The organism is Leptospira fluminis (assembly GCF_004771275.1).
Lineage (GTDB): Bacteria > Spirochaetota > Leptospiria > Leptospirales > Leptospiraceae > Leptospira_B > Leptospira_B fluminis.
The window spans coordinates 113842-160439 of record NZ_RQEV01000018.1; the positions used below are offsets into that span (position 1 = coordinate 113842).

General features: G+C 48.3%; 36 protein-coding genes (1 of these 36 running past the window's edge). 18 read left to right on the top strand and 18 right to left on the bottom strand.

Features of this window, described 5'->3' with window-relative positions:
• Positions 1 to 1136, top strand: the 3' portion of a protein-coding gene (locus tag EHO61_RS16955; RefSeq protein ID WP_135814744.1) for a patatin-like phospholipase family protein. Its footprint begins 634 nt before the window's first position; 1136 of the gene's 1770 nt are visible here — the last part of the coding sequence; its start codon lies beyond the left edge, outside the window; the stop codon is at positions 1134 to 1136.
• Here the strand turns inward: EHO61_RS16955 and EHO61_RS16960 are convergent.
• The 5 genes from EHO61_RS16960 to EHO61_RS16980 all read right to left on the bottom strand — a co-directional run bounded on the left by EHO61_RS16960 (position 1130) and on the right by EHO61_RS16980 (position 7059).
• Positions 1130 to 1768 carry a nucleoside phosphorylase-I family protein gene (locus EHO61_RS16960; RefSeq protein WP_135814745.1) on the bottom strand — a complete coding sequence of 213 codons (639 nt, stop codon included), beginning with the start codon at positions 1766 to 1768 and terminating at the stop codon, positions 1130 to 1132. The genes EHO61_RS16955 and EHO61_RS16960 overlap by 7 nt on opposite strands.
• Before the next feature lie 9 nt (positions 1769 to 1777).
• A complete protein-coding gene (locus EHO61_RS16965; protein WP_135814746.1) occupies positions 1778 to 3706 on the bottom strand; it encodes an AMP-dependent synthetase/ligase in 1929 nt (642 codons plus the stop codon).
• A 5-nt stretch (positions 3707 to 3711) separates the two neighbouring features.
• Positions 3712 to 4731: an N-acetyl-gamma-glutamyl-phosphate reductase gene (gene argC / locus EHO61_RS16970; protein WP_135814747.1), complete on the bottom strand. Its 1020-nt coding sequence runs from the start codon at positions 4729 to 4731 to the stop codon at positions 3712 to 3714.
• Positions 4732 to 4855: 124 nt separating this feature from the next.
• Complete coding sequence (recA, locus tag EHO61_RS16975) at positions 4856 to 5947, bottom strand: recombinase RecA (RefSeq protein WP_135814748.1); 1092 nt, start codon at positions 5945 to 5947, stop codon at positions 4856 to 4858.
• A 260-nt stretch (positions 5948 to 6207) separates the two neighbouring features.
• Positions 6208 to 7059, bottom strand: a complete 852-nt coding sequence (locus EHO61_RS16980; RefSeq protein WP_246032198.1) for a hypothetical protein — start codon at positions 7057 to 7059, stop codon at positions 6208 to 6210.
• Between the two features lie 67 nt (positions 7060 to 7126).
• Between EHO61_RS16980 and EHO61_RS16985 the strand changes: the two genes are divergently transcribed.
• The 8 genes from EHO61_RS16985 (at position 7127) to EHO61_RS17020 (ending at position 20818) form a co-directional block, all read left to right on the top strand.
• A complete protein-coding gene (locus EHO61_RS16985) occupies positions 7127 to 7597 on the top strand; it encodes a hypothetical protein (protein WP_135814749.1) in 471 nt (156 codons plus the stop codon).
• A gap of 8 nt (positions 7598 to 7605) precedes the next feature.
• On the top strand, positions 7606 to 8019 hold the full coding sequence (locus EHO61_RS16990) for an HIT family protein (RefSeq protein WP_425460363.1): 414 nt from the start codon (positions 7606 to 7608) through the stop codon (positions 8017 to 8019).
• Positions 8020 to 8074: 55 nt separating this feature from the next.
• Positions 8075 to 9457, top strand: coding sequence for a TldD/PmbA family protein (locus EHO61_RS16995; RefSeq protein WP_135814751.1), 1383 nt, complete (start codon positions 8075 to 8077; stop codon positions 9455 to 9457).
• Positions 9457 to 10791, top strand: a complete 1335-nt coding sequence (locus EHO61_RS17000) for a TldD/PmbA family protein (protein WP_135814752.1) — start codon at positions 9457 to 9459, stop codon at positions 10789 to 10791. Before EHO61_RS16995 ends, EHO61_RS17000 begins: the two co-directional genes overlap by 1 nt.
• A 96-nt stretch (positions 10792 to 10887) precedes the next feature.
• A complete protein-coding gene (locus EHO61_RS17005; RefSeq protein ID WP_135814753.1) occupies positions 10888 to 16614 on the top strand; it encodes an alpha-2-macroglobulin family protein in 5727 nt (1908 codons plus the stop codon).
• A 16-nt stretch (positions 16615 to 16630) separates the two neighbouring features.
• A complete protein-coding gene (pbpC, locus tag EHO61_RS17010) occupies positions 16631 to 18748 on the top strand; it encodes a penicillin-binding protein 1C (RefSeq protein ID WP_135814754.1) in 2118 nt (705 codons plus the stop codon).
• 64 nt (positions 18749 to 18812) lie between these two features.
• Positions 18813 to 19616 (top strand): AAA family ATPase, encoded by an 804-nt coding sequence (locus tag EHO61_RS17015; protein WP_135814755.1) that lies wholly within the window; start codon positions 18813 to 18815, stop codon positions 19614 to 19616.
• An 11-nt stretch (positions 19617 to 19627) separates the two neighbouring features.
• Positions 19628 to 20818 carry a VWA containing CoxE family protein gene (locus EHO61_RS17020; protein WP_135814756.1) on the top strand — a complete coding sequence of 397 codons (1191 nt, stop codon included), beginning with the start codon at positions 19628 to 19630 and terminating at the stop codon, positions 20816 to 20818.
• Between the two features lie 2 nt (positions 20819 to 20820).
• Here the strand turns inward: EHO61_RS17020 and EHO61_RS17025 are convergent, their stop codons facing one another.
• The 8 genes from EHO61_RS17025 to EHO61_RS17060 form a co-directional block, all read right to left on the bottom strand.
• Positions 20821 to 21381: a YceI family protein gene (locus EHO61_RS17025; RefSeq protein ID WP_135814757.1), complete on the bottom strand. Its 561-nt coding sequence runs from the start codon at positions 21379 to 21381 to the stop codon at positions 20821 to 20823.
• Between the two features lie 9 nt (positions 21382 to 21390).
• Positions 21391 to 22119, bottom strand: a complete 729-nt coding sequence (locus EHO61_RS17030; protein ID WP_246032199.1) for a hypothetical protein — start codon at positions 22117 to 22119, stop codon at positions 21391 to 21393.
• Between the two features lie 168 nt (positions 22120 to 22287).
• Positions 22288 to 23010: a SprT-like domain-containing protein gene (locus EHO61_RS17035; protein ID WP_135814758.1), complete on the bottom strand. Its 723-nt coding sequence runs from the start codon at positions 23008 to 23010 to the stop codon at positions 22288 to 22290.
• A 2-nt stretch (positions 23011 to 23012) separates the two neighbouring features.
• Positions 23013 to 25004, bottom strand: coding sequence for an ATP-dependent helicase (locus tag EHO61_RS17040; protein ID WP_135814759.1), 1992 nt, complete (start codon positions 25002 to 25004; stop codon positions 23013 to 23015).
• A 7-nt stretch (positions 25005 to 25011) separates the two neighbouring features.
• On the bottom strand, positions 25012 to 25485 hold the full coding sequence (locus EHO61_RS17045) for an FKBP-type peptidyl-prolyl cis-trans isomerase (RefSeq protein WP_135814760.1): 474 nt from the start codon (positions 25483 to 25485) through the stop codon (positions 25012 to 25014).
• Between the two features lie 124 nt (positions 25486 to 25609).
• Positions 25610 to 25945 (bottom strand): LIC14007 family protein, encoded by a 336-nt coding sequence (locus EHO61_RS17050; RefSeq protein WP_135814761.1) that lies wholly within the window; start codon positions 25943 to 25945, stop codon positions 25610 to 25612.
• 260 nt (positions 25946 to 26205) lie between these two features.
• Positions 26206 to 28230 (bottom strand): oxidoreductase, encoded by a 2025-nt coding sequence (locus tag EHO61_RS17055; RefSeq protein ID WP_135814762.1) that lies wholly within the window; start codon positions 28228 to 28230, stop codon positions 26206 to 26208.
• Positions 28231 to 28384: 154 nt separating this feature from the next.
• On the bottom strand, positions 28385 to 29905 hold the full coding sequence (locus EHO61_RS17060) for a 2-isopropylmalate synthase (RefSeq protein WP_135814763.1): 1521 nt from the start codon (positions 29903 to 29905) through the stop codon (positions 28385 to 28387).
• A 107-nt stretch (positions 29906 to 30012) separates the two neighbouring features.
• Here EHO61_RS17060 and EHO61_RS17065 point away from each other — a divergent pair, with 107 nt between their 5' ends.
• Complete coding sequence (locus EHO61_RS17065) at positions 30013 to 30369, top strand: hypothetical protein (RefSeq protein ID WP_135814764.1); 357 nt, start codon at positions 30013 to 30015, stop codon at positions 30367 to 30369.
• Here the strand turns inward: EHO61_RS17065 and EHO61_RS17070 are convergent.
• On the bottom strand, positions 30366 to 31067 hold the full coding sequence (locus tag EHO61_RS17070) for a queuosine precursor transporter (protein WP_135814765.1): 702 nt from the start codon (positions 31065 to 31067) through the stop codon (positions 30366 to 30368). The two genes, EHO61_RS17065 and EHO61_RS17070, sit on opposite strands and share 4 nt — an antisense overlap.
• Before the next feature lie 152 nt (positions 31068 to 31219).
• Here EHO61_RS17070 and EHO61_RS17075 point away from each other — a divergent pair, with 152 nt between their 5' ends.
• Both EHO61_RS17075 and EHO61_RS17080 read left to right on the top strand, forming a co-directional pair.
• On the top strand, positions 31220 to 32836 hold the full coding sequence (locus tag EHO61_RS17075; protein ID WP_135814766.1) for a glycosyl hydrolase family 18 protein: 1617 nt from the start codon (positions 31220 to 31222) through the stop codon (positions 32834 to 32836).
• The gene (locus EHO61_RS17080) at positions 32823 to 33767 is read left to right on the top strand and encodes an L-threonylcarbamoyladenylate synthase (RefSeq protein WP_135766130.1); all 945 of its coding nucleotides are present in this window, start codon (positions 32823 to 32825) and stop codon (positions 33765 to 33767) included. Before EHO61_RS17075 ends, EHO61_RS17080 begins: the two co-directional genes overlap by 14 nt.
• On the opposite strand, the gene EHO61_RS17085 is transcribed toward EHO61_RS17080, so the two are convergent.
• Entirely contained in the window at positions 33768 to 35483 is a 1716-nt protein-coding gene (locus EHO61_RS17085; protein WP_135814767.1) for a S49 family peptidase, read from the bottom strand.
• Positions 35484 to 35607: 124 nt separating this feature from the next.
• Between EHO61_RS17085 and uvrA the strand changes: the two genes are divergently transcribed.
• Both uvrA and EHO61_RS17095 read left to right on the top strand, forming a co-directional pair.
• Positions 35608 to 38442 (top strand): excinuclease ABC subunit UvrA, encoded by a 2835-nt coding sequence (gene uvrA, locus EHO61_RS17090; protein WP_135814768.1) that lies wholly within the window; start codon positions 35608 to 35610, stop codon positions 38440 to 38442.
• Between the two features lie 49 nt (positions 38443 to 38491).
• A complete protein-coding gene (locus EHO61_RS17095; protein WP_135814769.1) occupies positions 38492 to 39553 on the top strand; it encodes an acyl-CoA dehydrogenase middle domain-containing protein in 1062 nt (353 codons plus the stop codon).
• Here the strand turns inward: EHO61_RS17095 and EHO61_RS17100 are convergent.
• Both EHO61_RS17100 and EHO61_RS17105 read right to left on the bottom strand, forming a co-directional pair.
• Positions 39547 to 40581, bottom strand: a complete 1035-nt coding sequence (locus EHO61_RS17100; protein WP_135814770.1) for a cation diffusion facilitator family transporter — start codon at positions 40579 to 40581, stop codon at positions 39547 to 39549. The genes EHO61_RS17095 and EHO61_RS17100 overlap by 7 nt on opposite strands.
• A gap of 13 nt (positions 40582 to 40594) precedes the next feature.
• Positions 40595 to 41620 (bottom strand): OmpA family protein, encoded by a 1026-nt coding sequence (locus tag EHO61_RS17105; RefSeq protein WP_135814771.1) that lies wholly within the window; start codon positions 41618 to 41620, stop codon positions 40595 to 40597.
• Between the two features lie 139 nt (positions 41621 to 41759).
• Here EHO61_RS17105 and mgtE point away from each other — a divergent pair, with 139 nt between their 5' ends.
• A complete protein-coding gene (mgtE, locus tag EHO61_RS17110) occupies positions 41760 to 43151 on the top strand; it encodes a magnesium transporter (protein ID WP_135814783.1) in 1392 nt (463 codons plus the stop codon).
• Between the two features lie 49 nt (positions 43152 to 43200).
• The gene (locus tag EHO61_RS17115) at positions 43201 to 43842 is read left to right on the top strand and encodes an LA_2219 family laminin/E-cadherin/plasminogen-binding protein (RefSeq protein ID WP_135814772.1); all 642 of its coding nucleotides are present in this window, start codon (positions 43201 to 43203) and stop codon (positions 43840 to 43842) included.
• A 595-nt stretch (positions 43843 to 44437) separates the two neighbouring features.
• Here the strand turns inward: EHO61_RS17115 and EHO61_RS17125 are convergent.
• Entirely contained in the window at positions 44438 to 44668 is a 231-nt protein-coding gene (locus EHO61_RS17125; RefSeq protein WP_135814773.1) for a helix-turn-helix domain-containing protein, read from the bottom strand.
• A 154-nt stretch (positions 44669 to 44822) separates the two neighbouring features.
• Here EHO61_RS17125 and EHO61_RS17130 point away from each other — a divergent pair, with 154 nt between their 5' ends.
• Both EHO61_RS17130 and EHO61_RS17135 read left to right on the top strand, forming a co-directional pair.
• Positions 44823 to 45554: a hypothetical protein gene (locus tag EHO61_RS17130; protein ID WP_167884899.1), complete on the top strand. Its 732-nt coding sequence runs from the start codon at positions 44823 to 44825 to the stop codon at positions 45552 to 45554.
• 181 nt (positions 45555 to 45735) lie between these two features.
• A complete protein-coding gene (locus EHO61_RS17135) occupies positions 45736 to 46401 on the top strand; it encodes a DNA/RNA non-specific endonuclease (protein ID WP_135814775.1) in 666 nt (221 codons plus the stop codon).
• Positions 46402 to 46598: the final 197 nt, after the last annotated feature.

Genomic DNA, 46598 nt, shown 5'->3' on the forward strand with positions numbered 1-46598 from the left:
CGGTGCTTCATATCTATTTTAGAAATTACGGACTGGTTCCGGACTTGGACAAAGTCGTCCAGCAATGCGATCAGATCGTTTTTTGGGAGGACAACCCCGAGCGGAACGTAAAGAGTAAAAACGAAATCCTGGATTATTGGCGTCCGAGGATCCGAAACTACGAGGGTAGGACTTCGAAGCTGGTGGTCTCGGAAAAGATTTCTCATACTGAGGGCAAGGATCTCAATCAAAGAATCTTCCATAGAGGGGAAACGTTCGCCAGATATCTCGTCTCTAAAACCAGGGGATTGGCTTTGGGAGGGGGAGGAGCGCGAGCTCTCGCACACGTGGGCCTTCTTAAAGTATTGGAGAGGGAGAGGATCCAATTCGATTACGTTTCCGGCTCTTCCTTCGGCGCGGTGATCGGTGCGTTGTACGCCAGAGGAGAAAGCGCCGATTCGATATACAAGATGATCGGAAAATTCTTCGGAGGAATCGATAAGCCTTTCGATCCGACGATTCCCCTCATATCTTTCTTTAAGGGAAAGAAAATGGTGAGAATGCTGAAGGATGCGTTCGGTTCCCAGTTGATCGAGGATCTAAAGATTCCATTCGCTACCTCCGCAGTGGATTTGCATAGCGGGCAGGAATACGTTATGGACCAAGGACCCATCTGGGAAGCGTTAGCCTCCGCAATGAGTCTGCCCGGAATGTTTCCTCCAGTGTTTAAGGGGGATCATTTGTTGATAGACGGAGGAGTAATCAACAACGTGCCGGAGAATCTGATACGTAAAAAGGGTGCAGACGTCATTTTGTCCGCCAACGTTTCTCCGCTCCGAGACGATGCGATCGTGAGATTACTGGAAGACAGAAAGGTGACGGGAAAATCCTTCTTCAAGAATCTTTGGGAGGACGTATCTTATCCTCCTATTCTTAAAATCATGGCCCGAGCCATCACATTGGAAGGCCGGGAGATCACGAAACTCAGAAAGGAAAAGATGGATCTTTTCGTAAATATGCACCTGGAAGAGTTCGCTTTTACCGATTTCGGTCGCTATAAGGAGATCATCAAAAAAGGGGAGTTGGAGGCCGAAGCGGCGACCAAAGAGATTCGCTCGTTATTTTTTCCTTCGGAGCGTAAAAAGGAAAATCACTGAGGAAGAGAGGAAAGTAGACTTTCCTGCAAACGTTCGGAAAGTTTTCTCCAGGAATTCTTCCATTCTTCGCTTCCTTTCGGACCGACACGATTCGTTAAAGAGAATAGGGTCGCGAAAGGGATTTGGAAATCCTGTGCGACCTTTGCTAGTCCGAAAGCCTCCATATTTTCCAATCCGATCGATTCCGACTTCAGACGTTCCAGGACACGAGGACTCGGATCCTCGATCGTGACCGAACCGGTTCCGTTGGTTCCGGATTCGAAAAGTTCCAGATTCGGAAGAGGAAATGGAAACGGAATACATTCTAGTCTTAAAGAGAGAAATTCGGGGATACGGATTTTTTTGTCCAAGTAAGCGATTTCATAATTCGTAAACGTTCTGGAAAAGCCTATTTTTCCTTCCCATTCCTTCCTAGAAATCCAAGGATAGACTCCGGCAGACCCGATAAAAAGAATGGCCTTAGGAACCGATTCCGTATTTTGCAATAAATAGGACTGGAGTCGAAGAGCTGCGTTCAAATTTCCCACGCCTACTTCCAGGGTTTTCAGACCGGCGTGGACGGAGATCCTGTCTATTTCTCCCGAAAAAGCCCCGCAAAAAAGAATGTCTTTCAGATTCCATTCGGGATTCATAAAGTACAACTATTCATATAGACGGCGGATTAGATCGGAATACTTCTCCAGAACGACTTTTCGTTTGACCTTCATAGTCTCCGTGAGTTCCTCTCCTTTCGTAAACGGCTTGTCCAATACTGCCAAATTCGAAATCCGCTCGAAATTTTTAAAACCGTTCTTTTCCGAAATGGTTCTTTTGATTAGATCTTTGTAAAACTGAAGCACTTGCGGATCGGCTGCCAGTTCGGAGTCCGAGGAAGGCAATTTCTTTCCTTCCAGTAAAAATCTCTCCCGTAATTTTTCAAAATCCGGAACGATGAGTAGAGTAAGGAATTTTCTATCCTGGCCTGCCACCACTGCGAACTGGGAAAATCCGGTCTCTCCGATTTTCGATTCTATCGGTTCGGGTTCCACGTTTTCGCCCGAGGAGAGCACGATGGTATCCTTGGCTCTTCCTGCAAATCTCAGTTCCCCGGTTTTGGTCCAAACGAATAGATCTCCGGAATCGAACCATCCGTCCACGAGAGAGGCTCGATTTTTTTCTTCGTCCTTAAAATATCCGGGAGTGACATGAGGTCCCTTATGCCACACGATCCCCCTTGCCCCGGGTTCGGTTACGATTTTTCCCTGTTCGTCCACCAATTTGATATGGGCTCCGGGAAATACGGGACCGATGGCTCCCGTTTTGGGAATCGGAAACCGTCCCATAGCTCCCATTCCGGTGGTCTCGGTCATCCCGTAGGTCTCTATAATGGGAATTCCGATGGAGCGAAAAAAGAATTGGATCTTGGGCGGCATGGCACCCGCGCCGCAAAAAGCAAAACGCAATTTCCCGCCTAAAGAATTCCGGACCGGTTCTAGAATTTTCTGAGCGAGCAGATTGGCAAGATAGCTCGGTCCGAAAAATAGAAGGGAAACGAATTTGTCCTTCGCTTTTTCGTCGGAGGGTTCGTCTTCGCTGGCACAATAATTTCCTGTGAGAGTATCGTAGACGGAATTGTAAAATTCCGCGATACGAACCGCTAGACGGAAAACGGTGAATTTCCAAGCCGGGCCCTTTTTCGCAGTGTCCCAGATTCTCCTGTGTAGGGCTTCCCAAACTCTGGGAACGGAGACAAGCACGGTCGGACGCACGATCCCGAAATCCCGTTGTAAGGTGGAGACGGAGGAGCAAGCCATAGAGGCCCCCCAAGAAACGAGGGCGGTCTCTAAGATCCGTTCCGCGATATGCCATGGGGGTAAAAAAACCACCGTGCGATCCTGGTAAGTGACCGGAACGAATTGGTGGAGTTGGTGCACGCTCCAAGTAAAGGATCTATGCCTTAAAACAACCCCTTTCGGAACGCCCGTCGTTCCCGAGGTATAAATGATGGTCGCACTATCCTTATGAGTCAGGGCTTCTCCCGCTTGGCGTAGGATCTCGTCTCCTTTCTTGGTCAAAAATGCTTCGCCCAAGGAAAGCGCCTTGTCTAGCGTAAGAATCTCCAATTTCGGAAACTTCCCCCTGATTTCCGCTAAGCCGTCAAAGGTGGATTCCTCTTCGATAAGAACCAATACTTCCAGAGCGGAAAAAGATTCCGGTTTAGAGCGCAGTTTTTGTAGGACCGAATTCTTTTCCAAAAAGGCGATTTTGGCCTCGGTATGGCCAAGGATATAAGTAATGTCTTCCGGGCTGGCATCGGTTCCTCGCGGAACATCCACCCCGCCTGCACAAACGATCCCGAAGGAGCAGAGAGACCATTCCGTTCTATTATCGCAGACGAGTCCTACCTTATCTCCTCTTTTCAATCCTTTGGAGAAAAGGTAAGCGGAGAGTTTTCCCATACTCAAGAACCAGTCTCCGTATGTGATTCCTACGAAGGTACGCTGCTTTTCGTCCCAAATCCAATGGAAAGGACGATCTTGGTATTGGTGGCAAGAGTCCCTTACCAGATGATAAACGCTGAGTTTTTCCATTTACGTTACGGAAGCAGGCCTAGAGTTTCCTTTTCTCCCAGCATCAGATTGATATTCTGTAGGGCTTGCCCGGCGGCTCCCTTTACCAGGTTATCCAATGCCGATACAATGGTGATATTGGTTCCTCTTTTTCGTAAAGAAACATCCAGAAAATTCGTGTGTGCGATTTTTAGAAGGTCGATTTCCTCCGGAGTTTCCCGGATTCTAATAAACGGCTCTCCTTTTGCGTTCTTTTTCAAAACGGAAAGAAGGTCCGCCGTCGAAGAAGAATCCTCCATCTCCAAATAGACGGTGGATAAAATCCCGCGATACAAAGGCAACAAGTGGGGAACGAATAGGATTTCAGGATAGGGCAGTCCGGATCCGGAAAAAGCATATTCCTGAATTTCCGGTTCGTGTTGGTGGGACAGGATTTTGTAAGCGCGGAAATTTTCGTGCACTCCCGTAAAGGCAAAGCCGCCGTCCTCCACTCTTCCTCCTGCACCGCTGACTCCGGACTTGCAATCGGCTACGATTCTCGGACGTATCTTATGCCTGAGTTCCCCTAAGAGATACACCGCTAGAATTACGGAAGTGGAATAACAACCGGGATTGGAGACGAAATCGGCTCCTTTGATCTTCTCTCGGAAAATCTCCGGAATTCCGAAGACGACACGGTTCATCAATTCGAAGCTAGTATGGGAAAGTTTGTAGGTACTCTCGAAAGCCTGTTTGTCGTGTAGGCGGTATACTCCGGAAAGATCGATCAGCTTGTGTCCCGCGTTCAGAAATTTAGGAGCCAATTGGAGAGAAGCATCGTTCGGAACCGCGAGAACTACCAGGGATCCCTTCGGAACCGGATCTTCGTGCTTTTTAAACGGTAGGTCTTCGGGGAACGGTAGGTCGGGAAACACTTCCGATAATTTCTTTCCTGCTAGTTTATCGCTGGTGAGATGGACTACTTTGTATTTAGGGTGTCCGGATAAAAGGCCGAGTAATTCTTTTCCGGTAAATCCGCCGGCTCCGATAATGCTAATTTCTGACATGTGTTTCTGGAGGAATTTTTCCTAGTGAGACAAAAATGGAAGAAGTTCACGGTATTGGAATAAAAAAACGCCGGATGGAAACCCACCCGGCGTCAATGGTTTCTAAAAAGAAAGCCAGTATGATTTATCCTGCGGCTCTTTGTCCGTCCTGCGCCTCAGTTTGAGGTGGGAGCGGTTTTCCCTCCGCGGAAAGGGGTGGGAGGCCGTTTAAATCCCTCACCATATTTTCGACTTGATGGGCGATTTCCGGATTCGACTTGAGGTATTCCTTGGCCGCTTCCTTCCCTTGCCCGATCTTCTCGGTATTGTACGAATACCAAGCTCCCGATTTGCTAATGATGTCGTGTTTCACCCCTAAGTCAACGAGAGAACTTTCCCGGCTAATCCCTGTGTTGTAGATTATGTCGAATTCTGCCTGACGAAACGGAGGAGCCATTTTGTTTTTCACTACTTTGACTCTCACCCGGTTTCCGGTGGCTTCCTCTTTTTCCTTCAGTGTCTCGATTTTGCGGATGTCCAGTCGGATCGAACTGTAAAACTTCAGGGCGTTTCCTCCGGTCGTCGTTTCCGGGGAGCCGAACATCACTCCGATCTTCATCCGAATTTGGTTAATGAAAACGACAACCGTTCTGGATTTAGAGATCGTTCCGGTCAGTTTTCGGAGAGCCTGGGACATAAGACGCGCTTGCAATCCCATGTGTGCGTCTCCCATATCGCCTTCGATTTCCGCTTTGGGGACAAGGGCTGCGACGGAATCCACTACCACTATGTCTATGGCGTTGCTCCGGACCAGAGATTCGCAAATCTCCAGTGCTTCCTCTCCATTGTCGGGTTGGGAAACCAAAAGTTCTTCCAGATTCACTCCCAGTTTTTTCGCATAGGACGGATCCAGTGCATGCTCCGCATCTATAAAGGCGGCCACTCCGCCTCTTTTCTGCGCTTCGGCGATTGCAGAAAGAGTTAAAGTCGTTTTACCGGAAGATTCCGGTCCGTAAATTTCTACGATCCTTCCAAGCGGATAACCGCCTATTCCCAATGCGATGTCCAGGTCCAGCGAACCTGTGGGAATCACGGGAATGATATTCGTAGCGGACGCCGCACCGAGGCGCATGATGGACCCTTTGCCGAATTGTTTTTCGATTTGGGTCATGGCTTGGTCGATCGCAAGTTTCTTAGAATCGTCCAGGCCTTGCGCTTCTTCCTTTTGCTTCTTCATGGATTCTTTAGCTCCTTCTCTTGCCAAGAACGGTTCCTCTTTTCGTAAAATTCCTTGTACTTTTGAGGGCTTCCGTTGTTAAGAGTAGGATACTACTCCTGCCGGACAAATTCCAATCCGCTCCGGCAAAAAACTCGGTGTTTCCCTTGGGAAAAGGATCATTTTTTCTGAATCTTATGTCACCCAAAAAACAGGTGGCAATCGGAAAAAAATCTACTTATTTGTATAGCAAATATGCTTGCAGTAAATCGAGGGGTTTTTTAGGGGGCGATTTCCGGGTTGTCGGAACCGGAATCTTTTTGTCTATCCCTTAGAAATTGAGCTTGGGCCTTGTAGCTTCTCTTTCTTTGGTCCTTTAGGAATTCCCAAAACCGCTTGAAATATAGAAACGACAATAACGGAGCGAGAATGGCTAAAGCGATTTTTGAAAGGAAGAGTAGGTAGTATGGAAATAAGTTTTGTCCGGGAAAATAGAAAAGGTAAATTCCGTTTTCGTGAAATAGTTCCAAAGCGGACGACTTCTTTTTTTTCTCCTGAAAGTAGGCCCTAAGTTCTCGGATATCTCTGAATTTGAGCGGAGCGTTTTCCGTTTCCTTACATAAAATCAAGGCTCCCGCCTCGGTAAACGCATAAAAGGATCCGATCAGTTTGAGGCCTTCCCATTTTTCAAGATTCGGATCGATCCTATTTCGAAAGAAATAGTTTATTTTACCGTTTTTATAGGAAAAGCTTTGGAAGGATTCCGGAAAATCCGTCTCTTCCTTTAGTAGGGTATCCTTGCCGATGCCGGGAAGGTCGTACGAAATGCCGCCTAGATCCGGAATTTTTTTTAAGTCTTCGGAAAGTCTTTTGGAAGTTTCCGACTTTAAGGTTTTCGGAGAGGAAGCCTGCGCATCTACGCTTTCACGGATCGCGGCTTCCGTCTTCGTTTTCAAGTTCCGGTAAAAGTCGGACGCAAGGTTTCGGACGATTTTTTTTTCTCGGAATACAGGGTGACCTGCCCATTCCATGGCGGATTCCCAAACCTCTTGGTCCTTAGGTTCGGAAGAAAGGACTGCGGTCGTTAAGAATAGAGAGAAAAGAAGAATAAGAAGACGGAAAACCTTTGACATTGAGACGATTTTTCCCGTATTACTTCAGAGAAGAATCTAAAATTCATGTCTGGAAAGCGGAAAATCCATGAGTTTGAAAGAACTGCATAAAATAGAGACTACGAGATCCTCCTGGAAAGATTTCGTCGAATATAGCATCCAGACCCCGTTTTACAGAGAAGCCAAGGAAAGGACCGGCTCCCTAGTGGAATCGATTCAACTCACTTTATTTCATGATTATTTATCCACGTTTTCCCCGGAAGAGAGGAACCGATATTTGTCGGACGAACAGGATTTTGTCCGGTCCGCCCGGAATTTCGTGAATATTTTGGAAGGCACCAGGTATTCCCCGGAAGGATACAATTCCAGAGAGCGTTCCTTGTTTTTCGGGATGATCAAGGGGCTGCTGCGGGAACAAATGGACGAAGAGAATCAGATCCAAGATATGGAAAGATACCACTTTTACAGATGTATCATTCGTTTCTGTTCGAATCTTGATTATATCCACAGAGTGTACGAAAGATACAAGAATTATACCGCTCAGGGATCGGAGGTCTGATCCTGGCAATTCCTTCCGAAGCGCTCCGCTCCGACTGTCCGATTTGCATCGAGCATAGTTCTTCTTCTCCTTCCGGATTTTTATTTAGATCCGGCGATTTTCTGATCCGGCATTGCGAACCTTCGAAGAAAATTCCGGGATACTTGTACGTAGAGCCGATCGCGCATCGGGAAAGTTATTCAGAATGGTCGGAGAAGGAATTTTCCGAATTCGGAATCGCTTTGCAAAAAGCGTCCGAATGGATTCTCTCCCGCTTTTCTCCAGCTAAGATTTATACGGTTCTAGTCTCGGAAAAAGTGGCGCATATGCATTTTCATTTGATCCCCAGATACGGGGAAACAAAAGGACCGGAGTACATCCGCCAAGCGTTGGAAGGGATGGCTCAGGCTCCGGACGGAATTTCTTTCCCGAAAGGGAACTAAGGACCTGAGAAAAAGAGTGAGTGTCGTTCGTTAGAACGGGTCTAAGAAAGGAAACATGGAACCAAGAAAAGTAGAAACCCTGATCGAAGCCGGCAAAAACCGAAAGGCGGATTTCGTAGAAATTTACGAAGAAGAATCCAGAAATTCCTCGGTCGCCTTGCGAGACAAAAAAATCGAGCAATCTTTGGCGGCTACGGATTACGGGATCGGGATCCGTTTGATTTACGGAACGGACGTTTTGTACGCATATACCAGCAACGACGATACGGAACATCTGGTTTCCTTGATCCGTTTGCTTGCGGATTCCAGAGGAGAGGCGACCGTGAACGGTGGCAAATTCACTCTTCCTTCCGTCGGATCGCAACCGATGTTTGCCGCAGGCTTGAAAGACCCTCGTTCCGTTTCTCCGGCCAAAAAACTGGAACTGCTACAGGCTGCGGATTCCTCCGCGAGACAATTGTCTTCCAAAGTGGTTCAGGTGGGAGCTAGCGCTTCCGATATCGTCACCAACGTTCTTATCGCGAATTCCGAAGGTCTTTGGGTGGAGGATCTACGTGTTCGAAGCAGATTTTCCTTATCCGTCACCGCAGAAAAAGGGGGAGAAAGATTCGTAGCTACGGAATCTCCGGGAGCCCTGCAGGGTTTCGAGTTTTTCGAAGGATTGCGAATTGCCGAGCTCGCTAAAAACGCCGCGGAACGTGCGTTGTTCATGCTGGACGCAGGATACATTGAAGGGAAAAAAATGCCGGTTGTTATGGGAAATGGATTCGGAGGAGTGATCTTTCACGAAGCTTGCGGACATCCGTTGGAAACGGAAGCAATCCGAAAGAACTCTTCCCCCTTCGTAGGTAAATTGGGAGAAAGGATCGCGCAGCCTTGCCTTACCGCCTACGATGACGGCACTTTAGGGGATTTTTACGGTTCCATTAAAGTGGACGACGAGGGGATGCCTTCCCAAAAAACCCTTTTGATCGAAAACGGGATTCTCAAGGCCTACCTTTCCGATCGAGTGGGAGCCGCGGAGACCGGAGTTCCGCGGACAGGAAGCGGGAGAAGGGAATCTTACCAGTATGCACCGGTTTCCCGAATGAGGAACACGTTTATCGCGACGGGAGAGGATTCCTTGGACGGTATGTTCGGCTCGGTAGATTATGGATTGTATGCGAAGAGAATGGGAGGAGGTTCCGTAAATCCCGCGACGGGAGAATTCAATTTCGCCGTGGAGGAAGGATACGTGATCCGAAACGGAAAACTGGCGGAACCGGTGAGAGGCGCTACCTTGATCGGAAAGGGACATGAAATTCTTCCTAAGATTTCCATGATCGGAAAAGACCTGGAGTTGGCCGCGGGAACTTGCGGAGCTTCGTCGGGATCCATTCCCGTAACCGTAGGACAACCTTCCTTGAAGGTGGACGAGATCCTGGTCGGAGGTCGTTGATGAATCTAGAACAAGCGGCGGAATACGTCCTGCGGGAAGGAAAGAAACTCGGACTGGAAGAATTCGATCTGATCGCTACCGATTCCGAAGATACCGGAATCGAAGTGTTCCAAGGAAGGATTGCAAATACGGAAACTTCCCGTTCGAGAGGAGTGGGAATCCGAGTGCTGAAAAATTCGAAGCCGGGTTATTCCTACAGCGAGCGTTTTAGCGAAGAAGCCTTGTCTCGTATGATCTCCGATGCGACGGACCAGACGGAAATCACGGATCGTTTGGAACTGGATTTGCCGGAACCGAATCGGATTGCGGAGATCGACTTAAAGCATTTCGAAAGGAATCTAGAAAATCTGGATTTTACCTGGATGCGCAATTTCGGGCAGGCCTTGGACGAAGCCTCTTGGAAGGAGGATTCGAGAATCGAAAACGTTCCTCATGTGGGAGTGGGAAAAAGTCGTTCCGAAAGTCTCATCGCCAATTCGAAAGGAATCTTTCTTAAAAAAGAATCCAACCTAGTGTATGCGGGAACGGGCATCGTTGCTTCCGAAAAAGATAGCAAGAAAATGGGAAGCTTTTATCGTTCCGGACGGGACCTATCCAAATTCTCTCCGGAGGAGATCGCGAAAGAGGCGGCTTCCCGTGCGGTGGAATTATTAGGCGCCAGACCGATCGAAAGCGGGGTGATTTCCGTTGTGCTTTCCCATAGGATCAGTCCTCAGATTTTCGGGATGTTCTCTTCTCCTTTCTTTGCGGACGCAGTGCAGAAAGGACAATCTAGATTGGTCGGAAAAAAAGGAGAAAAGATCGCTTCTTCCTTGTTGAATGTGCGTTGTGAACCTCACATACCCGATTTTCCCGGCTCACGACTGTTAGACGCGGAGGGCGTTCCTACTTCTCCTCAAAGCGTCGTGGAAAACGGAATCTTAAACTTGTTTTTATATAATTTGGAGTCCGCTAAAAAGGACGGAGTTTCTCCTAGCGGGAACGGAGTTCGGTCCTATTCGGGAAGAGCGGGCACCTCCTTTTCTAACCTGATCGTACCTTTCGGTAAGAACACTCGGCAGGAACTTTTATCTTCCGTTCCTCGTTGTATTCTGGTGACGAAGTTGGAAGGAGGGGCGGGTTGTAGCGCCGTTTCGGGAGAAATTTCCATCGGAATCCAAGGGGTTTATTACGAGAACGGAAACCCGCAATTTCCTGTGGATAGGATGACGATGAATACCAATTTCTTCGATTTGATCCAGAGGATCGAAGGAATTTCCGATCAGTATGCCGACAGTTATTCCTCCATTAAGGTACCGGATATTCTGATAAGAGAAGTGAATATTGCCGGTTAAGGATAAAGTAGCGAAAGAGGCGAAACGTTCCTAGTCTTGAGAAATTCCGGAATTTAGAGCCTAGAAAACTGGTTGCCTGTAGTTCGGGCAAGAGAGATGAAAGTCCTCACCATTCGATGGGGGCCTCGCGTGCGAATTCCTGCTCGGTTCGTTTCTTTCTTCTATTTTTTCTGTTTCTTCTTTCTAGTTTCCGCTCCGGTGTTTTCCCAATCGGGTAAGATCGCATTTACGTTTTCCCCTCAAGGAGAGGTCAAAAAGGTCGGCCAAGTGCTCGCGGTCTTTCGAGAACCGATCGTAGCTTTGGGAGATCCTAAACGAAAAATCTTTCCGTTCAAAATAGAATGTCCGATTCCCGGAGAGGAACGTTGGGTGACCGAAACGGATTGGGTGTACGAATTCCCTGAGCCTCTTCCGGGGGGAGTGGTTTGCAAATTCACCACTCAATCCATCCAATCCCTGGCCGGCAACAAATTGGAACCCGGAAAGACGTTCACGTTCCATACCGGAGGTCCTGGGATCCGGTCTTCCCAGCCGTACCAAGGTGGAACGATAGCGGAAGACCAGGCCTTCATTCTAGAATTCGATACCGAACCGAAGCTCGGAGATCTCAGCACCAAAATCTATTTTTCCGTGGAAGGCTTGGAGAACCGAATCCCGATTCGAATCGTCCAGGGCAAGGAGAGGGAGGAACTCATCAAGGCCAGCGGATTTTACGGATCCGCAAAGAACGCGATCGTTCTGGCGGCGAGGCAGGTGTTTCCTTCCGGAAAGACGGTCCGTATCGTACTCGAAAAAGGATTTCGATCCGCGTCCGGCGTAGGGTCTTCCAGCGATTGGGTGATCGACTATCAGGTGCGCCCTTCCTTTACCGCGGGATTTACCTGCGAGAGAACGAATGCGAAATCCGGTTGCGTTCCTGTTTCCCCGATTTACGCGACTTTTTCCTCCGCGATTCGTTCCGCTTGGAGGAATCAGATTTTTCTGAAAACTTCCGACGGCAAAACCATCCCCGCAAAAAAATCCCAACCGGAAGAGGAACGGGAGATTTACAATGTGGAATTTGCTCCGCCTTTGCCGGCGAACGCGGAGCTCCAACTCGTTTTACCGAAAGGAATTACTGATGATTCCGGCCGTCCGCTTGGGAATTCGGCTTCTTTTCCTCTCTCTTTTAAAACCGACGATTATCCTCCTCTCGCCAAATTTGCGGGAGATTTCGGAATCATAGAAAGATTTCCGGAAGCTTTTCTTCCGGTCACTGTACGAAATATAGAAGCCCCTGTTCCGAGCAAACATCTCAATCCTCTGGAGCCCAGCGGTGCCGGGGAACTCATCCTAGAACAATGGGCTTCTCTCAAGGATTCCGGTAAGGAATTTCTGGGAAGTTCGACGGACGGAAAGAAATCCACGGACCAAGGTACCTCTTCGGGAAAGTCCATCCCGGCGAAATCTTTGGTCCTAGGGGCGAACCAAATCAAGGACTTATTGTATTGGCTTAGGAGAACTTCCAGCGCCGGCGCAGACGAATCCGTTTTCCGAACGGATAACGGATTTCTCCCGGCCAACAAATTTCGGATTCCGAGCGCTTCTGGCGAAAAACGATTCGAAGTAGTGGGAATCCCTTTGAAACGAAACGGTTTGCACATAGTGGAAATCGAGAGTGCGATTTTAGGAAAAGCGCTGCTTCCCGATCAAACCCCTATGTTCGTTCGGACCGCGGCTCTAGTCACCAATCTCTCTCTTCATTTTAAATGGGGAAAAGAAAACTCACTGCTTTGGTTGACCACTCTGGACAAGGGGCAGCCGGTAGAGGATGCGGAGATCTTCGTGTATGACTGCGGGGGAAATCAGGTCTGGACGGGAAAGACGGGAAGCCAAGGGTTGGTGACTACCGATCGAATTCCGACTAGTCCCGGATATTGCCAGAATGAGAGCAGGTTCAATAGCGGATATTTTCTGGTAGCAAAGAAGGGGGACGATTTTACTCTTCTCCACTCCTCTTGGCAGGACGGAATCGAGCCTTGGAGATTCAAACTTCTCCAAAACTATTACGACGGTTCTTTTCGGTACGCTACCATCATGGACCGTTCTTTGTTTCGGGAGGGGGAAACTGTCCGGATGAATCATATCCTCCGGGTCGCGAGCGGCTCCGGATTCCGGTATCCGGAGGCTTCGGAACTTCCCAAATCCGCGCTTGTGGTCCATAATTCCACGGACCAAAGCTATTCTATCAATCTGAATTGGTCCAAAACGTTCTCGGCAGAAAGCCAGTTCACCATTCCGAAGGAAGCGGTACTCGGAGAATATTCCGTTTATTTCCTACTCCCGAACGGATCCAAGGTATTTTCAGGTTCCTTTACTTCGGCACAATTTCGTCTTCCGCTTTTAAAAGCAGAGCTACAGGCGGACTCTTCCCAGTTCGTCCGACCCAAGGAACTTTCCGTTAGCGGGCAGGTCACATATCTCTCGGGCGGGACCGCCTCTAGACTTCCCGTTTCCCTTCGCTCTTCCATACGACACGCGGGTGGGATCCAATTTCCGTCTTATCCGAATTTGGAATTCGGCAACGGGAAATCGGAAACCTCTTTGGGCCGTTATGAATATTCCGAGGAAGCGGAAGACACCGGAACCCCCGCAAAAAAACAGGACGTTCGAACGGTACAATCCCAAACGGATGATCACGGATTTCTCTCCGAAAAAATTCCCGTAGAAAAAAACATAGATAGCGTGCATTCCCTCGATTTGGAGTTGGAATGGAAGGATCCGAACGGTGAGATCCAGACGGTCGCGCGAAATTTCAAACTTCTACCTTCCAAGTATTTAGTCGCGATCCGCGCGGAAAATTGGGTGGCAGTAAAGAATCAGGTAAAGTCCAAGGTGTACGTTACGGATTCCCAAGGGAATCCGGTCTCGGGGAAGAAGGTGGTTGTCAAAGGAATTTCCGCCAGATACGTCTCCCATAGAAAACGTCTCGTAGGGGGATTTTATTCCTATAAGCATCGTCTAGAAAGAAAAGAAATCGGAGAAGTCTGTTCCGGAAACACGAACGCCCAGGGCCTTTTGGACTGCCAAGGATCCGTTACGCGGATCGGCGAACTTTATTTGGAAGCGAAGGTAGACGAAGAGGAATCCTATGCCCACACTTCGGTTTGGGTCGTGGGGGAAAAGGATCTTTGGTTCGGATCCACAGACGGAGACAGAATGGATCTGATTCCGGAACGCAAGAAATACGAGCCGGGGGAAACCGCTAAGTTTCAGGTGAGGATGCCGTTCCAGACCGCGACCGCTCTCGTGACCGTGGAGAGAGAAGGAGTGCTTACTTCCTCCGTTCAGACTCTAAGCGGTAATAATCCTAGCGTTGAAATTCCCGTTTTACGCAATTACGGCCCGAATGTGTTCGTTTCCGTATTGGCGATCCGAGGTAGGGTAGCTTCTCCCAAACCCAGCGCTTTGGTCGATCTTGCAAAGCCGTCCTACCGGCTGGGAATGGCGGAAATCCAAGTGGGTTGGAAGCCATTCGAGCTGGAACTGAAAGTGCTTTCGGAAAGAGAGGAATATAGACCGAGAGAAAAAGCGAAGGTCAAGGTGGTTCTGTCCGAAAAGGACAAAGAAAAATGGAAGGATACCAAGATTACCTTGGCGGCAGTGGATGAAAGTCTTTTGGAACTGAAACCGAATCTTTCCTGGAATCTTTTATCTACCATGATGTCTTCTAGAGGTATAGATGTTCGTACTTCTACGGCTCAAACCTTCCTGGTAGGTAGGAGACATTTCGGCCTCAAAAGCCTTCCCGTAGGCGGCGGAGGCGGAAAGTCCTCCACTCGTGAGTTATTTGACACTCTTGTTTTCTGGAAAGCGGACGCGACGCCGAATTCCCAAGGAGAATTGGAGTTCGAAGTTCCGTTAAACGATTCTCTGACCGCTTTTAAAATCGTAGCCGTAGCTTCTTCCGGTGTGGATAAATTCGGAAGCGCCTCTACCTCGGTGCGCACTTCCCAGGAGATTCTATCTTATGCCGCCGTATCACCGTTCGTAAGGGAGGGGGACAAGACTCGACCCGGGCTCTCCCTTAAAAACAGCTCGTCCAAGACGGTCCAAGTACAGGTATCCATTAATACGATTCCGAAATCGGATCTTCCTGCTAAGACGGTTTCTCTCGGACCGAACGCTTCCGATACGGTATCTTGGGACATGGAAATTCCGAAAGGTTTCCGGGAAATTTCCTACGAATTTTCCACGGTGTCTTCCTCCTTTTCCGATTCCTTAAAGGTAAAACAAAAAGTGGAGCCTGCCGTTCCTTTGACGGTTTTGCAGGCGAATTTTTATCAATTGAACCCGTCCATTACCGTTCCTTTGGAAGAACCTAAGGAAGCGGAACCGAATCGGAGCAAAGTGGAACTCTCTTTCCAGTCTAGTATGGCGGCGGCTCCGATCTCCGGGATCGAAGCGTATATGGAGATATATCCTTATACCTGTTTGGAGCAAAAAGTTTCCAAAGCGGTCAGTCTGGGCGATTTCGATTCTTGGAAGGAAACCATGCGTATTTTGCCGAAATACATGGATTCGGACGGACTCCTGAAATTTTTTCCCGGGTCCTCCGGTTGGGGGAATGTGTCCCTGACTTCCTACGTTCTGATTCTTTCCTCGGAGTCCGGTTGGGAAATCCCCGAAACTTCCAGGCAAGCGATGCTGGGAGCACTCCATCGGTTCGTAGACGGTACTCTGAATCGTCCTTCCCAAATTTCTTCGAGCGATACTCTTTTGCGTAAGATTGCCGCGTTAGAGTCGATCTCTTTGTTTTCCGTTCCTGAGGCGTCCAGGATCCGGTCTTTGGAAACGGATCCGAATCGTCTTCCCACCGAGACGTTGGTGTCCCTGCGAAACCTGTACAGGAACGCGAACTGGGATATCGTTAAACGAAATAAGTTGGATCAGGTTTTAAGATCCCGGCTACGGGTCCAAGGAAGTTCCTACGAATTGGCTTTGGACGATCCTCAGCTATGGTGGCTTTTGTCCTCCCGGGACGGTGTTCAAATTCGATTGCTTTCCTCCGTTCTGAAAGAAGAAGGTTGGAAGGCGGACATGCCGAAACTATTGCGCGGAATATTAAATCAAATGAAATTAGGACATTTTGATATTACTCCCGCAAACGCGCTTGGAGTCCTTTTGTTGAAGAAATACCGGAATCTGTACGAATCCGGCTCCGTCGCCGGAAAAGTTAAAGCGACTCTCGGATCGGCGGAAAAGAGCATGGACTGGCGCGACAAGGAAGGAGCAATCTCCTTTTCCTTACCGGAAGGTAGGTCTCAATTGAAGATCGATCAGGAAGGCGGGGGAAGCCCTTACGCGTACGTGAAAACCTCTTCGGCCTTGCCTTTGACTTCGCCCATTCATAGCGGCTTACGGGTGGAAAAAGAGGTCTTGGACGAAAACGGAAAGCCGAAGAATTCGTTTCGTGAAGGGGATGTGGTGAGGGTCCGACTGAAATTAAAATCGGAATTCTCCATCTCCTGGTTGGCGATTCGCGATCCCATCCCTGCCGGATCTACGATCTTGGGTTCCGGTCTCGGAAGGGATTCCGCACTTCTCTCCCAGGAAGTGAAATCGAATCGATGGGACGGTCCTTCTTTTGTGGAAAGGAAGTTCGAAGGTTTGGTCGCCTATTACGAAATATTTTATCCGGGGGAAAGCGTTTATGAATATTCGTATCGAATCAATTCTCCGGGTGCGTTCCGATTGCCTCCCACTAGGGTCGAAGCGATGTACCAACCGGAAATTTTTTCCACTGTGCCGAATCCTAACGTTTCGGTTGCGCCCGCTCCCTAATATCGTCCAAAGCGTCATGAGGATATCCTGGATTCTTCTTCTTTTCTTTCCTTTCGCATTCGTCGGAGCGGAGGAATCCAGGAGTTTCTTTTCGGAGGAGATTCGGTCGGGAAGAATTCCAAGTTTTTCCGAAATCAGATCCGCTACGGTTTCTACGGAAGGAATCTTATTAGATAGAAACGGCATCCCTTTGCAGAAGATCCGACTCGATCATACGTTTCGTCGTCTTTCTTGGACGGACTCCTCGGAAATTCCCGAGGCATTGGTGCTCGCTTTAATCGCCCAAGAGGACAGGCGGTTTCCGTTTCACGGCGGGGTGGATCTTAAATCCGTTTTGGGAGCGATCAAAGACAGGATGCTTGGCGGGCCGAAACGGGGAGCTAGCACAATCACGATGCAGTTGGCCGGGCTTCTAATCGGTTCGAAACCGGGAAGAAGATCTTTGTCCGAAAAATGGGAACAGATGAAGGTGGCCTGGAAAATCGAATCCTCCTGGTCCAAACAGGAAATCCTAGAAGCGTATATCAATCTGATTCCGTTTCAGGGAGAATTCGTAGGAATCCGAGCCGCCTCCCGGGGACTTTTCGGCGCTGATCCTTCCGCTCTCGGTCCGGAAGAGGCGATCGCATTGGTAGCCTTGCTCCCCAACCCGGGGAGTTCCCAAAAGAATTGGATCCGACGCGGTTGCTGGCTTTCCTCCGCAATCGGAAGATCCGATCTCTGCCAACCGATTCGGGAGATCGTTCCGAATCTTTCGCGGAAAGGGATGCGGAAAGAACAGGAGCCTTCTTTGGCCTATCACGCGGCCCATAAGATTTGGTCGGCCGTGGAGGGAGAAAGCGGAACTTCGGAGAGTTTCCGATCCACTTTGGACGCGAACCTGCAAATCTCGGCGGGAGCAGCCATGGACCGCGTTCTTTCCCAAGTGAGCGGGAAAAATGTGAAAGAAGCGGGAATACTCGTTATCGAAAACAGAACCGGCGCGATTTTGGTCTATCTAGGAAATTCCAAATCGTCTCGGGAAAGTTTTTTCGTGGATGCGATCCGTGCGCGAAGGCAAGCGGGCTCCACCTTAAAACCGTTTTTGTACGCTCTGGCTTTCGAAAAGAATCTTTTGACTCCGGAATCCTTGCTGATGGATCGACCGAAGGAATGGGAATTGGTCGGAGGATCCTATAAACCGGGAAATTACGAGGAACGATACAACGGGTCCGTTCCGGCGAAGATCGCGTTGGCTTCTTCTTTGAACGTACCTGCCGTCCAGGTTCTGGATTGGACGGGCGTGCCGGAATTCGTATCTAGATTAAGCGAATTAGGTTTTCATAAACTCAAAAATCCAGATCATTACGGTTTATCCTTGGCTCTCGGGACGGCCGATGTGACTCTCTGGGAACTCGTGAATGCGTACAGAACTCTGGCGAACGACGGTTTGTTCGGTGTGCCTACCTTCGATCCGGAAGAGGCGGCTTTGAACGGCCAGTTCTGGAAAGAAGGAGAAACGGACCGTTTTCGTAGGATTTATCGACATGAGGCGGTAACGTCCGTAAAGAAGATCTTATCCTCGCGGGAAGACCGGGCTCCTACTTTCGGCTGGGAAAATCATCTTTCGACTCGATTCTTTACGTTCGTCAAAACAGGAACCTCCCAGGATATGAGAGACAACTGGTGCATCGGTTCCAGTGGGGATTATACTGTAGGAGTGTGGATGGGAAATATGAGCGGAGAACCTATGCACGATGTTAGCGGGGTGACCGGGGCCGCGCCGCTTTGGAAGGAGATCATCACCATTTTGGAAGAGGTGGGTCCTTCTTCTATTGTTACGCAAAATACTGTTCCTGACGCCAAGCCTTCTCTTCCCATCTCTTCGGTTCGCGGAGGCGGCAGAGTACGGATTCGGTATCCCGAATCAGGAAATCTGTTCGCTTTAGATCCTGAGATTCCCGAAGAAAACGAAAGGATCCGTTTTGAAGCCGGACCCGCAATTTCGTCTTTGGAATGGATTTTGAACGGAACCAGTTTGGGTGCGTTTGAAGGGAATTATTACGATTGGAAACCGAAACGCGGAAAATTCCTGCTCTCGGTCCGACTTCCCGGCGGCGTCATTTTGGATACGGTTGCCTTCCAGGTAAGATAAATCGCGTACGAAATTCTCTTTTAGAAAGCGGCCGGGCGTCCAATGTAGGTACAGGAACGTCTCCATGATTCAAGATAAAAATTCCTCCGAAACCTACCTTCTCTCCGAAACTTTGGAGGAGGCAGTGCGAGTTTCGGAAATCACTTCTCGTCCTCTCTTATTGAAAGGGGAACCCGGAACGGGAAAATCACTTTTGGCCGAATACCTTGCACAAAAGACGAATCGTCCCTTATTTACCTGGCACGTCAAATCCACTTCCCAAGCAAAGGAAGGCCTGTATTTTTACGACGCCGTCTCACGCTTGAACGATTCCCGATTTGCCGAGGACACGGACAAAGTAAGGAAGATCGAAAATTATATCCGGTTAGGCGCTCTCGGTCAGGCGTTCGATTCTCCGGTTTCTTCCGTGGTCCTGATCGACGAGATCGATAAGGCAGACATCGAATTTCCGAACGACCTGCTTCTGGAATTGGACAGGATGGAGTTTTCGATTCAGGAAACCGGCCGAGTCGTTAAAGCGAAGGTCCGTCCTTTGACCATCATCACCTCGAACAACGAAAAGGAACTCCCGGCGGCGTTTCTAAGAAGGTGTATTTTTCATTATATCGATTTTCCCGAGCCTTCCTTCATGAGCGATATCATTAAATCGCATTTTCCTAAAATAGATACGGAACTTTTGAAGCGGGCCTTGGAGGCTTTTTACGTCATCCGAAGGATGGACGATATGAAGAAAAAACCGGGAACCAGCGAACTACTGGATTGGATTCAGATTTTAGTTCATATGGGGGCCGACCTTTCGTCCGAGGAAAAGATTCCGTATTTGGGCGCCTTGGTAAAGAACGAAGAGGACTTACGTCTTTTCCGTTAGAGGAGCTCCGCTTGTTTTTTCCGTTCTTTTATAAACTGAAAGCCGCCGGACTTCCGGTCTCCACGATAGAGCTTTTGGATTTCCTAAAGGCCGTCGACGGACTGACCGGTTACAAGCCTTACTTGAGTTTGGAGGAATTTTATAGGGTTTCGCGCCTCTGTCTGGTCAAAGATCTTCGGCACTACGATACTTTCGATCAGGTGTTTTCGGAATTATTCGGGGATAGGGGAGTGATGCGGGATTCCTTGAGACAGGAAATTCTGGAATGGCTTTCCAAAATATTCGAGAACCCGAATAAACTTCCTCCGAGTCTCATTCCTCCCGAAAAACTGTGGGAGGAATTTCTGGACAGATTGAAGAACCAAAAGGGAGAGCATCACGGCGGGAACAGATGGATCGGTACCGGAGGTTCCTCCCCCTTCGGTCATGGAGGCTTACATCTGCAGGGTGTGAGAATCGGCGGTCAAGGCGGAGGACGCTCCGCGGTATTCCAAGCGATGGAACGCAGATACAAGGATTATCGGACGGACGAGCGACTGGATGTGCGACAGCTCAAGGTGGCGTTGAAAAGACTTCGCAATCTACGAAAGGACGGAGTTCCGCAATTTCATCTGCCTAAGACCGTGGACGCCACCTGCAGGAATGCGGGGGATATGGAATTGGTTTTCGATCGGATGAGGAAGAACGGGATCAAGGTTTTGCTTCTCATGGATACCGGAGGAAGTATGACTCCTTACGCGGACCGTGTGAGCAAACTATTCTCGGCCGGTCATCAAATGAATCATTTCAAAGAGTTCGGCTATTATTATTTCCATAATTCGATTTACGATTGCGTTTATCCGAAAGGAGATCTGAGATTTCCGATTCCCTTGAAATCCGTCTTCAAGAAACACAAGGAGGACACTAAGGTGATTCTTGTGGGTGACGCCAGTATGGCGCCGTACGAATTATTGGATCCGGCTTACGGCTTTTATCACTCCAGGTTTCGGAACGACCACAGACTCCCCGAGGACCCAAAATCCGGTATAGACAGTTTTCAAAAGATCAAAAATCATTTTCGGGACAGCATTTGGGTAAATCCCGAGCCGAAGAGATATTGGGATGCGCCTACCGTCTATGAAATCAGGAAAGTATTTCCCATGTTCTTTCTAAGCATAGACGGTATAGAAGCGGGAATCCGCAAATTACTGAACCAGCAATAGGCTTAGGGTTTCAATAAAAAAGAGAATTCGATCTCCACTTCTTCCTTCGCCGTTACGAATAGGAGACTCGGAGGATCCACGTTGAATTCCTTCATCTTGATTTGGAATTTTCCGGAGACTTCTATCTTGCCGTCCCCTTTATTCAGTACGGAAACTTTCGTCTTGATCTGTTTTGTAACTCCGTTTATCGTCAAGTTCCCCGTAACGTTCCAACCTCCTTCGGCAGGATCGATGGAAGCCGAGGTAAAGCTGACGTTCTCTTGCTCCGGGTAACCAAGACTTTCCAGAATATGCGAATCTCGGTTCGGGTCTCCGGATTGAAAATCCTTTAAAGGGGCTTCGATCCTTACGGACTTAGGAATCTGCACACCGACTCCTCCGGTGGAGTAGGTCGTCGGAGTCACGTTTACGCTTTTGCATATCCCGTTTACGGTTTTGAAGGGATGGACCACCGTGAATTTCAGGTTCTTTTCCGAGATCTTCAGATCTTCCGCTCTTAAAGCTCCGGAGAATAAAAATACAAGACAGGCGATAAGAATCGAAAAGGGTAGGGTTCGTTTCATGAGTTTTCCTTAAAAGTAAAAAGTAGCAATCGAGATCGTTAATGCGGCAAATCCTGTCCAGCCTACCGCTTCCATCCTATGGGCTGCGCCGGGGCCTTGTTTCGGAATTTCCTGTCCTAGAAATGGCAGGGCCAACATAGCGGGTAAATGGATCCAAATCATGGCCTTATGGGTAAAGATCGTGGTCAGACCCGGTTCGCGCACTAAAGTGTTACTCGGTGCCAGAAATGCGAAACCTGCCGTAAGGGCGTATAACGTGAACGTAGTTCCTGCCAGGGCTTTGTGGGTACTTCCTCCGGGATCTCCGTCCCAAGGAGAGGCGTGCAGTATGAGATTGTACGCCAAAAGATTTTGCTGGGGATTGGAAAGTAGGACGAAATCCGCTAGGGGTTGGTATTCGCGATGCAAATGAGAGAGAGATCGTTCTCCCGCCAAATTCGTCGCGAGCCAAGAACCCCAGGTTAGAAATCCCAAAGTCTGGTGCCAATTCAATAGACTTCGGCGGAACTCAAGACGTTCGCGGTCTTTTTTTTTGGAAGAGGAATCGGAAGGAGTCTCCAGCCGAATCGAAGATTCTTCGCTACGGAAAGAAGGGGAATAATTTCGGTAATCCGGAACCAACGGATTACCTCCTGTAAACGCGGATGGATCGAAGTATGGGGAATTGGAGGAATACGATTGGCTGAAAATAGGAAAAGCTATCAGTAAGAGAGCGGGGAGTAAAAGAAGCCGTTTCATTTTTATCACTTAACCTTCATATTGTCTACTTCGGAGTAAGATGAAAAGTAAAAAAACGAAAAGGGAAGGAAGGATAAATAAATCGGTGCGAACTCCGCCTTCGAACGGATTTTCAGGATCCAACAATTTCGCTACTATATACGATTCGGAGAATCGAAATCAATTTCTTCAGGATTTGGGAATGAGCGAAAGAGCTGCCATTTTAGGATATACAGTTTTCAGCCAGCGATTTGCTTCCCGGAAACGCTCGAATTCCCTTTCTTTTTTTTTGAATTCGGGTCCGTGTATTACGTTTCTGTTTTTCCATCTTAGCACCGGATAAAGGTGATGTAGGATTTCATGATGAACGATATGGTCGATCACGAATTCCGGAACCCCAGGATGATCCAGTACGGGACTGATCCGGACCGTTTTCGTTTCCCGATCGTAGGTGCCGAGTCTCCTTTTTCCCATACGGGGAGACCACTCGATCCGTACTCCTTCCAGATCATCCCGTTCAAAATATAAGCAACGGATTCGTGAGAAAACTCTTTCTAGATCGTAGTGTTTTCCCAGAGGAGAATAGATTTTAGTACGATGAGGTTTGTAGGATTGTCTATTAAGATAGTTCTGTACGGATTCCTTCCAATCGGAATTTTCCGCCCGACCTAAAATCCTGGAAATCAGAAGTTTCGCTAAACTTTCCGCAGTTGTTCGGTCTGCCGCTAAGAAGGATTCGTGGATCTTTCCGGATAGGATGCCTTTTTTCCAGAGGAGAGAACTGCTTCCGTTTCGGTAGGGATAAAATTTCAGTTCCACTCTCTTGATTTCGGGAACGGATTTTTCGGAAAACTTCGATAAGGAAATCCAGGTTTCGTAAAGTAGAGTATTCCAATCCACGGCATCTTTCATTCTTAAGATCCGAAAAAATCCCTGATTCTTTTTACGGTTTCGTTTTCCGGCGATCGAGCATCGGAAAGGTTTCGAAGGCCGGGAGAACTTCCTGACGGTTTTTTTCCGTCGTAAAAACGTTTGTCGAGTATTTTGTCGGGCTCTTTCAGTTCCTCGATAAAACGGGAAACTCGGTTGAACGTATTTCCTCCCCGTGAGAGGGAGGTTTGCGGGTAGGTGAGGAGAAGGTTTTTTCTCGCACGGGTAATTCCTACGTAGAACAGTCTTCTTTCTTCCTCTATGTTCTTTTCCCCTCTTCCGGAGGGAAAGGAACCTTCCGTTACGTTCAGTAAAAATACCGTATCGAATTCCAATCCTTTCGCGGAATGGATTGTGGAGAGGACCAATGTTCCTTCTTCTTCATCCTCAGGAATCAGTTTTTCCAAGCTTCGCGTCGGACCGTCCAGGCTCATTTCCACTAAAAATTCGTGAAGAGTTCCGTATCTCTGGGAAAGCGTAAGAAACGAATTCAGATCCTCGAATCTTCGTTTCGGATCGTCGTATTTCTTTTCCAAAAGAGGTTTATAAAATTCTAAAAATCTTTCCAGGGTAGAAATCAGATTTCCCTCCGAGGAAAGTAAACCCGAGAGCTCTTCCAGCAGAGCAGTCGGGGATTTTTGGCGGTTCAAGACGGCGGAGAGATTTCCGGAAAGGATTTTCAATTCGTTTAATATGACTTTGGCCTTTGCAGGTCCGATACTCGGTAAAAGGAGCAAAACCCGTAGCCAAGACACGGAATCCATCGGATTTTCCCGGATCCTGAGAAGGGCGAGGAAATCCTTTGCATGCGCACTCTCTATGAATTTTTTCCCTCCGAATTTTTGGTAGGGAATATTCCGGGCATTCAGGACCAATTCGAGCTGGTTGGAATTCCAGCCGGAACGGAAAAGTACCGCCATTTCCGAGAGCGGGATTCCTTCTTCTCTTCTTTCCAGAATCCGGTCCGCGATTCCCTCCGCCTCTTCCAGCTCATCGGAAAAGCCCAATAGAAGGGGTTTTTGGGCATCCTCGTTTTTGGTATAAAGGTATTTTTCGTATTTCTCCGAGAAATTGAGCAACACTCCGTTCGCTAAATTTAGAATGGAAGGGGTGCTTCTGTAATTTCTTTCCAGATAAATCGTCTTAGTGTTCGGAAAAATCTTCGGAAAATCGAATATTCCTTTTACGCTCGCTCCGCGAAACGAATAGATGCTTTGTGCATCGTCGCCCACTACGAATATGTTTTCGTGTTCGGAGGCGAGTAGACATGCGATATGCGCCTGTAATTTATTGGTGTCCTGGTATTCGTCGACCATCAGGTATTTGTACTGTTCGGACAGTTTTTTGCGCACGGAATCGTGTTCCGACAATAAATCCCTGACGAAGAGCAGGAGGTCGTCGTAATCCAGCAAAGACCTTTCTTTCTTATAGGATGCGTATTCTTCGAATATCCTCTTAATGGAGGATTCTTGGTCTAGAAATTTGGGATATTCCGATTTTAGAATGTCTTTGAGTTCTCTTCCGGTGTTGATACAAGAGGAATAAACGGTTACGAGAGTTTCGTTGGCGGGAAACCGGTTTTTTTGATTCGCGTATTCTCCTTCCGAACGGACGAACTGAAATACGTCCGAAGCATCCGTCTCGTCCAATATGGAAAATTGAGGGGAAAATCCAAGAACCGGAGCGTATTTTCGAAGGACATGAGCCGAGAAGGAGTGGAAGGTACCGGCGTGAACTTTGGAACAACGGTTGTCCAATAGGGCAACGGCTCTCGTTGACATTTCTCGAGCCGCTTTTCTCGTAAAAGTCAGTAAAAGGATGTTTTCCGCCGGAACTCCGAGGGAAACCAATTTGGCCAAACGATGGACTATAGTTTTGGTCTTTCCCGTTCCTGCGCCTGCGATGAGAAGTACCGGACCCTCGGTGGCTTCTATGGCTTCTTTCTGTTTTTTGTTCAGCTCTTCCGGGGCGGTCATGGACGAATTAATGGTGGTGGTGGTGTCCCCCCTCGCCGTGAACGTGCCCGTGGGTCACCTCTTCGTCCGTTGCCTCTCTGGTATTTATGATCTGCACGTCAAAGACAAGATCCACTCCGGCCAGAGGATGGTTTCCATCCACGATAATGCTTTCCCCTTTGATTTCGGTGATCGTATATACCGTATCGGGTTCGTCCGTCTGAAACATCATTCCGACGGTAAGTTCTTCGTCCTGAGGGAATTGGCTCTTGGGAACGTCGAAAATCAATTCCGCATTCTTCTTTCCGTATCCTTTGTCCGCGTCCACGGAGATGACTTTCTTATCTCCGGTCTTAAGATGTTTGATTTCTTCCTCCAGACCCGAGATGATCTGGCCCACGCCTTCCAAGTAGGAAAGCGGATGACTTCCTTCCGAAGAATCGATCAGATTGCCTTGCTTGTCTTTTAATGTATAGTGAAACGTAACGACTCTTGGATTCATGAGATTGGAAGCTCCAGTTTAGGGGGGTTCCCCGGGATCGGGATAGGAAGGAAAGTTTCCGGTACCGTCTAAACGGTAGTTTATTCCCAGACGGTGTCGGGACAATCAGATTTTTTACCGGCGGTCAAAAGTCGTAGGAAATTTCCACTCCGAAGTTTTCAAATTCCTTGATGAATTGCTCCACTCGGTTCGCCAAAAAAAACCAGGAATCGCGATGGATGATATCTTCCAAATAATTCAGGAAGCGGCCGGAGTTGCTGCTGGCAAAAGCGGCGTCATCCGTGTAATTCAAAAGTATGGTAAAGGAAAGACAGCGCAGAACCCGATCCTGTGCGGGCAGTTCCCGCAGGGCGGGCAGCTTCGGTTCCTGCAGAAGTAATCTTACTTTGGAATTGCCGTCCGTGACGTATAGATTGTAGTCCACGGAATTGGGAACTCTTTCTGCCGAATAAACCTTCATTTTACCGACCTAATTTTTTTCTTCCTATTCGGAAGGAGGGAAGCGCGCTCGTGAATGAGACAAAAGCCGGTTCCTATTTAGGACTATCCGCGTAAAAAGTCAACGGTAAAGACTAAAAGTTTGCCGAGAGTGCGTCATAAAATGAAAATCGAATTCCGAAACAATTTACGATTTTCTTGTAAACTCCGTAGGGCTTTCGTCGTCTAAAGCTTTCTTCCGTATCGATCCCGAAATCGAATGTTTTTCCTAATCTCTTCGCCTTAGTTTTGTTCGGTGCCGATTTTTGCCGCGGCAAGATATCCTTCCAACATCGCTCTCTTGGCGTCTATTCCGGACGCGTCCTTAGCTCCTCCGATCAAGTAGCTCGGAACATTCGGTCTCTCTTTTCGAAACGACTCATACAAGGAGGCCTCGCTGACTTGTCCCGCGCAAAGAATGATTGTATCACATTCCAACGTTTTGACTCCGTCTTTTTTGGTTTCGACGACTAATCCCTGGTCAGTCACTTCCTTATAGACGAGAGAGCTGTGGAACTCCACTCCTTTGGACTGCAGTTCCTGCAATAAGGCCCAAGAGGTGGTTTGGCCTAAGCCTGCTCCGACTTTTCCGTTCCTCCTGAGAATGGAAACTTTTCGTCCCGATTTTTCCGGAATGATATGCGCTTCCGTATAAGACCCTACGTTGTATCTGTGGAAATAGGTAGGGATGTCCGGATCTTTTTCCTCCGTCAAGCGATGGGCTACGTCGACTCCGATCCCTCCGCCTCCGATGATCGCAACGGATTTTCCCGGACGGAAATTTCCGTTCAGGAATTCCACATAGCTAGCGTGCGGTTTCTTGTCCAGGCCGGGAAGTTTCAATTCTCTAGGTAGGACACCCGTGGCAAATATCACCGCGTCGGGTTTCAGTTCGTCCAGAAGGGACAGGTCTGCTCTCGTATTCAAACGGATGTCCACTCCTAATTTGGGGAGTTCGCTTTGAAAGTAGCGCACGGTTTCGAAGAATTCGAATTTTCCAGGTATAGCAGCGGCCAAGTTCAACTGTCCTCCGAGTTTTTCAGAGGCTTCTAAAAGAATCACGGAATGCCCTCTGAGCGCTGCGATCCTGGCAGATTCCATTCCTCCCGGACCGGAACCCACGACGACGACCTTCTGTTTTCGGGCTTGCGGAAGTCGGCTCCAGTCCAATTCGCGATTGGCTCCGGGATTTACGAGACAGGATACCATCTCTTCCTTAAACGTATGATCCAAACATGCTTGGTTACAGGCGACACAAGTGTTCACTCGTTCCGCTTCGTTGGCACGGATCTTGTTCACGATCTCCGGGTCCGCTAGGAAGGGACGAGCCATACTTACTACGTCCGCTTCTCCGGAGGACAATACCTGAACGATGGTTTCGGGCATATTGATTCGGTTGGATGCGATGATGGGAATGTCAGGCACGGCTTGTTTGACCTTATGGGAAATTTTCGCCCAAGCCCCGCGAGGAACGAGTTGGGAAATCGTAGGTATCCTGGATTCGTGCCAGCCGATCCCGATATTAAGAGCGTCCGCTCCGGCGGCTTTCAGTTCGTTGCCTAGGGCGGCCACTTCTTCAAACGTAGGGTTTCCGGGAATCAGGTCGATTCCGGACATCCGTACGATTACGGGAAAACCCGGTCCTACCTGTTTCCGTACTTCCTTCATGATTTCCACCGCGAACCTACGTCTGTTTTCGGGCGTTCCGCCGAATTCGTCCGTTCTCTTGTTTGTCACTTCGGAAAAGAATTGGTTTACCAGATAACCTTCGGAAGACATGATTTCCACCGCTCGGAAACCGATCTGTTTGGCCCTCAATGCAGAGCTCCCGAAATCGCGGATTGTCCTCCACGCTTCTTCCGTAGTGAGTTCCCTAGGGACGAATCGGTTGATCGGAGCTCGAATGGCGGAAGGGGCCACTAATTCACGAAGATAGGCGTATCTTCCGGCATGGAAGAGCTGTGCGCAGAAAATTCCCATCGGCTTCAGGGCGCCCGCCACCTGTGCGAGTTCCTTACAGTCCTCTTCTTTTTGGAAATCGAAAAAGATATTCGATCCTTTGCCTTCCTGGTTTACGGCGATTCCGCCGGTGGTGATGAGGCCAACTCCGCCCTCGAAACGCTTGCCGTAAAACGCGGTCATTCTGTCCGCAGTGGAAGGCAATCCTTCCAGGCCGAGGTGCATGGAGCCCATAATGATACGGTTCGGTAAGCTTTCCGATCCGATTTGAATGGGTCGAAAAATGGAAGAAGTATCTAATGAGGACATAGGCGGTATCGGCTCCTTGCCCGTTCTAAACAGAACGAGTGTTCTACTAAGTGAATATTCGGGACGGAAAAAATTCCCGCAAGGGTTTTTTCGTTTTTTTTAAGAGGTCCGAACGTCGTTCGTTTGGTAATGGAATCTTTCGCAGGCGTCCCGGTTACGAGAGAGAAAATCTATTTAAGGCCGAGATGTACGCTTGGGAACAGGCTTCTATGATGTCGGTCGAACTTCCTTTTCCAACCACTCTTTCTCCGTCTTTTTCCAGAGTGACGGAAGCTTCCGCCAATGCGTCCTGGCCTTCCGTCACCGGAGAGATCACTAATCTGGAGAGTTGGGCATCGGAGATGGTCGCCTTCTGGATGGCTTTGAAGATGGAATCCACCGGACCGTCTCCCGTGGCGGACTCCTCCTTCGTTTTTCCCTGAATGGAGATCCGGATACTCGCCGTGGGAGTGCTTTTCGTTCCCGTAGTTACATGAAAACTTTCTAATACGTATTTGTCCTCGGCGGATTTTCTGGACTCGTCCGCAAAGAGTGCACGGATGTCCTCGTCAAAAACTTCCTTTTTGCGATCGGCAATTTCCAGAAAACGTTGGTAGGCGGCCTCTAATTCCTCGGCCTGAGGGGAAAAACCTAGGCGAACGATCCGATCCTTGAAGCCGGCTCTTCCGCTGTGCCTACCTAGAACCATCCTATTGGAATGTATTCCGACGGATTCCGGAGTCATGATCTCGTAAGTCTCCCGATTCTTCAACACTCCGTCCTGGTGGATTCCGGATTCGTGCGCAAACGCGTTCGCGCCTACGATAGCCTTGTTCGGTTGGACCACCATTCCGGTGATGGTCTTAACAAGATAAGACGCTTTTGCGATCTCTTCCGTTTTGATTCTGGTCTGTACTCCGAACGTATCCTTTCTGGTGCGCAGGGACATGATGACTTCTTCCATCGCGGTATTTCCCGCTCTTTCTCCGATCCCGTTTACCGTACATTCCACTTGGCGGGCGCCGTTTCGGATGGCCGCAAGGCTGTTCGCGGTCGCGAGTCCCAGGTCATTGTGGCAATGTGCGGAAAAGATCGCTTTGTTCGATCCTGCAACCTTGGAAATGAGATATGAAAATAGCTCCCCATACTCGTACGGAGTCGTGTATCCCACAGTATCTGGAATGTTGACGGTCGTCGCTCCCGCTTCGATCACGGCTTCGCAGAGTTCGCGTAAGAACTCTTTCTCCGATCGAGTCGCATCTTCGGGAGAAAATTCCACATCTTCCACGAATTCCCTACAAATGCGGACCGCTTCCACCGCCATCTTCAGAACTTCGGAGGGCTCTTTGCCTAGCTTGTACTTCATGTGGATGGGAGAAGAGGCTAGGAAGGTATGAATTCTTTTTTTCTTTGCGGGAAGAATCGCTTTGGCGGCCGCTTCAATGTCTCCGCGTACAGCCCGAGCCAAGGCTGCGATCGTAGGACCTTCCACCTCTCTGGAAATTCTTTCGACCGCCTGGAATTGAACTGGAGAAGAGACCGGGAATCCGGCTTCGATGACATCCACGTTCATTTGCGCGAGATGCAATGCGATTTCGATTTTCTCGTTTTCGCTCATCGCGGCGCCGGGGCATTGTTCTCCGTCCCTTAGAGTTGTGTCGAAAATCCGTACGTAGTCCAAATTAGGGTGGTTCATGCCTTCTCGATTCCTAAGTTCCAAAATTCCCGCACAAATCCAGACGTAAACCGAATAATCGATAGGAAAAGCCGAGCAATTCTATTTCCTTAGACGAAAAACGCCTTATGGACGGACCGCAATTCTTCGCCTCTTGCCTGCTCTCTACGGATTGTATCCGAGCGGCACAACTGTATGCGGACCTTTTCCAAGGAAGCGTTTTGCGTTCTTCTCCCGGACATTCGGAAATACTCTTTTCCGAGACGGCGCGGGTGATTTTTAGCCGTGAGTCCGAAGAGTGTCCCGTGTTTCCCGGTACGTTAGTCTGGAAGATCGAAAAAGGGAAGATTCCGACTTTTTCCGATCTTCTTTTGAAAAGCGGCTTTTTTCGGGAAAGAGTCGGATCGCTTTACGATTCCTTTTTGGACCCCTGGGGAAATAGGATCTGGTTGTATTTTCTAGACGAATCGGAGAAGACGCTTTAACCGGGGTACGGTTGGTTGTCCTCCCGTCCTTCGAGAAGAGCCTGCTCCGCCAATTTATGAGCTTCCTCTCCCAAATACCGTTCTATGAAGGAGTGGGAGAGATAAATGACCGGAGTAATCGCGATCGCGATCACCATCTTGTATACGAAGTTTGTGGAAGAAATCGAATTTAAGACTCCGAATTCGTATTGCCCCCAATAAGCGACGAAGATCACGACATAAGAATCCAGCAATTGGGAAACGATGGTGGAACCCGTAGCCCTTAGCCAGATAAACCGATTTTTGGTTTTTTTTCGGATCAGGTGAAAGATTTGGATATCGATCAATTGTCCGATAAGGTAGGCGATTACGGAACCGGCGATGACCTGTCCCGTATTGGTAAAAACGGTGTGAAAGGAGGGATCGTCTACGGGAGAGTTTTCCACCGCAGGTATATTCATGTCGATTTGCAGTAGAAAATACGCCAGTACGATCATCACCATTCCGACTAAGGTAAGGTAACGGACGCCTCTTCTTCCGTAGTATTCGTTGAGTAGATCCGTAACGATAAACGTTACCGGAAACGGGATCACTCCTATCGTCATCGTAAATCCGAAAGCCTGGATCCATTTGGAGCCAGTCACTTCCGCCATCAAGAGAAAGGTCAGGAAGAGGGCGCTCAGGGCAAAGAAGAGTTTGAACGGCTTATGGAACTGCATCGAAGGAAATTTTTTCCCGATCGAAGGACTGTCAATCAAAGAACCTCCCGGTTTTGGACAAAGATTTGACTTCTTACCGGGTAAAGAATCACTGGAAAGCAGTCGGTGCTTTATTTTTTGCCTCCGAGATTCGATAAATACATAGAGCTCAAATGAAATCCTACGAAGAAGCCCATACCCCCGAGGAACTCAACCGTCCCGTCCCGTACTTGCCTAAGAAAACCTCCGGCTGGCAAACCCTGTTTGTCAGCGTTCTTTGGTTCTGCTTATCCGGAGTTTCCTTCTATTTGGGTGTACAGGCTTTAAAGGCCCAGCATTCCGAAAAGAACGCCAATCCGATTGCCGTAGACCAAGCGAAGCCTTTGCAATTGGCGAATCCGAGTGTAAAGTCTTCCTTATCCGACCTCGGCCTCTGGGACTCACTAGGCAAATGGTGGAATTCTACGGAGCTATTTCCGACGGAAGGCTCAAAAGAAACGGGAGTTTCCTCCGGAAACGATTCCAAGCCCGCTCTTCCTCAAAACGATGACGAAGTATCCTTTCGTGCTTCCACTTGGTTTTCGGACTATGAGGCGATGAAGAAAACCGTCCATCTTTACAATGAAATCCACCCTTTTATCTACGGTTTCAAAGGTAGAACGACGAATAACGGAGATCTGTACTCCTTATGGGGTGCCTCCCAAAAGCACGCCCGGGTCGCGGAACTACGCAGCCTGAATCCTAGAGTGAAGATCATTCCGACGATTTTCCGTTGGGAAAATAAGAACGAGAAGATCTCCGAAAATATCGGAATGAACGGTCGGAACGATATCAGGGACAGACATATCCAGAATATACTCTACGAAGTGGATACGTACGGTTTCGACGGGATAGACATCGACTACGAAGGGATGTCCTGTGAGAAAAAGGAAAAATTCGAAGAGTTCATCGTAATTCTTTCCAAAGAGATTCACAAACGGGGAAAAATCCTTTCCGTTGCCGTTCACCCTAAGACCTCCGCAAAAAAGAGCGGCCTCAAAGCTTGCAAGGGACTGAACGAAAAGATCAACATGGATTTCGCCGAAAACTGGCGCGGTCCTATGACTCACGATTATGCTTTCCTAGCGAAACATGCGGATCGGATCAAAGTGATGGCCTACGAATTGCATCCTAGAAAATACCGCAATCCGGGGCCGGGACCCCAAGCTCCGAACGTATGGATCCGGAACATCATCGAATACGCTAAAGAAAGGGTTCCCGCTAAAAAGCTATATATGGCGATTCCGACGTACGGTTACGACTGGGCCCTAAATTGCAATGCTAAGATCAAATCCGTTTATTGGTCCGACGCGTTGCGGCGCCAACAGATAGGCGTGACCCGTCAGCCTACCAATATCGATAAAGTGCTTGCAGAGAGCAAAAATTCCAATTCCTGGACCAATCTTTCCCGCTTTAGTTGGGTTCATGAAGGAAAAACCTACGAGGATCCCAGCATCTGGTATCATTCGGAAGGATGCGATCGCGTAGCCTTCTTTATGAACCGTAAGGCTTTCGAAGAGAAGATGACCTTATTGCGTTCGTACGATCTCGGCGGATTTTCTTTTTGGCAACTTTTGTCCGATAACGACCCCGGAATCAGTACGTATCTGGAACTATTAGTCACGAATAAATTGCCTCCTGTTCCTAAGGCACAAACCAAACCGAAGAACCCGGACGTCAAGCAGACGGCTCCGGAGGACAATCAGGATCAGGAAGAAGCGAAAAATAACCAGGACCTTGTCAAAAAGTAAGGAAACAAAAATCTCCGAAGATCCCTCCGAAGCTGCAGAGGTTCTCCAAAGAGGAGGGATCGTCCTTTTCCCCACCGAAACGGTATACGGGATCGGCGCCGATTCCAGAAACGCCGAAGCTTGTTTACGGATTTATAAAATTAAAAACCGCCCGACGGATAACCCGTTGATCGTACATCTTGCGGACACGGATTCCATCGCAGGGATCGCTCGTATGAATCCTGGCGCCTTGATATTGGCCGGAGAATTTCTCCCAGGGCCTCTCACGATGATCCTGAAAAAATCGGATCCGAAAGTCTATTCGACCGGATTGGACACGATCGGCGTCCGGGTTCCGAGTCACGGAGCCGCGCATAGGATGCTTTCCGCATTTGGAGGTCCGGTTTCGGCCCCTTCCGCGAATGTTTCCGGGAGACCTTCGATTACGAGAATGGAGGACGCGATCCAAGAGTTTGCAGGGGAGGTGGATCTGATCCTAAAAGGAGAAGATCCTAAAATAGGATTGGAATCCACCGTAGTGGACCTTTCCACGGAACCTCCCAAACTGCTTCGTCCAGGAGCGTATGAATTTTCGGAATTGAGTCGTTTTTTACCGGATCTCGTTTTAGCGGAACCCTTGGGTTCCGGAGAAAAACCGGCGAGTCCGGGAATGAAATACAGACATTACGCGCCCGATTGCAGGATTTTTCTGGCTACAGGCATGGAAACTCCGAGTTCCGACTCGGCTGCCATCGGAATCGGGATCGAAACGTCCGGCTGGGCATATGCAATTTCCGTTAAAAACAATTCGGAATATATGAGGGAATTATATTCCTTCTTCCGAGATTGCGATGCGAAAGGAATCCAAGCTGCGTTCTGTTTTCAGCCGTTGTTCGAACCGGGAAGGGACGCGCTTTTAAACCGTATCACTAAGGCGGCAGCGGCGAGTTAATTAACGTTTTGCTAATTTTTCCGCCAATTCCGAAAAGTAATGCGGTCCTTCGTCTCGTAATTTTTCCAAAGAGTCGAAATCGGGAAGGCCCAGAGTTCGGAGGGATAGGCTAGGCTTTAATTCCTGGATGAGGTCCTTCCAACTATAGGTTCCGGGGAGATATCTCACTTCCACTTTTGTCAAATCCAATTTCTCTTTGATTCGGTCCAGCGTTTCCAGGAAGGAGGAACAGGAGTCCAGATAGCCACCCTGTAAGAAACGCGTTCCCAAGAAGACCCTGCCTTCTCCCCATTTCGATTCTAATTCTTCTTTCGTGGTCTTTCTAGCCGAAGTGACTCGGGAATAAAACAGATCTCTCGAACGGGAAACTTCCTTTTTGAGGAATGCCGCCGATTTCGGTCCTAATTTTCCGTATTCGGAAAGGATGTCCCGGTAAGGATAAAACGCGATTCTTTCCTTCTTTACGCCTAGTTTATCGTATAAACCCTTTAGATCGAATCGAAGCATGACTGCTCCGATGGAACCTACGACGGAATAGGGCGAAGCATGGATTTCTTCTCCTCCGCAGGCCAGGTAGTAGCCGCCGGAAGCCGCCACGTTGAGAACATAGGTGAAAACGGGTTTTTTTTCCGAAAGCTTTCTAATTTCACGATAGATGAGTTCGGAAACCAACGCCGACCCTCCCGGAGAATTCATTTCCAGCACGACCGCAGCGACCTTCGGATCTTCCCGTAATTCTTTTAACAAATTCTGATAATATCTATAGGAGACCTGTCTGGATCGGAATTCTTCCTCTCTTCCCAGATCGGGTAGGATATTTCCTTGTACGGGGAGAATCGCGACGATGGGATAGGATTTCGAAATCGCGGAAAACCTCACGAGTTTGGAGTGTAACCTAAGTCCTTTGTCAGCGAGTTTTTTGTAGTTCGGCTTTTCCGGCTTTCCTTCCTTTTCGTTCAGGTAATCCTCATAGAGGTAATTCTCCCGGAATTCGTCCTCTTCCAGGAGCGCCGTCAAAAAATTCCCTTCCAGGAGGGATTCGGAGCTCAAGATCGGCCGCTCCAATACGGAAAGGGAAAGTCCGGAAGTGGAGGCGAAACTTTCCTTCAAAAATTCCCTTTGGTCCTTCAGCAAATTTTCCAGGTTTTTCCGAGCCGGAGCGGAAAAGGAGGAACGTTGGAACGTTTCTCCGAAGGATTTAAAGGCTCCGCTTGCGTACGTCTCCACTCCCACGCCGACCTTTTTTGCGGCGTCTCCGAAGAAGTAAGCCTCCGCAGAAGGGAGAGTCGGAAAGAATTCCGATGCGGAACTGGAATATCTTTCTTTGCAATAGGAAAGTAATAGAAGAGATTTTGTTCCTCCGCCGAGGGAATATCCCGCAGTCGTGATCCCTTTTTCGTTCAGGGCTTGGATGGATTTGCAGAGATTCCAGGTTTCTCCATAACCGTATTCGGGAGCTTCGAATAGAAAGGAAACCTTTTGCAATCCAGGGATCTTGGAAAGTGCACGCATCCAAAGGAGAAAATCCACAAAGAAAGGTTCTTCTCCGCCGGATACGAACATCTTTACGAACCAGGATTTTCTTTCATAAGAGAAAGAAGAGGGAACCTCCAAAAAGAAATGATTTCCGTTTCGAAAGCGGAAAAGAACCAATCTCCAGAATTGTAATAGAAGTCGGATCGGTAAAAAAACGAATGAAACGATGGAGAAAAACATGGGCGGTTCCTTTTGCCGACCAATGTATTTTCCGTGCGAAAGTAGAAAACGGATTTTTGCCCGTGGAAAACCGCTTTTCAGTCTAAGGTTCGGGAATTTCTCTGAACACGAAGAGGGTACTAGTTTGGACCATATCCGGATTCGAGGTGCGAGAGAACACAACTTAAAGGACGTCAGTCTGGACATTCCCAGGGACAAGCTAGTGGTGGTCACCGGTCTGTCCGGATCCGGAAAATCCTCTTTAGCTTTCGATACCATCTATGCGGAAGGGCAAAGAAGGTATGTGGAAAGTCTTTCCGCATACGCCCGGCAATTTTTGGGTCAAATGGAAAAGCCGGATCTCGATCTGATCGAAGGATTGTCTCCCGCGATTTCCATAGAACAAAAAACGACCCATCGAAATCCTCGGTCCACGGTCGGGACGGTCACCGAAATCTACGATTACTTGAGGCTTCTCTATGCAAGAATCGGAAAGCCCCATTGTCCGATATGCGGCACTCCGATCCAGTCCCTTTCGGTGGACCAGATCACCGAAAGAATCCTGTCTTATCCTGAGGGAACCAAGTTGCAGCTTCTTTCCCCGATCGTTTCCGGTAAAAAGGGGGAGCATAAGGATATTTTGGATAAAATCCGTAAAGACGGGTTCAATCGCGTGCGGATTAACGGGGAGATCCGTACCTTAGACGAAGAGATCGTGCTAAAGAAAAGTTTTAAGGCCACGATAGAGATAGTAGTCGACCGATTGGTGATGAAGGACGGGATCCGCTCCAGGTTGGCGGACTCCGTAGAAACCTCTCTCAAACAATCCGACGGAATTCTGATCGTGGACGACGGAAAGAAGGATCATATTTTTTCCCAAAAATTGTCCTGCCCGAATCACCCGGAGGAATCCCTTCCGGAACTTTCACCTAGATTATTCTCCTTTAATTCTCCGTACGGAGCTTGCGAAACCTGCGACGGATTGGGGAGTCTCCTCGAGTTCGACGAGGATCTTTTGGTGACGGATCCCGAACTCTCCCTGGTGGAAGGTTGTATCGAAGCATGGGCCGGGGCAAAGAGCAACAGCTATTGGTTTTTGACCACTGTCCATTCCATGGCAAAGACATTGAAGTTCGATTACAATACTCCTTGGAAAAAGTTGCCTGAGAAGGTGAAAAAGACGGTGCTTTACGGAGATCGTAACCTAAGGATCGATTACGATTTTAAAAAGGAGAACGCCCGCTACGAATTCAGCCGGGAATTCGAGGGAGTGATTCCGAATCTGAAACGAAGATACAAGGAATCTTCGGAGGCGAGAAGACAGATGTTGGAAGGATATATGACGAATCACGCCTGTCCTTCCTGTAACGGAAAACGTCTGAAACCGGTGACGCTGGCAGTCAAGGTAAACGATTTGAGCATAGACCGATTTTCCGCCTTCAGCGTGGAAAAAGCGTTAACGTTCGTGAAATCGATGAGATTGAAAGGAAGCGAGGAGGTCATTGCCAAACCCATTTTGAAGGAGATCCAACAAAGGCTGACCTTTTTGAACGACGTCGGGGTCGGTTATCTCAGTTTGGAGCGTTCTGCGGGTTCCTTGTCCGGAGGAGAAGCGCAAAGGATACGGTTAGCGACACAGATCGGTTCTAGATTGCAGGGAGTGTTGTACATTTTGGACGAGCCTTCCATCGGACTGCACCAGAGGGATAATACGAAGCTCATCAATACTCTTAAGGATTTGCGGGACCTCGGAAATACCGTTCTCGTGGTGGAGCACGATCAGGAAACCATGGAAGAGGCGGACTGGCTCATCGACATGGGACCCGGTGCGGGAGTTCATGGAGGAACGGTGGTCTGTGCAGGACCTCCTGCAGAAGTCGCCAAGAATAAGAATTCGTTAACCGGGAAATATCTTTCGGGAAAGGCGTTCATCCCGCTTCCGGAATCGGTTCGTCCCGGAAACGGAAAGAAACTCAAGATCCAGGGTGCTAAAGAGAACAATCTGAAAAACGTTACCTTGGACATTCCTCTCGGAAAATTGGTGTTGGTCACGGGTGTTTCCGGTTCCGGAAAATCCACTCTGATCAACGATATACTGTACAACGCGGCCGCCCACAAGGTGATGAAGATGCGCACCATCGCAGGAAAGCACGAAAAGATCACCGGCCTGGAAGAGATAGATAAGATCATCAATATCGACCAATCTCCTATCGGCAGGACTCCCCGTTCGAACCCGGCGACGTACACCGGGCTCTTTACCGTGGTTCGGGATATTTTTTCGGGTTTGGAGGATTCCAAGCTGAGAGGATACAGCCCCGGGCGTTTCAGCTTCAATGTGAGCGGAGGAAGGTGCGAAACCTGCGAGGGAGACGGAATCCTCAAGATCGAAATGCACTTTTTACCGGACGTATATGTGACCTGCGACGTATGCAAAGGAAAGAGATACAACCAGGAAACTCTGGAAGTGAAGTACAAGGGAAAGAATATCTACGAGATTCTGGAAATGACGGTGGAAGATTCCGTCAAGTTTTTCGAGAATATTCCCGCGTTGAAACGGAAACTCGAAACCTTGGACGAAGTGGGACTGGGTTACATTAAGTTGGGCCAACCTGCCACCACCTTCTCCGGCGGTGAGGCTCAAAGAATCAAACTGGCGACGGAACTTTCCAAGCGACCTACGGGTAAGACCTTATATATCTTGGACGAACCTACGACGGGACTCCATTTCGAAGACGTTCGGAATCTTATGACCGTACTCCACACGCTAGTGGATCGGGGAAATTCCATGATCGTGATCGAGCACAATCTGGACGTGATCAAGCAGGCGGACTGGATCATCGATATGGGGCCGGAGGGCGGAGAAGGCGGGGGGCAGGTCATTGCGGAAGGTACCCCTAAGGACGTAAGCAAAATCAAGGATTCCTTTACGGGCCAATATCTCCGGAAGGTTTTGGGTACGGACGGTAAAAAAGCCGGATAAGTGGTGGACCCTTTCGTAAGCGTACGGCAATTGGGGTTCTTAAGAGCTTATGCAAAAACTCCTAGAGAAGCTATCCTCCTTTCCTAAGGGGGAATTTCGTTCCGTATACAAACTATCCCTCCCGGAGATCGCGGATTCGGGTCTGCTTGAGGCCGTATCTAAAGGGGGCTTCCGGGAATTTCACAAAAAGCTAATTCTTCTTCCCGCCTTTCCTCATGGAATCGGCGTGGGCGTCGGGATCATGGCTCAAACGAACGTCGCGGGGAGGATTCTTCGCTTTGCCAGCGGCGAGGAGCCAGGGAGAAAATCTTCCTCGGAAACGAGAGAGCTTGCCTCCCGTTTATTGCAACGAATTTCCGGCGGTTTGGGAATCGTAGGCTTGGGAGTCAGCGAACCCGGTTGGCTTGGAAAGATCAGCAATTTAAAATCCTCTTCCAGAAGATTGGAGGACGGCTCCTTCGAATTGGATTTTTTCAAAGGTTTCGTTACCAATGGAGCGGATTCGGAAGGATTTTTAGTAGTCGCAAAAGGCCAAGAGGTTCCGTGCGGGGTCTTTTTCGTTCCTTCGAACCAACCCGGTCTAGTAGTGGAGGAATTCCATTTGGACTTTGCGCAAGAGGCGACCCATTGTAAGATCAAGGGAGAAAAGATTCGTGTCCCTGCGCATTATCTACTGTTCGAGGATTATTCCAAAATCGGACCGGATGTGCATCTCTCCGAAATGCTTTCCGCAGCAGTTCTTTTTTGCGGAGCGGTTCGTAAGATCGTAAGCGATTTGGGAGCTCGTTCCGACGCGAAGGAAAGTTCTTACGTTTTGGGGAGACTTTGGGATCTGAGCGGGCTTTTATTCTCGAAATGTCTGGAAATTTCCGCTAGAAAAGATGAGGATCCTCTTTTTAGAATCGAGGAAATCCATCCCTACGGTTATGAAACCGTGCTGGAGCTTTGCGGTTCCCTCTTAGATTCCCTGGACTTCCTGGACCGTAAAAAGGAATACCCCGATTTCGAGTTATTCTTCTCGATCCACCCCGCTAGAAGTCCAGTGTATCTGAAGAACCGGATCCGTCAAACCAGGGAGTGGAGAAAGTTCGGACGAATTTCCGATCAATGATGATGGTCCGGATGATCGTGGTTGTGGTGGCTGTGGCCCCATTCTTCCGGCTTCATTTCCTGTAGGGTCTTAACTAGAATCCCGTCCAGCTTTTCCGTTAGTTTGGGCTCTTCGAGTTGGAGATAGATCTGCTCGAATTTCCATTCCTCTCGAAGCATGCTATACGCCTCTTCTACGATCTTTTTGGGATCGGAGCCAGGATCGATCCCGAGACGGAAGGCGCAGGCTTGGATTCCCTTGGTTAGACTCCAGCTATGGAAAGTCAGGATGCTTTTGACTCCGGAAACCGATAGAACATCGCGTCGGAGGTGGTCCCATTCTTCGGGATTCGGAGACGCCTCCAAAAGAATAAGTAAACTTTCTTTGAAGATGGATCCTGCGGATTTGATGATGAGTATCGAGAGAAGGATACTGATGACCGGATCTATCCAATTCCAGTGCGTGTAGCGGATCAGTACCGCTCCGAGGAGTACGGCGACTGTGGCGAGCAAGTCGCTTAATACGTGGAGATAAGCGGATCTGAGATTAATATTGTCTCCCGCGACCCTTTTTAGGATTCCGACGGAGAGTAGATTGAACAGAATCGTGCCCAGACTAAAGGCGAACATCAGGTCCGGAGAGACGACCGTACCGGTATGTAGGCGGTCCCAGGCTTCGAATAGGATGAATGCGGAGATTCCGAAGATCAAAATGGAGTTTAGAAATGCCGTGATCACTTCCACCCGGAAATATCCGAAATTCATGGTTCGATTCGGTTTGCGATCGGCGAGCAGAACGGCGCTTAAACTCAGAAGGAACGCAAAGGAGTCCGAGACCACATGACCCGCATCCGCAAGGAGCGCTAGACTCTTGCTCGCGGAAGAGCCCCAGATTTCCCAAAAGAAGATTCCCAAGGACAAAAGAAGTGCGAGAAGTAAAGAGCCTACCGTTCCTTTTCGTTTGGGACGGAGAATCGTCTGTTTCAGAAACGGATCGGTGGAGAAAGCGTTTTTCGAGAGATGATCTTTCGACGAGGACGATTTGGTCATTTCCGAACCGTTCTTATTTACGCGGGACGACAACGATATCCACCCTACGGTTGAGCGCTTTGTTTTCGGGAGTATCGTTGGAAACGAGCGGTGCAAATTCTCCGTACCCTGCCGCAGAGAAATTCCGAGCGTCCAACTTTTTATCATCTAACAGGAAGCGAAGTACGGAAAGAGCCCGTTCCGTGGAAAGTTGCCAGTTATCCTGGAACTTCTTGGTCCGGATCGGCACATTGTCCGTATGTCCTTCCACCGTAATTATGTTTCCGGGGTAATTGGAAAGGATCTCCTTCACTTTGTCCAAGGCGGGAAGAATCTGTTTTTTTAAATCCGCCGATCCTGAATCAAAGGAGATTTGATCGTCCACGTTGATGATAAGACGTCCGGCAAATCTTTTGACTCGGATTTGTCCCTTCGAGATTTCTCCTTTCAGTTTTTCCTCCAGCTCGTCCGCTTGCTTTTTCAGGCGATCGTTCTCGTTCTTTTGGTTCTCGGACAAATCCTTGAGTTTCGCGATTTCGTCGTTCAAAGAAGCGATCCTTGCTTCCAATGAGGCGATCTTGGTCTCGTAGTCCTTTTTGAGATCCTCGGTTTTTTTGATGCAATCCCTCTTTTCCTGCTCCAAAGAGGACTTCAATTCGGAGATCAGGTCCTGGTACTTTTTGGATTGCTTGGCGTTTTCATCCAGGAGTTCCTTCTCCTTGTTGCTGCTTTTGGCCTTGAGGACGGCTATCTGATTTTCCAGGTTTTTGATCTGCTCTGCGTGTTGGTTTTTGTCCGTTTCCCGGAAGGACTTTTCGTTCGCGAGCTGTTCCTCCAAACTTTGGATCCGACCTTCCAGAGAGATTTTCTCCTTTTTGGAATTCTCGCTTTCGTTCCTGTAACGAGTCTTCAAGGAATCCAGTTCCAGCTCTAAGGCGACCTTTTCATTATAGAGTTTGTTGTATTCCCAAGGATAATAAATGACGTCGGCTTTCACCGGGAGGATGGAGACGGGTAGGAGAATCCAGAGAAAGATCGATTTTGCGCCGGAGATTTTCATATTGTTTTCGATGGACCTGGTTCCATTCTAAGCGGGCAAACGCCCAGTCAAATGAAAAACTCTCGGAAGAAAAATCGGAAAGTCATTGATGACTGGAAATCTTTTCGGAATCTGTCGGGAGAGGGGAGGTTCGGTCCAGATGGATGACAAACGCACTGCAAAGGATCCGGTTTCCGCAAAAGTCAACCTGCATTCCACGGACTGGCTGGAATCCCTCTCCGAAAGTATAGAATCCAAAGACAATTCCTACCTGCTCTCCTTTTTACAAGCAAACCACCCGGCGGATATCGCCGAGGTCCTGGAAAAATTGGACGAAGAGGAAGCGTTTTACGTTTTCCGACTTTGCGATTCCGAAATGCAATCCGCGATTCTCGTGGAATTCGACGAGGAACTGCAGGCAGATTTCATCTCTCGTTTGAACGTGCATGAAATTTCCCCCATCGTGGAAAATCTAGAGACGGACGAATTTACGAATCTGATCTCCGAGATCCCGAAGGAAAAGGCGGAAGAGATTCTGAACTCCTTGGATAGGGAGGATTCTTCCCAAATCCGGAAACAGTTGAATTTCAGGGAATACACCGCCGGTCGTTTAATGACCACGGAATTCGCAGCCGCGTATGAGACCGATACCGTCCGCAAGGCAATCATCAAACTGAGAAAAGTCGCAAAGGAAACGGACGATATCTATCTTCTCTATATAACGGACGAGGAAAATCACCTGAAAGGTTTCATCCGATTAAAGGATTTGTTTCTCGCTCCCCTAAACCAGAAAGTAGCGAAGCTAGTAAAGGAAGAAGTATTTTCGATCCATTACGACACGGATCAGGAAGAGGTAGCGCGGGTATTCCGGAAATACGACCTAGTCTCCGCTGCGGTTGTGGATGATTTGGACAGGATCATAGGAAGGATCACCGTCGACGACATTTTGGATATCGTTCAGGAGGAAGCTTCCGAGGATATCCTGCGGATGGGGGGAGTTTCCGAAGAGGAAAGATTGAATACTTCCATTTGGGATTCCATCCGCAGAAGGCTGATTTGGCTTGTGATCAATCTGGGAAACGCGGTGTTGGCCGCGTCCACGGTTTCGCTTTTCGAAGATACGATCCAATCGTTCGTACTATTGGCGGCATTGATGCCGATCGTCGCGGGAATGGGGGGAAATGCGGGAACGCAAGCCATCACGGTGGTAGTGCGTAATATCGCGACGGGAGATCTGAGTCCTAGAAATTGGGGTACGGGATTTCGAAAGGAATGTATCATAGGGGTGATCAACGGGATCACGATCGGTGCGATCGCCGGCGCCGCAGTGTATCTGTATTCCGGAAAATTGGCCTTGTCCTTGGTCATCTTTTTTGCCATGCTGGCGAATCTCATTATGGCCGCTTTGTTAGGCGCTTCGATCCCCATGCTTCTTCGCGTATTGGGAATCGACCCTGCGATCGCATCTTCCATTTTCGTGACGACTACGACGGACATTTTCGGATTTTTCTGCTTCTTAGGATTGGCCACATTATTTTTGGGTTATCTATGAGCGCGTTCCTTCGTCTTTATTTAAATATAGAAATGGATTGGGATTTTTCATGAGAGAAATAAACGGGAGGAGAGGAAAATCTCCTATTGCTGCTACATTCGTTTTTGCATCGGTCATTTTGCTTGCAGGTTGCGTTAGCGCTTCTAAACCGACGGGTGAGGATCTCAAATCGCAACCGTTGCCGAATCCTGCAGGCGAACTTGAGACCGTACTGGACGAGGAGGGGAACGAAGTAAAAATCACCACGAACGATCCCGCTTCCTTTCAAACGCTTTCCAAGGATTCGAGTGAATACTTTCGGGTCTATATCACGAGCGATCATTATAAGCTGCGCCAAATCCGCGGAGCGAAATTCATTCATAGAAAGGTCGATAAGGGCGGGGATGCACTCATCAGCGAGGAACTTGCCAAGTACAATCGGATTAATTTTACCGATGACGGGATCATTCTGGTGATCCTGAACGGTAACACCGGTGCAGTGGAAACGATCCGATTCAACACCAGAGTACCTAGAATCAACGACTTGGCGAAGGTGATCCAAAACGACGTGACTCGTTGGGCCATGGAACATTCCGAAGAAAAACCGGTGGTTACCAAATACCAAATCCACTACACGATCCGACTGGAAAATCGGAGTGGGACAACGAGAGATAAGGTGAAAGAAGACTTAAAGAGGGAAGTTCGAAAATAAGGATTTCCCCAGTACAATCCTAACAAAGGAGAAGCGGCGGAGAACGAAAAGGCCGAGAGCCTTCCACTAAAAACGGAATACTATCATAAGATCACTGAATTCTTCTTAGATACCTTCTACCCAAAGTTCTGCCCGAGCTGTAAGATCCAATTAACGAAGAAAATCGCAACGAGAGACTACCTCATCCGCTGCGAAGAATGCCACTACCTCACATCAAGACTCTCATACACTCCCCTCCACCATTTTAAACTGCCTCTGTGGGTATTCGGATACGTGCTGGAAGAAGCATACCTCCAAAGCCCGAAAGTTCTCACTGCCTCCGCGATTCAGAAGAAAACGGGAATCTCTTACAAAACGGCGCTACTTCTAAAACGCAGAATCCAAATCTTCGCGAGTGAACAGAAAGAGAACGTAAGAGACATGCTGTATTCAAAATTGCAGACGGAGAGTGAATTAGAATTTTTGAGAGAAAACCGGCGCATTGAATTTCCAAAACGATCTTTACCCCTGCAAAAGGTTCCAAACGGGAAGGGAGTTTATCTCTTCTTCGAGGGACTTAGGGGAAAACAGGCAACTTGTAGAAGAAGGAGAAAGTTTAAAAGTCGAATAGGTCTTTGGGTTTGACGCCGAGGCGAAGTGCTATGTGGATCAGAGAATGTATCGTTGCGTTCGAGATTCCTCTTTCGATATCTGTAAACGTCTTGTACGGAATTCCGTAAGCTCCGTCTTCCATATCTTCCTGAGTTAACCCTTTCTCAGTGCGGAGTTCTTTAATTCTAAGCCCTAATTTTTTCCTGAACGACTTTTTATAAGTCTCGATATCCACCGAGAAAACTTAATAAGGACTTTACAAAAAATACAGATGGTATACCATCTGCGTCGGGTTTATTTACCGTTTCCCGCTTCTATTTCGAATTTTCTTCGAATTTGACAAGGCCGAAGGCGTATTTTGACCCCTAAAATCAAATTTGGAGTAAGGAATGAAATCAAAGGGAGTTGGCTATCTATTCCAGTTCGTTGGAATCTTCGGAGTTCTATCTTTCTTTGGCAACTGCACGAATTTTCCGTTACGAGTAAGGAATACTCTTATGGAAAACGGGAATTCCATAGAAGCCTGCCTTGATTATCTATCAGGAAAGAAAACTTTCTTGAATACGGTGTTAGCATCCTTGTCGGTCGAGGATCAAAATTTAATCCAAAAAGGAGGACAGAAAATAAAGGTCTCTGTGCCTACCTTTTCGTTTAACCAGTATTATGGTCTGGGAAGAATCGCCTACGAGTTTCCGGAAGAAAAAGAACTGAGTGTATCCGAGATTTTAGAATGGAAATGCGCAGAGCATCTACGTTCACAATCAGAGGGAATTTTTCAAGATGCAGAATACATGTTCATAATGAATCCGAATAATATCCCTGTGATCTACAAAAGAGTAAAAGAGGCGACGGATTTATACACAAAAGTAGGTGCTTTAGTGCTTCCAAAATCTGATTTCGTTCGGAGAAATTTGTATCTTCCAATGATTTTCGGAATGAGTCGGGCCAACAGGAGTTATATCTTTGCATGTGACTTTTTGGAAGCAGCCGATAAGGTTGCACTTCCGGCATCGCTTAAGACTGTAGATGCGAATCTAAAAGCAGCGTTTCTGTCCAGTTCCTATATGATCGGAGATATACAGAGAAGGTCGCTTTGCAAAGCCCAGTATAAGTATAATTAAACTTTAAGGATTGTAAAGGGAATCGAGTGTGGGAAGCGTCTATTTCGTTCTTTTTGCTTTTATCCTTCTTTTCCATTGCCACCGGACGGATCTGAAAGGGGATCTTGTCCGGAATGCGGTCCTCAGATCGGAAACCCTCGCAGAAGATACAAACTGTCCGTGGGGCCTACCGATTCATACAATGACGATTGCAGGAATCGAGGAAAAAGTTATCCAAAGAGAAGGATACACTTTGCAACATAGCTCGTTATATAAGTCAGCTCTGTGGGTTTGCGAAGAGATCCGATCGGAAGAATTAACCGGTCCTACAAAGAGAAAGAATCGATTTTTACCTGACCCTGAATTGGAAAAGGGAAAGCGGGCAGAGAATTCGGATTATACAAATTCCGGATACGATCGAGGGCATTTAGCGGCGGCGGACAATTATAAATCCAGCCAAAGGCTAAACGACGAAACGTTCTATCTATCCAACATAGCCCCTCAGATTCATTCCTTCAATGCTGGAATCTGGAAAAGGTTAGAAGACGGGTCTAGAAACTGGGCGCGCAAATACGGATCTGTCTATGTAATTACAGGAAGCCTCTTTCAAGATGAACGGACTATCGGAGAGAATGAAGTTCGCGTCCCGACTCACTTTTTTAAGATCGTAATCCTTAAAAAGGGCGAAGATGAAATAGAAGGAGGAGTGTTCACCTTCCCTCATCAAAAGGCAGCACCCGGAACCAAATTGAAAGGAGCACTATATCCTCTATCTTGGGTGGAAGAAAGATCGAATCTTCGTTTCTTTCCTGCAAGAGGAAACTCAGATACGGAAATATTGCCTTTGCCTGATCTGTACGAAGAGTGAAGCTTTTTAGAAAATCGGCTTCGATTTCTTCTCGATTCAAATTCTCAGAAATTCGAATGTCGAATCCGATAGTAAAAAGACGAATTTCGGGCGTTCCTAAGTTGCCTGTTCTTTAATGGATTTCCAGAAATCGGTAATGGGACTTATCTAGTAGTCCCAAAGGGCGAAAATTTCTCGCCTGATCTTGATGCCTGTTT

Bases quoted from the DNA above. Each gene is read 5' to 3' on its own strand.
- argC (WP_135814747.1), bottom strand. From the start codon at position 4,731: ATGTCAGAAATTAGCATTATCGGAGCCGGCGGATTTACCGGAAAAGAA.
- EHO61_RS17085 (WP_135814767.1), bottom strand. From the start codon at position 35,483: ATGTTTTTCTCCATCGTTTCATTCGTTTTTTTACCGATCCGACTTCTA.
- EHO61_RS17095 (WP_135814769.1), top strand. From the start codon at position 38,492: ATGCAAAAACTCCTAGAGAAGCTATCCTCCTTTCCTAAGGGGGAATTT.
- EHO61_RS17000 (WP_135814752.1), top strand. From the start codon at position 9,457: ATGAATCTAGAACAAGCGGCGGAATACGTCCTGCGGGAAGGAAAGAAA.
- EHO61_RS17055 (WP_135814762.1), bottom strand. From the start codon at position 28,230: ATGTCCTCATTAGATACTTCTTCCATTTTTCGACCCATTCAAATCGGA.
- EHO61_RS16960 (WP_135814745.1), bottom strand. From the start codon at position 1,768: ATGAATCCCGAATGGAATCTGAAAGACATTCTTTTTTGCGGGGCTTTT.
- EHO61_RS17065 (WP_135814764.1), top strand. From the start codon at position 30,013: ATGGACGGACCGCAATTCTTCGCCTCTTGCCTGCTCTCTACGGATTGT.
- EHO61_RS17115 (WP_135814772.1), top strand. From the start codon at position 43,201: ATGAGAGAAATAAACGGGAGGAGAGGAAAATCTCCTATTGCTGCTACA.
- pbpC (WP_135814754.1), top strand. From the start codon at position 16,631: ATGAGGATATCCTGGATTCTTCTTCTTTTCTTTCCTTTCGCATTCGTC.
- EHO61_RS17100 (WP_135814770.1), bottom strand. From the start codon at position 40,581: ATGACCAAATCGTCCTCGTCGAAAGATCATCTCTCGAAAAACGCTTTC.
- EHO61_RS17060 (WP_135814763.1), bottom strand. From the start codon at position 29,905: ATGAACCACCCTAATTTGGACTACGTACGGATTTTCGACACAACTCTA.
- EHO61_RS16995 (WP_135814751.1), top strand. From the start codon at position 8,075: ATGGAACCAAGAAAAGTAGAAACCCTGATCGAAGCCGGCAAAAACCGA.
- EHO61_RS17105 (WP_135814771.1), bottom strand. From the start codon at position 41,620: ATGAAAATCTCCGGCGCAAAATCGATCTTTCTCTGGATTCTCCTACCC.
- mgtE (WP_135814783.1), top strand. From the start codon at position 41,760: ATGGATGACAAACGCACTGCAAAGGATCCGGTTTCCGCAAAAGTCAAC.
- EHO61_RS17070 (WP_135814765.1), bottom strand. From the start codon at position 31,067: ATGCAGTTCCATAAGCCGTTCAAACTCTTCTTTGCCCTGAGCGCCCTC.
- EHO61_RS17040 (WP_135814759.1), bottom strand. From the start codon at position 25,004: ATGACCGCCCCGGAAGAGCTGAACAAAAAACAGAAAGAAGCCATAGAA.
- EHO61_RS16980 (WP_246032198.1), bottom strand. From the start codon at position 7,059: ATGTCAAAGGTTTTCCGTCTTCTTATTCTTCTTTTCTCTCTATTCTTA.
- EHO61_RS17075 (WP_135814766.1), top strand. From the start codon at position 31,220: ATGAAATCCTACGAAGAAGCCCATACCCCCGAGGAACTCAACCGTCCC.
- recA (WP_135814748.1), bottom strand. From the start codon at position 5,947: ATGAAGAAGCAAAAGGAAGAAGCGCAAGGCCTGGACGATTCTAAGAAA.
- EHO61_RS17135 (WP_135814775.1), top strand. From the start codon at position 45,736: ATGACGATTGCAGGAATCGAGGAAAAAGTTATCCAAAGAGAAGGATAC.
- EHO61_RS17005 (WP_135814753.1), top strand. From the start codon at position 10,888: ATGAAAGTCCTCACCATTCGATGGGGGCCTCGCGTGCGAATTCCTGCT.
- EHO61_RS17025 (WP_135814757.1), bottom strand. From the start codon at position 21,381: ATGAAACGAACCCTACCCTTTTCGATTCTTATCGCCTGTCTTGTATTT.
- EHO61_RS17030 (WP_246032199.1), bottom strand. From the start codon at position 22,119: ATGAAACGGCTTCTTTTACTCCCCGCTCTCTTACTGATAGCTTTTCCT.
- EHO61_RS17035 (WP_135814758.1), bottom strand. From the start codon at position 23,010: ATGAAAGATGCCGTGGATTGGAATACTCTACTTTACGAAACCTGGATT.
- EHO61_RS17050 (WP_135814761.1), bottom strand. From the start codon at position 25,945: ATGAAGGTTTATTCGGCAGAAAGAGTTCCCAATTCCGTGGACTACAAT.
- EHO61_RS17015 (WP_135814755.1), top strand. From the start codon at position 18,813: ATGATTCAAGATAAAAATTCCTCCGAAACCTACCTTCTCTCCGAAACT.
- EHO61_RS17130 (WP_167884899.1), top strand. From the start codon at position 44,823: ATGAAATCAAAGGGAGTTGGCTATCTATTCCAGTTCGTTGGAATCTTC.
- EHO61_RS16965 (WP_135814746.1), bottom strand. From the start codon at position 3,706: ATGGAAAAACTCAGCGTTTATCATCTGGTAAGGGACTCTTGCCACCAA.
- EHO61_RS17045 (WP_135814760.1), bottom strand. From the start codon at position 25,485: ATGAATCCAAGAGTCGTTACGTTTCACTATACATTAAAAGACAAGCAA.
- EHO61_RS16985 (WP_135814749.1), top strand. From the start codon at position 7,127: ATGAGTTTGAAAGAACTGCATAAAATAGAGACTACGAGATCCTCCTGG.